This window comes from Pandoraea nosoerga (assembly GCF_902459585.1).
GTDB classification, from domain to species: Bacteria; Pseudomonadota; Gammaproteobacteria; order Burkholderiales; family Burkholderiaceae; genus Pandoraea; species Pandoraea nosoerga.
The window spans coordinates 57,672-114,664 of the sequence record NZ_CABPSC010000006.1 but is presented as its reverse complement, the minus strand read 5'-3'; the positions used below and the strand labels follow the sequence as shown (position 1 = coordinate 114,664).

48 protein-coding genes and 1 tRNA gene (2 of these 49 cut by a window edge) are annotated in these 56,993 nt (G+C 67.3%); 26 read left to right on the top strand and 23 right to left on the bottom strand.

The window, feature by feature from the left end; genetic code table 11:
* Positions 1-628, top strand: the 3' portion of a protein-coding gene (locus PNO31109_RS09905) for a sigma-54 interaction domain-containing protein (protein WP_241014035.1). The gene continues 332 nt to the left of window position 1, outside the view; only the last 628 of its 960 coding nucleotides appear in the window; its start codon lies off the left edge, out of view; its stop codon occupies positions 626-628.
* 146 nt (positions 629-774) lie between these two features.
* Here the strand turns inward: PNO31109_RS09905 and PNO31109_RS09900 are convergent, their stop codons facing one another.
* Positions 775-1,404, bottom strand: coding sequence for a hypothetical protein (locus tag PNO31109_RS09900; RefSeq protein ID WP_150555443.1), 630 nt, complete (start codon positions 1,402-1,404; stop codon positions 775-777).
* A 119-nt stretch (positions 1,405-1,523) separates the two neighbouring features.
* Here PNO31109_RS09900 and PNO31109_RS09895 point away from each other — a divergent pair, with 119 nt between their 5' ends.
* Entirely contained in the window at positions 1,524-2,831 is a 1,308-nt protein-coding gene (locus PNO31109_RS09895; protein WP_150555442.1) for an Nramp family divalent metal transporter, read from the top strand.
* Positions 2,832-2,950: 119 nt separating this feature from the next.
* On the opposite strand, the gene PNO31109_RS09890 is transcribed toward PNO31109_RS09895, so the two are convergent.
* The 4 genes from PNO31109_RS09890 to PNO31109_RS09875 all read right to left on the bottom strand — a co-directional run bounded on the left by PNO31109_RS09890 (position 2,951) and on the right by PNO31109_RS09875 (position 6,249).
* Positions 2,951-3,035 (bottom strand) — tRNA-Leu (locus tag PNO31109_RS09890).
* 106 nt (positions 3,036-3,141) lie between these two features.
* Entirely contained in the window at positions 3,142-5,022 is a 1,881-nt protein-coding gene (locus tag PNO31109_RS09885) for a methyl-accepting chemotaxis protein (RefSeq protein WP_150555441.1), read from the bottom strand.
* Between the two features lie 311 nt (positions 5,023-5,333).
* On the bottom strand, positions 5,334-5,963 hold the full coding sequence (locus PNO31109_RS09880) for an ABC transporter ATP-binding protein (RefSeq protein ID WP_150555440.1): 630 nt from the start codon (positions 5,961-5,963) through the stop codon (positions 5,334-5,336).
* A gap of 13 nt (positions 5,964-5,976) precedes the next feature.
* Positions 5,977-6,249 (bottom strand): metal/formaldehyde-sensitive transcriptional repressor, encoded by a 273-nt coding sequence (locus PNO31109_RS09875; protein WP_150555522.1) that lies wholly within the window; start codon positions 6,247-6,249, stop codon positions 5,977-5,979.
* Between the two features lie 118 nt (positions 6,250-6,367).
* Here PNO31109_RS09875 and PNO31109_RS09870 point away from each other — a divergent pair, with 118 nt between their 5' ends.
* The 5 genes from PNO31109_RS09870 to PNO31109_RS09850 all read left to right on the top strand — a co-directional run bounded on the left by PNO31109_RS09870 (position 6,368) and on the right by PNO31109_RS09850 (position 10,864).
* Positions 6,368-7,303, top strand: a complete 936-nt coding sequence (locus PNO31109_RS09870; RefSeq protein WP_150555439.1) for a nickel/cobalt efflux protein RcnA — start codon at positions 6,368-6,370, stop codon at positions 7,301-7,303.
* Between the two features lie 346 nt (positions 7,304-7,649).
* The gene (locus PNO31109_RS09865; protein WP_241014040.1) at positions 7,650-8,237 is read left to right on the top strand and encodes a cysteine hydrolase family protein; all 588 of its coding nucleotides are present in this window, start codon (positions 7,650-7,652) and stop codon (positions 8,235-8,237) included.
* Between the two features lie 47 nt (positions 8,238-8,284).
* Positions 8,285-9,199: a LysR family transcriptional regulator gene (locus PNO31109_RS09860; RefSeq protein WP_150555437.1), complete on the top strand. Its 915-nt coding sequence runs from the start codon at positions 8,285-8,287 to the stop codon at positions 9,197-9,199.
* Between the two features lie 97 nt (positions 9,200-9,296).
* Positions 9,297-10,154 carry a class I SAM-dependent methyltransferase gene (locus PNO31109_RS09855; RefSeq protein WP_150555436.1) on the top strand — a complete coding sequence of 286 codons (858 nt, stop codon included), beginning with the start codon at positions 9,297-9,299 and terminating at the stop codon, positions 10,152-10,154.
* Positions 10,155-10,291: 137 nt separating this feature from the next.
* Positions 10,292-10,864 carry a DUF1993 domain-containing protein gene (locus PNO31109_RS09850; RefSeq protein WP_150555435.1) on the top strand — a complete coding sequence of 191 codons (573 nt, stop codon included), beginning with the start codon at positions 10,292-10,294 and terminating at the stop codon, positions 10,862-10,864.
* 179 nt (positions 10,865-11,043) lie between these two features.
* Here the strand turns inward: PNO31109_RS09850 and blaPNC are convergent, their stop codons facing one another.
* The 3 genes from blaPNC to PNO31109_RS09830 form a co-directional block, all read right to left on the bottom strand.
* On the bottom strand, positions 11,044-12,276 hold the full coding sequence (blaPNC, locus tag PNO31109_RS09845; protein ID WP_150555434.1) for a PNC family class C beta-lactamase: 1,233 nt from the start codon (positions 12,274-12,276) through the stop codon (positions 11,044-11,046).
* A gap of 523 nt (positions 12,277-12,799) precedes the next feature.
* Complete coding sequence (locus PNO31109_RS09835; RefSeq protein WP_150555432.1) at positions 12,800-13,267, bottom strand: DUF3331 domain-containing protein; 468 nt, start codon at positions 13,265-13,267, stop codon at positions 12,800-12,802.
* 2 nt (positions 13,268-13,269) lie between these two features.
* Positions 13,270-14,565 (bottom strand): NAD(P)/FAD-dependent oxidoreductase, encoded by a 1,296-nt coding sequence (locus tag PNO31109_RS09830; RefSeq protein WP_150555431.1) that lies wholly within the window; start codon positions 14,563-14,565, stop codon positions 13,270-13,272.
* 156 nt (positions 14,566-14,721) lie between these two features.
* On the opposite strand from PNO31109_RS09830, the gene PNO31109_RS09825 reads away from it, so the two are divergent.
* The 3 genes from PNO31109_RS09825 to PNO31109_RS09815 all read left to right on the top strand — a co-directional run bounded on the left by PNO31109_RS09825 (position 14,722) and on the right by PNO31109_RS09815 (position 17,192).
* Positions 14,722-15,390 (top strand): TetR/AcrR family transcriptional regulator, encoded by a 669-nt coding sequence (locus PNO31109_RS09825; RefSeq protein WP_150555430.1) that lies wholly within the window; start codon positions 14,722-14,724, stop codon positions 15,388-15,390.
* A gap of 111 nt (positions 15,391-15,501) precedes the next feature.
* Entirely contained in the window at positions 15,502-15,855 is a 354-nt protein-coding gene (locus PNO31109_RS09820) for a RidA family protein (protein WP_150555429.1), read from the top strand.
* A 104-nt stretch (positions 15,856-15,959) separates the two neighbouring features.
* Positions 15,960-17,192, top strand: coding sequence for an NAD(P)/FAD-dependent oxidoreductase (locus tag PNO31109_RS09815; RefSeq protein ID WP_150555428.1), 1,233 nt, complete (start codon positions 15,960-15,962; stop codon positions 17,190-17,192).
* 29 nt (positions 17,193-17,221) lie between these two features.
* On the opposite strand, the gene PNO31109_RS09810 is transcribed toward PNO31109_RS09815, so the two are convergent.
* A complete protein-coding gene (locus tag PNO31109_RS09810; protein ID WP_150555427.1) occupies positions 17,222-18,868 on the bottom strand; it encodes an SH3 domain-containing C40 family peptidase in 1,647 nt (548 codons plus the stop codon).
* Between the two features lie 243 nt (positions 18,869-19,111).
* Between PNO31109_RS09810 and uvrA the strand changes: the two genes are divergently transcribed.
* From uvrA to PNO31109_RS09790, 4 genes are all read left to right on the top strand, one after another.
* Positions 19,112-25,018, top strand: coding sequence for an excinuclease ABC subunit UvrA (uvrA, locus tag PNO31109_RS09805; RefSeq protein ID WP_174966348.1), 5,907 nt, complete (start codon positions 19,112-19,114; stop codon positions 25,016-25,018).
* 276 nt (positions 25,019-25,294) lie between these two features.
* Entirely contained in the window at positions 25,295-25,597 is a 303-nt protein-coding gene (locus PNO31109_RS09800; protein WP_150555426.1) for a DUF4148 domain-containing protein, read from the top strand.
* Between the two features lie 689 nt (positions 25,598-26,286).
* On the top strand, positions 26,287-27,636 hold the full coding sequence (locus tag PNO31109_RS09795) for an O-acetylhomoserine aminocarboxypropyltransferase/cysteine synthase family protein (protein WP_241014036.1): 1,350 nt from the start codon (positions 26,287-26,289) through the stop codon (positions 27,634-27,636).
* A 205-nt stretch (positions 27,637-27,841) separates the two neighbouring features.
* A complete protein-coding gene (locus tag PNO31109_RS09790) occupies positions 27,842-28,705 on the top strand; it encodes an undecaprenyl-diphosphate phosphatase (protein WP_150555425.1) in 864 nt (287 codons plus the stop codon).
* A 53-nt stretch (positions 28,706-28,758) separates the two neighbouring features.
* On the opposite strand, the gene PNO31109_RS09785 is transcribed toward PNO31109_RS09790, so the two are convergent.
* Positions 28,759-29,622, bottom strand: a complete 864-nt coding sequence (locus PNO31109_RS09785) for a LysR substrate-binding domain-containing protein (protein WP_150555424.1) — start codon at positions 29,620-29,622, stop codon at positions 28,759-28,761.
* A gap of 148 nt (positions 29,623-29,770) precedes the next feature.
* On the opposite strand from PNO31109_RS09785, the gene psrA reads away from it, so the two are divergent.
* Positions 29,771-30,877 carry an iron-containing alcohol dehydrogenase PsrA gene (gene psrA, locus PNO31109_RS09780; RefSeq protein WP_150555423.1) on the top strand — a complete coding sequence of 369 codons (1,107 nt, stop codon included), beginning with the start codon at positions 29,771-29,773 and terminating at the stop codon, positions 30,875-30,877.
* Between the two features lie 222 nt (positions 30,878-31,099).
* Positions 31,100-32,407: an MFS transporter gene (locus PNO31109_RS09775; RefSeq protein WP_150555422.1), complete on the top strand. Its 1,308-nt coding sequence runs from the start codon at positions 31,100-31,102 to the stop codon at positions 32,405-32,407.
* A 183-nt stretch (positions 32,408-32,590) separates the two neighbouring features.
* Here PNO31109_RS09775 and PNO31109_RS09770 read toward each other — a convergent pair whose 3' ends face one another.
* Entirely contained in the window at positions 32,591-32,830 is a 240-nt protein-coding gene (locus PNO31109_RS09770; protein ID WP_150555421.1) for a hypothetical protein, read from the bottom strand.
* 188 nt (positions 32,831-33,018) lie between these two features.
* Complete coding sequence (locus tag PNO31109_RS09765; protein ID WP_150555420.1) at positions 33,019-33,213, bottom strand: hypothetical protein; 195 nt, start codon at positions 33,211-33,213, stop codon at positions 33,019-33,021.
* 335 nt (positions 33,214-33,548) lie between these two features.
* On the opposite strand from PNO31109_RS09765, the gene PNO31109_RS09760 reads away from it, so the two are divergent.
* Positions 33,549-33,860, top strand: coding sequence for a DUF4148 domain-containing protein (locus PNO31109_RS09760; RefSeq protein WP_150555419.1), 312 nt, complete (start codon positions 33,549-33,551; stop codon positions 33,858-33,860).
* 100 nt (positions 33,861-33,960) lie between these two features.
* On the opposite strand, the gene PNO31109_RS09755 is transcribed toward PNO31109_RS09760, so the two are convergent.
* Positions 33,961-35,232 (bottom strand): DUF445 domain-containing protein, encoded by a 1,272-nt coding sequence (locus tag PNO31109_RS09755; protein WP_150555418.1) that lies wholly within the window; start codon positions 35,230-35,232, stop codon positions 33,961-33,963.
* 146 nt (positions 35,233-35,378) lie between these two features.
* Positions 35,379-37,559 (bottom strand): malate synthase G, encoded by a 2,181-nt coding sequence (locus tag PNO31109_RS09750; protein WP_150555417.1) that lies wholly within the window; start codon positions 37,557-37,559, stop codon positions 35,379-35,381.
* 467 nt (positions 37,560-38,026) lie between these two features.
* Between PNO31109_RS09750 and pepE the strand changes: the two genes are divergently transcribed.
* A complete protein-coding gene (pepE, locus tag PNO31109_RS09745) occupies positions 38,027-38,743 on the top strand; it encodes a dipeptidase PepE (protein WP_174966354.1) in 717 nt (238 codons plus the stop codon).
* Positions 38,744-39,229: 486 nt separating this feature from the next.
* On the opposite strand, the gene PNO31109_RS09740 is transcribed toward pepE, so the two are convergent.
* Positions 39,230-39,652, bottom strand: coding sequence for a hypothetical protein (locus PNO31109_RS09740; protein WP_150555415.1), 423 nt, complete (start codon positions 39,650-39,652; stop codon positions 39,230-39,232).
* A 191-nt stretch (positions 39,653-39,843) separates the two neighbouring features.
* Here PNO31109_RS09740 and PNO31109_RS09735 point away from each other — a divergent pair, with 191 nt between their 5' ends.
* A complete protein-coding gene (locus tag PNO31109_RS09735; protein ID WP_150555414.1) occupies positions 39,844-40,251 on the top strand; it encodes a DUF2288 domain-containing protein in 408 nt (135 codons plus the stop codon).
* Positions 40,252-40,267: 16 nt separating this feature from the next.
* On the opposite strand, the gene PNO31109_RS09730 is transcribed toward PNO31109_RS09735, so the two are convergent.
* Both PNO31109_RS09730 and PNO31109_RS09725 read right to left on the bottom strand, forming a co-directional pair.
* Positions 40,268-40,642: a hypothetical protein gene (locus tag PNO31109_RS09730; RefSeq protein ID WP_150555413.1), complete on the bottom strand. Its 375-nt coding sequence runs from the start codon at positions 40,640-40,642 to the stop codon at positions 40,268-40,270.
* A gap of 49 nt (positions 40,643-40,691) precedes the next feature.
* On the bottom strand, positions 40,692-41,585 hold the full coding sequence (locus PNO31109_RS09725) for a LysR family transcriptional regulator (protein ID WP_150555412.1): 894 nt from the start codon (positions 41,583-41,585) through the stop codon (positions 40,692-40,694).
* Between the two features lie 220 nt (positions 41,586-41,805).
* On the opposite strand from PNO31109_RS09725, the gene PNO31109_RS09720 reads away from it, so the two are divergent.
* Positions 41,806-43,104 carry an MFS transporter gene (locus PNO31109_RS09720; RefSeq protein ID WP_150555411.1) on the top strand — a complete coding sequence of 433 codons (1,299 nt, stop codon included), beginning with the start codon at positions 41,806-41,808 and terminating at the stop codon, positions 43,102-43,104.
* A gap of 26 nt (positions 43,105-43,130) precedes the next feature.
* Here PNO31109_RS09720 and PNO31109_RS09715 read toward each other — a convergent pair whose 3' ends face one another.
* Positions 43,131-44,039, bottom strand: coding sequence for a LysR family transcriptional regulator (locus tag PNO31109_RS09715; protein WP_150555410.1), 909 nt, complete (start codon positions 44,037-44,039; stop codon positions 43,131-43,133).
* 181 nt (positions 44,040-44,220) lie between these two features.
* Between PNO31109_RS09715 and PNO31109_RS09710 the strand changes: the two genes are divergently transcribed.
* The gene (locus PNO31109_RS09710; RefSeq protein ID WP_150555409.1) at positions 44,221-45,411 is read left to right on the top strand and encodes an MFS transporter; all 1,191 of its coding nucleotides are present in this window, start codon (positions 44,221-44,223) and stop codon (positions 45,409-45,411) included.
* Positions 45,412-45,438: 27 nt separating this feature from the next.
* On the opposite strand, the gene PNO31109_RS09705 is transcribed toward PNO31109_RS09710, so the two are convergent.
* Entirely contained in the window at positions 45,439-46,290 is an 852-nt protein-coding gene (locus PNO31109_RS09705) for a TOBE domain-containing protein (RefSeq protein ID WP_150555408.1), read from the bottom strand.
* A gap of 296 nt (positions 46,291-46,586) precedes the next feature.
* On the opposite strand from PNO31109_RS09705, the gene PNO31109_RS09700 reads away from it, so the two are divergent.
* Entirely contained in the window at positions 46,587-46,859 is a 273-nt protein-coding gene (locus PNO31109_RS09700) for a hypothetical protein (RefSeq protein WP_150555407.1), read from the top strand.
* A gap of 138 nt (positions 46,860-46,997) precedes the next feature.
* Here PNO31109_RS09700 and PNO31109_RS09695 read toward each other — a convergent pair whose 3' ends face one another.
* Entirely contained in the window at positions 46,998-48,614 is a 1,617-nt protein-coding gene (locus PNO31109_RS09695; protein WP_150555406.1) for an EAL domain-containing protein, read from the bottom strand.
* Between the two features lie 397 nt (positions 48,615-49,011).
* On the opposite strand from PNO31109_RS09695, the gene PNO31109_RS09690 reads away from it, so the two are divergent.
* Positions 49,012-50,268, top strand: coding sequence for an MFS transporter (locus PNO31109_RS09690; protein WP_150555405.1), 1,257 nt, complete (start codon positions 49,012-49,014; stop codon positions 50,266-50,268).
* Between the two features lie 123 nt (positions 50,269-50,391).
* Here the strand turns inward: PNO31109_RS09690 and PNO31109_RS09685 are convergent, their stop codons facing one another.
* Positions 50,392-50,805: a hypothetical protein gene (locus PNO31109_RS09685; RefSeq protein ID WP_150555404.1), complete on the bottom strand. Its 414-nt coding sequence runs from the start codon at positions 50,803-50,805 to the stop codon at positions 50,392-50,394.
* 142 nt (positions 50,806-50,947) lie between these two features.
* Entirely contained in the window at positions 50,948-52,321 is a 1,374-nt protein-coding gene (locus PNO31109_RS09680; protein ID WP_150555403.1) for an aminotransferase-like domain-containing protein, read from the bottom strand.
* 179 nt (positions 52,322-52,500) lie between these two features.
* On the opposite strand from PNO31109_RS09680, the gene PNO31109_RS09675 reads away from it, so the two are divergent.
* The gene (locus PNO31109_RS09675; RefSeq protein WP_150555402.1) at positions 52,501-53,694 is read left to right on the top strand and encodes an MFS transporter; all 1,194 of its coding nucleotides are present in this window, start codon (positions 52,501-52,503) and stop codon (positions 53,692-53,694) included.
* Here PNO31109_RS09675 and PNO31109_RS09670 read toward each other — a convergent pair.
* Positions 53,678-54,625 (bottom strand): MurR/RpiR family transcriptional regulator, encoded by a 948-nt coding sequence (locus PNO31109_RS09670; protein ID WP_150555401.1) that lies wholly within the window; start codon positions 54,623-54,625, stop codon positions 53,678-53,680. The two genes, PNO31109_RS09675 and PNO31109_RS09670, sit on opposite strands and share 17 nt — an antisense overlap.
* Positions 54,626-54,900: 275 nt before the next feature.
* Here PNO31109_RS09670 and PNO31109_RS09665 point away from each other — a divergent pair, with 275 nt between their 5' ends.
* Both PNO31109_RS09665 and PNO31109_RS09660 read left to right on the top strand, forming a co-directional pair.
* On the top strand, positions 54,901-56,250 hold the full coding sequence (locus PNO31109_RS09665) for an aspartate aminotransferase family protein (RefSeq protein WP_150555400.1): 1,350 nt from the start codon (positions 54,901-54,903) through the stop codon (positions 56,248-56,250).
* Positions 56,247-56,993: the 5' portion of a beta-keto acid cleavage family enzyme gene (locus PNO31109_RS09660; protein ID WP_150555399.1), read on the top strand. 96 nt of this gene lie beyond the right edge of the window; only the first 747 of its 843 coding nucleotides appear in the window; its start codon is at positions 56,247-56,249; the stop codon falls past the right edge of the window. Before PNO31109_RS09665 ends, PNO31109_RS09660 begins: the two co-directional genes overlap by 4 nt.

Below are 56,993 nucleotides of genomic sequence, written 5' to 3'. Positions count from 1 at the left end.
GATCCAGGACATGCCCGCTGGCCTGCAGGTCAAGCTGCTGCGCGCGCTCGAGACGCGCACCGCGTTTCGCGTGGGCGGCACCGAGCCGGTGGCGTTCAACACGCGCATCATCGCCGCCACCAACGGCAACCCCGCGCAAGCCACGCGCAAAGGCAAGTTCCGGGAGGACCTGTTTTTCCGGCTTGCCGCTTTCACGGTGTCGGTGCCGCCCTTGCGGCGACGCGGCAGCGACGTTTTCGCGCTGGCGGAAATGAAGTTGTCCGAACTGAATGGAAAATGCGGCACGTCGAAATCATTTTCGAAGCGATCGCTGCAAATCCTCGGCCGGTACCATTGGCCCGGCAACGTGCGCGAGCTGCACAACGCGATCGAGCGCGCGTTCATTCTCGCCGACGACGAACTCGAGCTCACGCCCGCACCGGGGCCGAGTGCGAAGGCCGTCTTCGAGGGCGGCATGGTGTCGATCCCGGTCGGCGCTCCGCTGTTCGAGGCGCAGCAGTTCATGATCGCGTCGGCGCTGCGCCATTTCGGCGGGGACAAGCCGGCCGCGGCCAGGTCGCTCGGCATCAGCCTCAAGACGCTGTACAACCGCCTGGGCCGCCTGGCGCCCTCGGACGCCGCGCAGTAGGACCCCGCGCAGTAGGACCCCGCGCAGCAGGGCCCTTCGCAGTCGGGCGCTCCGTCGCGGGGCACATGGTGCGAATAGCACGAATGGCCCGCGTGCGGCGCGCTCGCGCCGCGCGCATCGTCGCAACGCGCCGCCTCAGTGCCGCCTCAGTGCCGCCGCGAAATCATCTTCTCTCGTGACTGCTCGGCGCGCGCTGCGCCGATCGCGGATTCCACATGCTTTCTTTCCTCCGGCGGCGGCAGCACGGCCGGATAGCCCAGCGTGTCGATCCAGAGTTCGCGGGCCCAGCCCATCGTGTGATACAGGTGGTGGTCCTCCTCGGTCTCGACCGCCGAGACGGCGTCCTGCAACACCTGCTTGAGATCGCCCTCGGTATGTTCGGCAACGGTCGACAGCAGTTCCCAGTTCTGGTGGTCCTTGGTCTCGGCTAGCACAACGCACTCTGCGGCGACGATTTCCGCCAGCGCGGGGTTGTCCGACTTGGCGGCCAGCTCGATCGCTGCCACGAGCGAGGCGCCGTGGTGAGCGACGACCTCACGGCCGGGGGTGCGTTCGTCGACACTCATGCCGAGCGACGAGAGCACATGCTCGAGCACCTGCTGGTGATGCCGGGTCTGTTCGAGGTACTCGTTCCATTCCTTCTCAAGGTCTGCATTTTTTACACACTTGAGCGCGGCGGTGTAGACCTTCTCGCCGCCCAGTTCCGTCTCGTAGGCCTGATACAAAAGCTCGCGCAAGCCTTGATCTTTCGGCTGTTGCTTCTTGTGGGACGCCATGGTTTTCTCCTTGGTCACAACGGTGGAATACACGTGTCGGATGCAATGTCATGCAAGGACCGTGCCGGCAGCCGGTGGCACGATACTTGCTGACGGTCGTTGGAAAGGGAGAGCGGACCATGAAAACGACAGAAGAAGCATCCGTGACACATGGCAAGGCGCGCGGGGGCGAGCGGCAGCCGTCCCTGTTCCGGCGGCTGGGGCCGGGGCTGCTGACCGGCGTGGCCGACGACGATCCGAGCGGTATCGCGACCTACACGCAAGCGGGGTCGCAGTTCGGCTACAACGTGCTCTGGTCGGCGATCATCACCATCCCGCTGATGGTTTGCATCCAGGTGGCGTCCGCACACATCGGACGCGGCGCCGGTCACGGCATCCTGAGCGAAGTCCGGAAAAACTACTCGCGTGCGACGGCCATCGTGATCGCGACGCTCATCGTCATTGCCAACGTCATCAACGTCGGCGCCGATCTCGCCGCCATGGGCGACGCCACCGCCGAAGCCATCGGCGGGAAGAACTACTGGTACGCGGTGTTGTTCGCGGCACTCACGCTCGTCCTCCAGGTGCGCCTGAAGTACGAGGCATACGCGCGCTATCTGAAATGGCTCACGCTCGCGTTGTTCGCCTACATCGCGAATCTGTTCGTCATCCATACCGACTGGCGTGCGGCGCTGCACGCCATCGTCCTGCCCACCATCTCACCGTCGAAGGAGTATGCGACGACGCTCGTGGCCATTCTCGGCACGACCATCAGCCCCTATCTGTTCGTGTGGCAGTCGGCGCTGGAGGTCGAGGAGATCGAGGCGCGCGACGACGAGCACCCCGTCAAGCGCGCGGCGCACGAGCGCGATACGCAGGAAAAGCGCATTCTGGCCGATACGTGGGTGGGCATGCTGACCTCGAACGTCGTGGCGGCCTGCATCATGATGACGGCCGCCGCTGCGTTTTTCACCCACGGTGTCCACGACATCGAATCGACGAGCCAGGCGGCGAGCGCGCTCGAGCCGGTTGCCGGGAAATCGGCCCGGCTGCTTTTCTCGCTGGGACTCATCGGCTGCGGGCTGCTGGCCATCCCGTCGCTTACCGGAAGCTCGGCCTATGCGCTCGCGGGCGCGCTTCGCCAGCCGTCCGGCATGAGCAAGACGCCGCGCACCGCGCGGACCTTTTACGCGGTAATCGCGCTGTGCACGGTGGTCGGTGCGCTCGTGTGCTTCAGCCCGATCAATCCGATCAAGGCGCTGTACTGGAGCGCGGTGATCAATGGCGTCGTCGCGGTGCCGTGCATGGTCATGGTGATGGTGCTGTCCTCGCGCGAAACGGTCGTGGGCAAGATGAAGAACTCGCGCGCGATCGCGATCGGCGGGTGGGTCGCGACGGCGCTGATGACCGTGTGCGTGGCGGTGATGGGCTACACCATGCTCACGTAGGGCGTGCACGGTGGCCATGCAGCCGCCGGCGCGCCCACGCATGCCCCCACATACCCAGACATACCCACACAGACGAGAAAGGCAGAAGCGCTCGCGCGCCTCTGCCTTCTTGAATGCCTTGGTGCCCAGGGCGGGACTCGAACCCGCACGCCTCTCGGCGCTACCCCCTCAAGATAGTGCGTCTACCAATTCCGCCACCTGGGCAGGGGAGCGCGATTGTAACGGGAAAACCAAGTTTTGTGAATGCTTCCCGTGCGCCTGCGCGTATGTGCGCAGGTGCATGCGTGCGTCGTCGTGGCCCGCTGCCGCATCACGCCGCCAGACGCTGCTGCGGCGTGACCGCGGACAGCGACGGCGCGTCGCCCATGCCGCGCGGGGCCTCCTGCCGGCCCTCGCGCAGGCGAAAGCGCGCGACCGTCTCGGCCAGCATGCGTGCCTGCTCGCTCAGCATTGCCGAGGCCGCCGCCGACTCCTCGACCAGCGCCGCGTTCTGCTGCGTCGCCTGATCCATCTCCGAGACCGAGCGGTCGATCTGGCTGATGCCGGCGCTCTGCTCGGTCATCGCGCCGTGGATCTCGCCCACCAGACGCTGCACGCGGGTGATGCCCTCGACGATCTCGTGCATCGTCGTGCCTGCCGCCTGCACACGCTCCGTGCCGCTCTTCACGTTCTGCACCGACGTCTCGATCAGCGCCTTGATCTCCTGCGCCGCCGCCGCGCTGCGCTGCGCCAGCGTGCGTACTTCGCCCGCCACCACCGCGAACCCGCGGCCCTGTTCGCCCGCGCGGGCCGCCTCCACGGCCGCGTTGAGTGCCAGAATGTTGGTCTGGAAGGCAATGCCGTCGATCACGCCGATGATTTCCGTGATGCGCTCCGAGGACTGCGTAATCGCCCCCATCGTGCTTACCGCGTCGGTCACCACCTGGCCGCCGCGCACTGCCGCGGCGCTCGCATCGTTGGCCAGACGCGTCGCATGCTCGGCCGTATCGGCCGTCTGCCTGACGCTGGAGGTGAGTTGCGTGAGCGCGGACGACGTCTCCTGCAGCGAACCCGCCGAGGCCTCCGTGCGCTGCGACAGGTCGCGGTTGCCCATCTCGATCTCGCTCGTCGCCGACGTCATCGAAGCGACGCCGGAACGCACGTCCAGCATCACCGAGCTGATCTTGTCGACGAATGCGTTGAACGACGTCGAGATTTGCGCGACCTCGTCGTGGCCGACGACGTCCAGGCGCTGCGTCATGTCGCCATCGCCCGAGCCGATGGTGTCCATCGCGTCGCGCACCGCCGATAGACGCTTGAACGCGCGCGACGTGAAGACCGAGGCGATTGCCAGCGCCACCAGCGTGAGTACGACCAGCGTAATGACTGTCGCCCACAGCACGTAAGTGAGTCCGGCCGTGGCCTCGGCGCGATCGAGCGCGACCACCAGATACCAGTCCGTGCCCGGAATGCGCTTGGCCTTGAGGAGCTTCGGCGCGCCCGAGAGAGTCATCAGGACCGGCGCGGCGGCGTCGCTCGCCAGGCCCGGCAGCGATTCGGCCGTGAGCGTCGCCGCCACGTCGGTGGACGGCTTGAGCGAGAACTTGTTGTCCGGGTGCGCGATCACCTGCCCGTCGCTCGCCACCACCAGCGCCAGGCTCGACGGCGTGGGGTGCACCGCCTTGATGATGTCCTGCACGCCCGTGAGCGCCACCGCGCCGCTCACGGCGCCCACCGTCTGGCCGTCACGCACGAGCGGCGTGGTAAAGGCCACGTATGGGATACCCGTCGACGAGTCGCCATACGGCTTGGTGACGGTGAGCTTGCCCGCCGCGACGGCGCTCTTGTACCACGGCCGCGCGGTCGGATCGTAATCGGGCGGGGTGGGCGCCGTGGAGAAGAATGTCTTGTCCGACCAGCCGACGCTCGTGATCGGGAAGTCGTTCGTCTTGCCCATGAGCTTGACGAGTCCGGCGGGGTCCCCCTTTTCGACGACCTGCGCGGTGGCGGTGACCGCCTGCGCCTTGTCGGCGGACCAGCGTTCGATGGCGCTGGCATTGCCGTTGGCCACGGCCGAGAGCGTCTGCGCAATGCTCGACATCATGCTGTCGCGCACGATCGCATAAGTCGTGACGCCAGAGAGCATCAGCGCCCCCACCACCGTCAGACAGGTGATGAGCAGAATCCGGGTTCGCAACGAAGTGACTTTCATGGGCTTTCATCGGTGGGCTCGCCAGCGAGCCGTTGAGGGGGAGGGCTGCTCGCGCAGGGCCGTCGTGCCGGTCCGCTGCCGCTATGCTCCCTGCGCTTACGGCCACTTTGCCGCCGAACTTTAGTGAGCCCAGATCAACGCGGGCCGGGTCGGTTTCAACGGCTGTGCGCGCAGCGGCATTCCCGGCTGCCCCGGTGCCCCCGCAAGAGGCGAAACGGTGGCCGCGATGGCCTCCGATGGCCCCGGATGGTTCGCATTCGTCCGCGATAGTCCGCGATAGTCCGCGATAGTCGGCGGGGCGCCCGCAGCGATCAGGCGGGATGCGAGCGGGCGAGGTCGGGGAAACCGAGCGTGGTGGCGCGGCAGCCCTCGACGAGCTCGTCGTCGTGCGTCGAGAAGAAGACGCACCCGGTCTGTCCGAGCGCGGCGAACAGGTCGATCAGTACGGCGCGCGAGGCGGCGTCGAGTCCGCCCGTCGGTTCGTCGGCCAGAACCACGCGTGGGCCGCCCAGCAGCACCGCCGTGAGATAGAACTTGCGACGCGTGCCGGTCGACATCTGCTCGAAGCGCTTTTCCATGTGCGGCATGAGGCTGAAACGCTCGGCGAGATCGAGCACGTGCGCGTCGACCGTGGTGCCGCGGGCCGCCGCACGCGCGTCGAGAAAACCGCGCCCCGTCTGCTGCGGCTCGCGCAGGCAGTCATAGGGCACGAACGCGAGCGCCGCGCGCGCGGCAGCGGCGTCCTCGCGCATGGAGCGGCCGCCGATCCAGATGTTGCCCTCGCCGGGCTCGCGCATGCCGGCGAGCATGCCGAGCAGCGTGGTCTTGCCGCCGCCGCCTTCGTCGCGCAACGCGAAGCAGCCGCGCTCGGCGCGAAAGCTCAGGTTTTCGAACAGCGTGAAGTCGCCGAAACGCTGGGTGAGGTTGTCGAAGCGCAGCATGGGACGGGATCGGTTACTTCAGATAGGCCTTGATGACGTGGAGCACGGGCGCGAGTTCGGCTTCGCGACTGGCCTGCTCGGGCTCGCGGACGAGGTGGTCGACGAGATGGCCCTCGATGACCGCAGCCATCAGGCCGTTGACCGCGCCGCGAATGGCCGCGATCTGCTGCAGCACGTCGACGCAGTCGCCTTCTTCGCTCAACTGGCGCTCCAGCGCCTGCGTCTGGCCCTGAATGCGACGAACGCGCGCGAGCAGCTTGCTCTTGTCCCGGATCGTATGCACGATGTGCCGCGCCCCCTGTACTGACGAAAAGTTGTCGACGAACTCGCGAAAAAGACTAACACGAATATACTCAGGGGGAGTATATTGCGCGCATCGCTCATTCGCTGCCGACCGCTTTTCCATGACCGAATTTTCGACCGTTCTCCAGCAGGGCAATGCCTGGCTGTTCGTGCCCAGTGCCATCCTGCTCGGTGCGCTGCATGGGCTCGAGCCCGGGCATTCCAAGACCATGATGGCGGCGTTCATCGTCGCCATTCGCGGCACTGTCGGCCAAGCCGTGCTGCTTGGCCTGTCGGCCACGCTCTCGCACACGGCCGTGGTCTGGCTCGTGGCCGTGGCGGGCATGTATTTCGGACGCCACTGGAACGCCGAGGCCACGGAGCCCTATTTTCAGCTGGCGTCCGGCGCGCTCATCCTGCTGATCGCCGCCTGGATGCTGTGGCGCACGTGGCGCGATAACCGCCATGGCGAGCATGGTCATTCGCACGACCACGATCATGGCCACGATCACAATCACAATCACAATCACGATCACGCACACGATCACGACCGCGACCACGCGCACGATCACCATGACGATCGCGCCGACGCCGGGCGTCACGCCGTGCATTCGGCGCATTCTGAGCATTCGGCGCATTCGGACCCTGCCCTGGCGCTGGGCGTCGACGGCTATCAGGACGCCCATGAGCGGGCGCACGCGCGCGACATCCGCAAGCGCTTTGCCGGCCGCGAGGTGACGACCGGCCAGATCGTAATGTTCGGCCTGACGGGCGGCCTGATTCCGTGCCCGGCGTCGATCACGGTGCTGCTGCTGTGCCTGCAGCTCAAACGGTTCGCGCTGGGCGCCGGCCTGGTGCTGTGCTTCAGCCTCGGCCTCGCGCTGACGATGGTGGCCTCCGGCACGCTGGCGGCGCTCAGCGTGCGGCATGTATCGCGTCGCTGGAGCGGCTTCGGCGAGTTCGCCCGCAAGGCGCCCTACCTCTCCGGCATCCTCATCGTGCTGGTCGGTCTGTACGTCGGCTATCACGGCGCCGCGCAACTGTTCTTCAACGCGTGATCTTCAACGCCCGAACTTCAACGCCCGAACTTCAGCGTCTGGTTCGCACGGGCGACGCAATGCCGCCACCCCCCGCAACCCGCCGTCAATTGGTGCAGACGGCAAACAAGTGATGTGTCCGGCGCGGTCTGGTTGCCGCGAACACCGCCGCCTAGACTGGGTGCCTCGACAACACCCCTCTGGAGGCTCCGTCATGACTCATCTGTTTCTTCGCACGCTGCGCCTGGCAACGCTCGGGCTGTCGCTGTCCGCCGCGGTGAGCGCCGCGGCGCAGGCGGCGGACGTGAAAGGCGAGAAAGACGCGCGGCGCACCGCGCACGGCGCCGCTCATCCGACCATTCGCGCCATGCTCGGCGCCGGGCGCATCGACCACCTCGACCCGAAACGCACGGCGCTGATCGTGATCGATTTCCAGAACGAATACTTCACCGGCCGCATGCCGATTCCCGACGGCACGCGCGCGCTGGCCAATGCGCAGCAGCTGATCGCGATGGCCGATCGCGCCGGCATGCCCGTGTATCAGATCCAGCACGTCGCGCCCAACGGGGCGCCCGTCTTCGCACTCGACGGCAAGACCGTCGAGTTCGCGCCCGGCATGGCGCCGCGCGAGCGCGACACGGTCCTGCGCAAGACGACGGTGAGCGCGTTCGCGAGCACCGATCTCGACAAGCGGCTCAAGGCGCAAGGCGTCGACACGCTCGTGATCGCCGGGCTCATGACGCACGCGTGCGTGGCCGGCGCGGCGCGCGACGCCGTGCCGCTCGGCTATGGCGTCGTGGTAGCATCGGACGCTACCGCGACCCGCGACATCGTGCGCGCGGACGGTTCGCGCGTCACGAGCGACGCCTTGCACGCGGCGGCACTCGCCGAAATCGAGGACACCTTCGGCGACGTGCTGACGACGGCCGAAGTGCTGCGCCTGCCGTTGCGCTGAACACGCCCTTTCTCCGAGCCCCATTGACTGCACGCCCCGCTCGCGCCATGGATCAATTGCTGGCAATGCGCATTTTTCACACGCTCGCCGAAACCCGGAGTTTCTCGGCCGCGGCCGATGCGTTGGGCATGTCGCATTCGAGCGTGTCGCGGCAACTGAAGCGGACGGAGGCGGCGCTCGGCGTGGCGCTCGTCAATCGCAGCACGCGCCGGTTTTCGCTCACCGGCGCGGGCGAGCGCTACCACCGCCATTGCGCGGACATCCTGGCGCGCGTCGACGCCATGGCGCACGCCATGTCCGCCGAGCGCGAGCAGCCGAGCGGCGCCTTGCGCGTGACGGTGCCGCTCGTGGTGGGCACGCTCGAGCTGCCGGCGTGGCTGCCCGCATTTCGTTTGCGTTATCCGGACATTACGCTGGCCCTGTCGTGCAGCGACCAGTACGTCGATCTGCTCGCCGAGGGATTCGACGCGGCGCTGCGCATCAGCAGTGCGCCGCTGGCCGACAGCAGCCTGATGGCGAAGGGGCTGACGGCGTCCGACACCGTGCTGGTCGCCTCCCCGACCTACCTCGCGCAGCATGGCCTGCCTGCTTCGCCGGACGATCTCGCCCGGCATCACGCGCTCGTTTTCGCGGGCGCGAGAACGCTGAGCGCACCGACCGCGCCGACCGAATGGACGCTGAGCGCGCCCGACGGCTCGGCACACCGCGTGGTGCTCAACGGTGCGGTGACGTCGGACGCCATCACGGCCGTGTTCGCCGCCGCGCTCGCGGGCGCGGGCATTGCCGCATTCACCGAACGCACCGTGCGCGCGGAGCTCGCGCGCGGCACGCTCGTGCGCGTGCTGCCGCAGTACTCGGCGGGACGCAGCCACTACTACGCGCTCTACCCGCACACGCGCCACGTCAATCCGAAGGTGCGCGCGTTCGTCGACTTCATGGCGGAACACTATCGGCAATCGTGAGCGGTCGCGGCGGCGACGCGCGAAACGCTGTCTTACCCGGTCGCGCCGTCTGTGCAAAAATCTGCGCATCCGGCACCGATCTCACGAGGTACGCGACATGACACATCCGAAAGACATCGCCCCCGACAGTACGGCGGAGCGCGTGGCGCTATGGCGCGCGCTGCATCTCGAAGTGGACGCCGCGCCGCACGTCCTGGAAGACGACATCGGCCTGAAGCTGCTCGACCCGCCGGACGACTGGCGCGAGCGAGGCGACATGAGCCCATTCACGCAGCCGTTTCGCGCCTCGATCGTCGCGCGTGCGCGCTTCATCGAAGACCTGGTGCAAGCGCAGACGGCGCGCGGCGTGCGCCAGTACGTGATCCTGGGCGCCGGACTGGACAGCTTCGCGCAACGGCGTGTGGAGCTTGCCGAGCGGCTCACGATCTTCGAGATCGACCGTCCCGGTCCGCAGGAGTGGAAGCGCAGACGCCTGATCGCACTCGGCTACGGCGTGCCCGACAGCCTGCGTTTCGTGCCGGTCGACTTCGAGGCGGGCCAGTCGTGGCGCGAGGCGCTGCTGCAAAGCGGCTTCGACCCGAACGCGCCGGCCGTGGTCGTCTCGACCGGTGTGAGCATGTACCTCACCCGCGAGGCCAATGCCGCGACGCTGCGCGAAGTGGCGTCGTTCGCGCCGGGATCGACCTTCGCAATGACGTTTTTGCTGCCGCTGTCGATGGCGGACCCGGCCGTGCGCCCGGGACTGGAGATGGCAGAGAAAGGCGCGCGGGCGAGCGGCACGCCGTTCATCAGCTTCTTCACGCCGGACGAGATGATGGCGTTCGCGCGCGAGAATGGCTTTCGCGACGCCCGACACGTTGGCGCGCAGGCGCTGACCGAGCGCTACTTCGCGAATCGCAGTGACGGGCTGCGCCCGCCGGCCAACGCGGAGGAGCTTCTCGTCGCCACGACGTAGCGGGCTTCGCGTCGCGCCCGGGACAGTCTGGCGTGCGAACTGGCGGCGGCCGCGATAAGCTTCGCGGGCGGCACCTTCCCGGCCGCGACCATTCGCCCCCGGACTTCCACCCGGACACGCACACACGGAGCCGCCGCATGACCCTCACCGAAATTCTGAAGCCGACGACCTCGCAAATGATGCGCGCCCTGTCGGCATGGCTCGACAAGGCGGCACGCTACGAGAAGTCGAAGGGCGGCACGGCCGATGCGCTGATGACGCTGCGTCTCGCGCCCGACATGTACCCGCTCGCCGCGCAGGTGCGCTTCGTGAGCTACCAGGCCATGGAGCCGGCGTTTCGCCTGCGTGGCGAAGCGATTCCGGAGGACGTGCTCGCCGTGCAGAGCGAAGGCTGGGCGGCAAGCGAAAAGCCCGGCACGTTCGCGCAGGCGCAGGCGTGTCTGGCCAACGCCATCGCCTTTGTCGACGCGTTGCCCGCCGACGCGCTCGACGCCGGCGCCGACAGGGCCGTCTCGCTCGCCCTGCCCAACGGCGTGATCTTCGACATGACCGGCGAGCAGTACGTGCGCGACTGGCTGCTCGCGCAGTTCTACTTCCATACCAACACCGCCTACGCCATCCTGCGCCAGCACGGCGTGGAACTGGGCAAGGCCGACTACGTGGCTCACGTGCTCGGCTACCTGCGTCCCGGCAGCGCACCCCAAGGCTGAAGCCGTCGCTGCCCGCCACTCGTTCACTCCCCGACGAGGGGCGGCGGGCCTGTCGTTTGCCTGCACATCGGGCTCAAGGGCCCGCAAGGTCTGGCCGCTGACCGGGCGGCGTCGCCGGCGAGAGTGTCCGGGCGCCGATGTCGGCAATGGCGCCCCGCACGGGGGCGCGCAGGGTCGAATCACGGCTGTGGAACGACCGGCGTGCGCGGCATGCCGTCGAGGACCGTGAGAATGCGATGCGCCGCACGCACGCGCTCGTCGATCGGATAGTTCTTGTTCGCCAGCATGACGATGCCCATCTGCCTGGAAGGCACGAACGCCACGTAAGCCCCGAAACCGTTCGTCGAACCGGTCTTGTTGACCCATGCGACCGGCGTGGGCGCCATCGGCGGCGAGAACTCGCGCACGGGGGTCGGCTCGTATGCCATTTTCGCGGAATTGCCCTCGAGCAGCGTCTCCACGCTGACCGGATACGGGTATTGCTCCCAGATCAGATCCTGCGTCATCGGCTTGTCGAAGAAGTAGCCGGTGCGTGCGGCGTAGATCGCATGGCGCAGGCGATGGTCGAACACCGGCTTGCCGAGATTGGCGTTCACGAATCGCAGCAGATCGCCGGCGGTCGTCTTCACGCCGTAGGCCTCGGCCTCGAGCAACCCCGGCGAGACGCGCACGGGGTCGCCGTCCTTGCCATAGCCCCACGCGTAGTGCTGCATCTGGTCGGCCGGAACGCGAATGTACGTATGCCCGAGCTCCAGCGGCCGGAAAACGTGCTGCGTCATGAGCGTGGCGAAGTCGCCGCGCATGGCGCGTGCAACGATCCTGCCGAGCATGCCGATGCTCACGTTCGAGTATGTGCGCACGGTACCGGCGGGCTGCGCGGGCTTCCACGCCTCGAGGTACTGGAGCAGTTGTTCGTCGGTGGTGACGTCGTCGGGCACTTGCAGCGGCATGCCGCCGGTGGTGTGCGTGGCGAGGTTCACGAGGCTGATGTTTCCGAACGGCGTGCCGGCCACTTCGGGAATGAAGCGGCTCGTCTTGTCCCTGAGCGACAGCGCGCCGGCGCCCTGCGCGTATGTCGCGAGCGTGGCCGTGAACGTCTTGCTCACGGAGCCGATTTCGAAGAGCGTGTCGGGCGTGACGGGGCGATTGTCGGCCTTGTCCGCCACGCCGTAGTCGAAGACGTAGGACTTGCCGTCGAACGCCACGCCGACGGCCATGCCGGGAATCTGCTGCCGGGCCATCAGCGGTTCGACGGTCTGGTCGACGAGCGAGCGGACTTCCGCCAGACGCGGATCGTTCTCGGGCTGCGGCTGCGCCGCATGACTGCGGGTGCTAAGGCCCATCCAGACGATGGCGGTGGCGGCCGCCAGGGCGGCCAGGGTGGTGAAGGCGGTAGGGCGGGGCTTGGACATCGGGAAGACTCTCCTTGGCGATGAGGGGCCGGGTTGCCGTCATTGTGAGGCGCGGCGAGCGATGCCCGAAGCGTAATCCCAAAGCCGTCGGCTTTCGCGTCGCACCACCGTAACGGCAGTAACGACAGTAGCGGCAGTAACGGCAGTAACGGCAGTAACGGCAGTCACTGTCGAAACCGCCGAAACCGTCACAGCCGCCACCGTCGCTTCAAACCGCTTCGATGGCCTCGAATCGTCATAACGGTGATGGCCGGACAAACCGGCGAGGCGCCGGCGGCCCGCGGTCCGCCGTCGGCATGAAAGTCAAAGCGCACGAGGCACACGAAGCACACGAAGCACACGAAGCACACGAAGCACACGAAGCACACGAAGCACACGAAGCACACGAAGCACACGAAGCGCACGAAGCGCACGAAGCACGCGAGGGAGAGCCGCGAGGATAAAAAAAACCGCCCTCTCGGGGCGGCAACGCGCTGAATTCAACGGGGGGTCGGGGGGCGACATTTCAGCGCGAGGGAGTCGGTCAGTCCTCCTGCAACGCCGGTTCGAGTTCGCGCTCGCGCATGGCGCGAATGGCGCTCGCCAGAATCATGGCGTCGGCGTTGAGCGGCGGAATGTCACCGAAGAGCGGACGGTAGACGAAGTCGCCCACGTCGATGGTCTCGCCGGTCAGCGCGCATTCGCCCGGATGGTGCGCCTTGCGAATGCGCCAGATCTGCGCGCCGTAGTTGCCGCCCATCGCGTCGTTCCACGATACGGTGATCGTCAACTCGCTGGAGATCTCCAGCACGCGCACGATCGGCGCTCGCCGCGTGTACGGAATGACCGGCTGGCACACGACCGGCTCGGCGTCGAGCATGGCTACGGTGTGCTGCCAGACACCCTGATCGCGCACGGCGGCGCGCGAGGCGCGCGCCGAACGGGTCGCGGAGGTGCCGGAGGCGCGGCGGCTGCCGCTTCGGTTGGGGCAATCGGTTCTGTCGCTTCGCATGGTCAGGCCAGCCGGATGCGCGGCCCGCGAAGGCCGCCGAGTTTTTCCGCGCCCAGCAGCACGGTCGCGCGGGCGAACCCGTGCAGCGCGTGCTGATGGCGTCGGTACAACATGGCGTGGCTCCACTGCGCAAAGCGTCCGCGCACGATGCCACCTTTGAAAAATCCGAATCGTCCCAGAGCGCCGGACGCGTTGTATCCCGACAGCGATACCAACGCACCGGGCGCCCGGTACACGAACGGCGCGATGGCGCGCCCTTCTTCGAGCCACGCCCCGAGATGGCGGCCCAGGTGCGCCGCCTGCTGCGTGGCCACCTGCGCCGTCGGCGGCAGCGGGAATTCGCCCGGCGCGGGCGTGAGCGACGCGCAGTCGCCCAGCGCGAAGACGCGCTCGTCCTGCGCCGTCTGCAGGGTGTTGCGCACCACGACCTGGTTGGCGTCGTTGGTCGTCAGACCGCCAATGCCGCGCAGAACGTCGGGCGCCTTGACACCCGCGGCCCAGACGAGCAGGTCGCCGGGAATCAGCTGACCGTCGTCGCGATAGAAACCGTCGCGATCGGCGCAAACGATGCGCGTATCGGTCAATACGCGAAAGCCGAGTCCTTCGAGCCGCGCTTGCGTGGACGCCGAGACGTCGGGCGGGAACGCGCCCAGCAGACGCGGCGCACGCTCCACGAGCGTGAGCTTGAGCCGCTCGGCAATCTGCGGGTCGCCATACCCGGCCGCGAGCGCGAACGTGCGGCTCAACTCGGCCGCCAGCGCCACGCCCGTCGTGCCGCCGCCGGCGATCACGATGCGCAGGGCATCGTCATTGACCACGCTGCGCAGCGCCTCGCAGCGCAAGGCCGCGTGAAATGCTTCGGCCTGCGGCTGGCTGTCGATGAAATGGCAAACGTCGCGCACACCGGGCAGGTGGGCGTCATCGGCCTGTGAACCGAGGGCGAGCACCAGCGCGTCGTAAGGCACGCGACGCTCGCCGAGCAGGCGCGAGCCGTCGGGGCCCGCCATCTCCCCCAGCACGACCTCGCGCCGCCTACGGTCGAGACCGCACATGCGGCCCGCCTGATACGTGAACCCGTGACTGCAGGCGTGGGCGAGATAGGTCACTTCGGTACGGGTGACGTCGCGCGTGCCGGCCGCCACGGCGTGCAGCATCGGCTTCCAGAGGTGCGTGGGATGACTGTCGATCAATGTCACGCGCGCACTGCCGCTGCGGCCCAGCGTGCGGCCCAGACGGGTCGCCAGCATCAGGCCGGCAATACCGCCACCGACGATCACGATTCGGTTTGCGCGAGACATTCGAGGGGAAATGTCAAATTCAACAAGTGATGAATAAGCGCATAATAGCGAGCGTGCACCGGGCATGTCAAATAGGACGTGTCTGGGCAGGCAGGCGCGGCCGGGTCGGGTAGACTTGGCGCATTGCCGTTGCGAATTGACTTACCCCATCGCTCAATGACTCTGAACAAAGCCGTCTCGCAAGCCGATCCCCCGCTCGTTCCGCGCAAGCGCGCGCGAGGGCGTCCGACGTGCAACTGCGCGCACGGCGCCGACGCGTTATTGCTCAACGCCCGGCGAATCTTCGCGCAGCGCGGCTTCTATGCAAGCAGCGTGCGGCAGATCGCGGAGGCGTCCGGCGTCGATGCGGCCCTGATCTCGCATCACTTCGGGTCGAAGGAGGCGTTGTGGGTCGCCGTGGTCGATCAGATCGCCACGCTCACGCGCGGGCTCATCGAGCAGACCCACGAATTGCGGCGCAGCGAGATGGAACCGGCCGAGCGTGTCGAGCAGGCCGTGCGCCTGTTCGTCGAAGCCGTGTTTGCCAATCCCGACGTCGGCATGTTTTTCTCGACCGCGGCGACCGAGGAGGGCGAACGGCTCGACATTCTCACGCAGCGGCTCGTGCGTCCGTATCGCGACGCGATGGTGCCGCTCGTGGCCGACTGGCTCGAGTCGCAGAACCGTCCCGCGCAGGATGCGGACGTGATGTACTTCATGCTCACCTCGGCCATCAGCAAGACCGTCTCGTATCGCCACATGATGGGGCCGTTCCTGCCGCCCGAAGGCATGGCCGACCTCAAGCGCACGGTGCTCGATTGCGCGATGGCGCTCATCCGGCAGTGACCGCGTGGCGGGGTGCGGACTGGTAGCAGTACGCACGCGTCGTATAAGATGGCGGCACCCGGGCCGACTCGCGGCCCGTCTCTCACTTCCCCTCTTTTTACGGTGCCCCCCATGTCGAACGAAATCAAGCGTCTGCACACCAACGCCCGCATGAGCCAGATCGTGATCGCCAATGGCGTCGTGTACCTGGCCGGTCAGGTGCCCGATACGGCCAACGTATCGGTGACGCAGCAAACCACCGAGATCCTCGCGCGTATCGATTCGCTGCTCAAGGAAGCGGGCGTCGACAAGACGCGTTTGCTCACGGCCAATATCTGGCTCTCGGACGCGAAGCACTTTGCCGAATTCAACGCCGTGTGGGACGCCTGGGTGCCGCAAGGCCACGCTCCCACGCGCGCCTGCGTGCAATCGCCGCTCATGCGCGCTGGCCTCGAGGTCGAAATCGCCGTGACCGCGCTGGCGTAACGCCACCCCCCGCGGCGGCGCACGCGCGCGACGGATGACGCCCTGGCGTGATCGCGCGCGCTGCGCTGTCCCCTCGTGCGCCCCCTCTCTCCGACGCAAGGCTCATGACGTTCGACGCACTCGTTCTCGGCGCCGGTATCGTTGGCGTGTCGGTCGCCGTGCATCTGCAGCGGCGCGGCATGTCGGTCGCATTGGTCGAGCGCAAGGCGCCGGGCCAAGAAACCTCGTTCGGCAACGCCGGACTGATTCAGCGCGAGGGCGTCTACCCTTACGCGTTCCCGCGCGATCTGGCCACGCTGCTCCGCTATGCGCGCAACGATTCGACCGACGTGCGGTATCACGTGCGCGCAATGCCCGCCATCGCGCCCTTCCTCGCGCGCTACTGGCGCCACTCCGAACCCTCGCGGCATGCGCGCATCGCGCGCGACTACAGCACGCTGATCGCCCATTGCGTGACGGAGCACCGGGCGCTGATCGAGGCGTCGGGCGCCGGAGCGCTGTTGCGCGAGGGCGGCTGGGTGAAGGTGTTTCGCACGGCCGGGGCGTTGGAGGCGGCGCGTCGCGACGCCGAGCGCTGGCAGCGGGAATACGGCGTGCCGTTCGAAGTGCTCGACGCCGAGCGGTTGCGGGCCGACGAGCCGTCGCTCTCGCATGCGCTCGTGGGCGGACTGCGCTATACGGCGTCGGCGTCGGTGAGCGATCCGGGCGCACTCGTGGCCGCGTATGCGCGCTACTTCGAATCGCTGGGCGGGCGCGTGTTGACGGCGGACGCCACGACGCTGCGGCCGCATTGGTCCGTGCAGACGGCCCAGGGTCGTGTCCAGGCGCCGCGTGCGGTCATCGCGCTCGGTCCGTGGGCCGACACCGTGACGCGCGCGTTGGGCTACCGCCTGCCGCTTGCCGTCAAGCGCGGCTATCACATGCACTATCGCGCCCGACCGGGCGCCACGCTGAACCAGCCGGTGCTCGACGCGGAACCCGGCTATCTGATCACGCCGATGACGCGCGGCATCCGGCTGACGACCGGCGTTGAGCTGGGCCTGCGCGACACCCCGCCCACGCCGGTGCAACTGGCGGCGGTCGAGCCGATGGCGCGGGAGACGTTCCCGCTCGGCGAGCGCGTCGACGACACGCCGTGGCTCGGCGGTCGCCCATGCACGCCTGACATGATGCCGGTGATCGGCCCCGCGCCGCGCCATCGCGATCTGTGGTTCGCATTCGGCCACGCGCACCACGGCCTCACGCTGGGGCCGGTGACGGGACGGCTGGTGGCCGAGATGATGACGGGCGAAGCGCCAATCGTCGATCCGCGGCCTTTCAGTCCGCAACGCTTCTGAGCGGGCGAACGACCGCCCGCGCGCCGCGGCTACTGCGGCATGTCTTCCGGCGTATCGGCCGCAGGCGCGTGTTCTGCATCGCCGCCGCCTGTGGGCGCTCCCGCGTCGCTCTCGCCGATCACGCTGATCTCGAACAGTGGCTTGGCCGCGAGCGAGCGCGCCTGCGGATCTTCCGGATACGTCTTGAGCAGCGGCAGGATCACCGCGCCGCCGATCACGTTGCGGCGGCTGTTGTCGGCCGGCGACAGTCCCCACACGTTCTGATAGGTCATCGGCACGCTCTCGCCGTTGCGCTGCGCGTTGCCGAGATACAGCATGATATGTCCGTTGATGTGGACGAGCGTCATCAGCGGACGGCCGCGCTCGGCCAGCGTGCGCAGGCGCGTGTCGATGTCGGCGTCGCGCAGATCGGTGCGGCGCCCGGCGCGCAGCTGGTCCGACGAGTGGCGCGGCAGCCACACGCCGAACGGCGCGAACAGGCTGCGCGTCTCGGCGGAGCAATCGTTGTAGAACAGCGTGTTGCCCCAGCCGTAGGGGCGCCCGATCTGCTGCTTCATGACTTGCGCGAGATGGCGCGGCGTGAGGCTCCACGGCATGGCCACGAGGCTCGATGCGTGCAGTGTGGCGGTGCGGATGTGCGCCTGGCCGCGAAGGTCGGCGATCGGAAACAGGGCTGCCGGGCGCCCGTCGCGCGAGCGTGTCATCGGCAGCACCGTGCCGATCGGAGCGAACGTGCGGTAGCGCGGCGCGCTCGCACCCGGCGGCGTGTCGGCCAGCGGCACGTTGGCGCGAATGATGGCGCCGAGCTCCCGCTGCGCGGCGGCCCGCCACGTCGCGACGAACCGTTCGTCGACCGAGGCCACGGTACGCGCGTCGACCCATCCGATCAGATCGGGCGAATAGACGAGCAGCCACGCGCCATCGGCGCTGCGCGCGAGCGTGTACACGGGCGTGCCGGGGCGCAGCGCGGAATCCTGCAAGGCGTCGAACGGATACCCCTCGCCCGCTTCGCGGAAGTCATAGAACGCCGGGTCGTGCGTGGGCAGCAGCCGGACGAGGGCATTGTCGACGGTGATGCCGCGACGTTGCGCATCGTAAGGCCAACCGGCGTGACTGGCGTCGAGCTGGGCCAGCGCCATGTTCGCTTCGATGGTCCGGATCCACGCGCTCGTGTGCGGCTGGAAGTTCTCGCCGTAGGTCTTGCGCACGCCCGACGCACCATTGTCGAAGCGCCGCACGCGTCGCGCCTGCGAGTCGGCGATCTGCCGCGCGCCGGCGGCGTTGAGCAGCGACGCGGCGAGCCAGGTGCCGTTCCATGGCGACGGATCGCGAGCGCCGGTGCCGAAGTAGCGGGCGCGCAGCGCGTCGAAGCGGCGGGCCTGCTCCTGCGCCCCGAGCAACGGCCGGTCGTAGTCCGCGGCATCGGGACGGATCCAGTGATCGACGTCCTGATCGTAATGCTCGATGGGAAACCGGGCGACGTTGTAGCGCGTGGCGGGCGCGCTGGCCGTGGCGGGCACGGCAGCCGGGGGCTTTTCCGGGACGCTCGCGCACGCGGCGAGCACGACGAGCACGACGAGCATGACCAGCACGGCGGGCACGGGGCGCACCGGGCGCACGGCAGGTGGGAAAAGCGAGGCGAGAACGGGAATGCGGACTGCGAAACGTGCGCCCATGTTCTGCGAAAGAAAGCCGGAATGCCGCCATGCTACTCCCGCTGATGAAACGTTGAAAACCGGCGCCCCGGATTAGGAATGCCGGCATTAGGGGAATCGGGGTAACTGTACAAACATACAGTACAATCGAGCGCGTGCCGAGCGAAGCCTGGGTACTCTCAGCGACTGTCGTATCGGCCTGATACAGTAGTTTTCCCGAGGCGCGTGCGCGCGCTGCCAGACGTCAACCAAGCGGCTATTCAATTGGATAATTCGTCCTCGAAACCCGATCCGTCGGCCGGCCACGCCATTCGTATCCGTGGCGCCCGCCAGCACAACCTCAAGAATCTCGACGTCGATCTGCAGACCGGCGAGATGACCGTCGTGACCGGGCCGTCCGGTTCCGGCAAGTCGAGCCTCGTCTTCGACACGCTGTTCGCCGAAGGCCAGCGGCGCTACGTCGAGACGTTCAGCGCCTACGCACGCCAGTTCCTCGATCGCATGGACCGACCGCAGGTCGACCACGTGGAAGGCGTGCCGCCGGCCATCGCCATCGACCAGACGAACCCCGTGCGCAGCTCGCGCTCGACGGTCGGCACGATGACCGAGCTCAACGACCACCTCAAGCTCCTGTTCGCCCGGGCGGCGGCGCTGTTCGATCGCGAGAGCGCACAGCCGGTGCGTCACGACACCCCCGAGACGATCTACGCCGACCTCATGGCGCGCAGCGCCCAGGGCGGCGACCCGCGCCTGGCCGTGACCTTCCCCGTGGAGCTGCCAGGCAGCGTGACGGCCGACGAAGTCGAACAGTGGCTCTCCGCCTCCGGCTACACGCGCGTGCAGGCCGAGCGCGAAGTGGCGAGCGCCGAGGGCACCCGCAAGGTGCTCGACGTCGTGGCCGACCGCTTCCGCCTCCAGAACACCGAGAAGGCGCGCGCAATGGAGGCCATCGAGTCGTCGCTCAAGCGCGGCCGCGGGCGCGTGAACGTCTACGTCCTTGCCGACGAAGGCGAGCCCGATATCTGGCGCTATTCGCAGGACCTGCACTGCCCCGAGAGCGACCTGCACTACGCCGATCCGCAACCGGCGCTGTTCTCGTTCAACTCGGCCTACGGCGCGTGCGAAGCATGCCGCGGCTTCGGGCGCGTGATCGGCGTCGATCTCGGGCTGGTGATCCCGGACGAGCGCAAGACGTTGCGCGGCGGCGCGATCAAGACGATCCAGACGCCGGCGTGGAAGGAGATCCAGGACGATCTGCTCGAGTACGCAGGCAAGGCGGGCATTCCGCGCGACACACCCTGGTCGAAGCTCTCGCCGGAGCACCGCGAATGGGTCATCGAAGGCGATCCGGACTGGAAGGGCGAGTGGAACAAGCAGTGGTACGGCATCCGGCGCTTCTTCGGCTATCTGGAGTCGAAGGCCTACAAGATGCATATCCGCGTGCTGCTCTCGAAGTACCGCAGCTACACCACCTGCGAGACGTGCGGCGGCGCGCGCCTGAAGACGGAAGGCCTGCTCTGGCGCATCGGCACGAAGGAAAACGCCGACGCCGTGCTGCCGCCGTCGCAGCGCTTCATGCCGCGCGGCGTGTCGTGGACGCGCGAGCAACTCGAAGCGCTGCCCGGGCTCACGATGCACGACCTGATGCTCATGCCGATTTCGCGCGTGCGCCAGTTCTTCGATTCGCTCACACTGCCGTCGAGCCTGCTCGACGACGCGCTCAAGCTGTTGCAGGAAGAGGTCGGCACGCGTCTGAAGTACCTGTGCGACGTCGGCATCGGATACCTCACCCTCGATCGCCAGAGCCGCACGCTCTCGGGCGGCGAGGTGCAGCGGATCAACCTGACGACGGCGCTGGGCACCTCGCTCGTGAACACGCTGTTCGTGCTCGACGAGCCCAGCATCGGCCTGCACCCGCGCGACATGGATCGCATCGTGGCCGCCATGCATCGCCTGCGCGACGCGGGCAACACGCTCGTCGTCGTCGAGCACGACCCGGCCGTGATGCTCGCGGCCGATCGCGTCATCGACATGGGTCCGGGGCCCGGCGAGCGCGGCGGCCAGATCGTTTTCGACGGCACGCCCGACGAAGTGCGCCGGGCCGACACGCTCACCGGCAGCTATCTCGGCGGGCGCAAGCACGTGGCGAACGCGTCGAACTGGCGTGCGCGCGCGGTGGCCGCCGACACGCCGCGCCTGAGGCTCTGCGGCGCGCGCGAGCACAACCTCAAGAACGTCGACGTCGAGATTCCGCTCGGCCGCCTCGTGTGCGTGACCGGCGTGTCCGGTTCGGGCAAATCGACGCTCGTGCAGGACATCCTCAGCCCCGCGCTCGCACGGCACTTCGGCGATCCGACCGAAGCACCCGGTGCGCACGACGAGCTCACCGGCGCGGAACAGCTCTGCGGCGTGGTGTTCGTCGACCAGTCGCCCATCGGCAAGACGGCCCGCTCCAATCCCGCGAGCTATGTCGGTGCATTCGACGAGATCCGCAAGCTTTTCGCAGCCGAGCCCGTTGCGCTGCAGCGCGGCTATACCGCGAGCACGTTCAGCTTCAACTCCGGCAACGGGCGTTGCCCGACGTGCGGCGGCTCGGGCTTCGAGCATGTGGAGATGCAGTTCCTGAGCGACGTGTACCTGCGCTGCCCGGATTGCGACGGCAAGCGCTACCGCGCCGAAGTGCTGGATGTGAAGATTCAGCGCGCCGTGCCGGGCGAGGCCATGCGCGAGCTGAGCGTGTCGGACGTGCTGGAGCTGACCGTCAATGAAGCGGTGAAGCTGTTCTCGTCGGATCGCGACGTGCTGCGCGTGTTGCAGCCGATCGTGGACGTCGGTCTGGAATACGTGAAGCTGGGCCAGCCGGTGCCCACGCTCTCGGGCGGCGAGGCGCAGCGTCTGAAGCTCGCCGGCTTTCTCGCGGAAGCGGCGCAGAAGAAGACGGCCAGCGGGCAGAAGGTGGCGCATCGCGGCCGCCTGTTCATCTTCGACGAGCCCACGACGGGGCTGCACTTCGACGACATCGCCAAGCTGATGCGCGCGTTCGGCAAACTGCTCGACGGCGGCAACTCGCTGCTGGTCATCGAACACAATCTCGACGTGGTGCGCGCCGCCGACTGGATCATCGATCTCGGTCCCGAGGGTGGCGAGGGGGGAGGCCAGGTGCTGTGCGCCGGCACGCTGGCCGATGTCGTGGCGTGCGAAGGTTCGCACACGGGGCGCGCGCTCGCCGAGTACGAGCGAACGGTGCTTGCGCCGGCACGCGCGGCCGACGCGGGCGTGCCGCTGCAGACGGCGTTGCGCGCCGCGCGGGCGCATCGCACGCCGGCCGGCGGCGGCGACATTCGCATCGTCAACGCGCGCGAGCACAACCTCAAGTCGCTCGACGTGGCGATTCCGCGCGGCAAGTTCAGCGTGATCACGGGCGTATCGGGGTCGGGCAAGTCGACGCTCGCCTTCGACATCCTGTTCAACGAGGGACAGCGCCGCTATCTGGAATCGCTCAACGCCTATGCGCGCTCCATCGTACAGCCGGCGGGGCGTCCCGAGGTGGACGCCGTGTACGGCATTCCGCCGACGGTCGCCATCGAGCAGCGCCTGTCGCGCGGCGGTCGCAAGAGTACGGTCGCGACGACGACCGAAGTCTGGCACTTCCTGCGCCTGCTGTACGTGAAGCTCGGCATTCAGCATTGCATTCACGATGGCGCGCCGGTTACGGCGCAAAGCCCGGATTCCATCGTCGCGCAATTGCTGCGCGACCGTCGCGGGCAGCACGTCGGATTGCTCGCGCCGCTCGTCGTCGGCCGCAAGGGCATTTACACCGATCTGGCCAAGTGGGCGAAAGCGCGGGGGCATTCACATCTGCGCGTGGACGGCGTATTCCTGCCGGTCGATCCGTGGCCGAAGCTCGACCGTTTCCGGGAGCACACCATTGAGCTGCCGGTCGGCGACGTCGTGGTCACGCCCGAGAACGAGGGGCTGCTGCGCACGCTGCTTGCGGCCGCGCTCGAACAGGGCAAGGGCGTGATGCATCTGCTCGCGCCGCTCGACGGGCTTGGCGACACGATGCACAGCGAACAGCCGGGCGAAGGCGTGGGCGAGATCGAGGTGTTTTCGGTCAAGCGCGCGTGCCCGGTGTGCGGCACCAGCTATCCGGATCTCGATCCGCGCATGTTCTCGTTCAACAGCAAGCATGGCTGGTGCGCCACCTGCGTGGGCACGGGCCTCGCGCTCACGCGCGAACAGCGCGAGGCGTTCGACGACACGGTACTCAATCAGGACAATCGCGGACGCGAGCATTCGCTGCCGTCGCAGGAACAGGAGCCCGAGGACGTGGGCGATCAACCGTGTCCGGACTGTCATGGCGCGCGCCTTAACCCCGTGGCGCGTGCGGTGACGTTCGACGAACACGCGATCTCCGATGTTGCGCAGTGGACGGTCACCGACGTGCGCGAGTGGATTCAGCGTCTCGCGCTGCACGGGCGCGAGGCCAGCATCGCGCGCGATCTGATCAGCGAGATTCAGGGGCGCCTGGCGTTCCTGGAGGAAGTCGGCCTCGGCTACCTCACGCTCGAGCGCGCGGCGCCCACGCTCTCGGGCGGCGAGTCGCAGCGCATTCGCCTCGCGGCGCAGCTCGGCAGCAATCTGCAAGGCGTGTGCTACGTGCTCGACGAACCGACCATCGGTTTGCACCCGCGCGACAACGGCATCCTGCTCGGCGCGTTGCGCAAGCTCGGCGATCAGGGCAACACGCTGGTGGTGGTCGAGCACGACGAAGACACGATCCGTCGCGCCGACCACATCATCGATATCGGCCCGGGCGCAGGCAAGCGCGGCGGCACGCTCGTCGCGCAGGGCAGCGTGAGCGAGCTCGCCGCGCACCCCGAATCGCTGACGGGCAAGTTTCTCGCGCATCCGCTGCAGCATCCGATCCAGCCGCGTCGTGAAGTGGTCGCGCCCGCCAAGGGTGTGCAAGCGGTGCCGCCGCACTGGCTCACCGTGCATGGCGCCACGCTGCATAACCTGAAGAACGTGACGGCGTCGTTGCCGCTCTCGCGCCTCACGGCAATCACGGGTGTTTCCGGATCCGGCAAATCGACGCTGGCGCGCGACGTGCTGATGACGAACCTGCTCGACGCCGTAGGCCGCTCGGTGCTGTCGTCACCGGCCGAGCGACGCGCGCGCAAAGGCGCCGTGCGCCACGTCGTGAAGGCCGACGGCAAGCCGCGCGCGACGAGCGAAGCGCCGGCCGAGCCGCGTCGTCCGGTGGTGCACGCGTGGCATGGGTGCGAATCAGTAACCGGTTGGGAGACGATCGATCGCGTGCTCGAAGTCGACCAGACGCCGATCGGCAAGACACCGCGCTCATGCCCGGCAACCTACATCGGCTTCTGGGACACCATTCGCCGGCTGTTCGCCGACACGCTCGAAGCGCGTGCGCGCGGCTATTCCGCGTCGCGCTTCTCGTTCAACACCGGCGAAGGGCGTTGTCCGGCGTGCGAGGGACAAGGCGTGCGCACCATCGGCATGAGCTTCCTCGCGGACGTGAAGGTGCTGTGCGACGTCTGCCACGGTCAACGCTTCAATGCCGAGACCCTGGCCGTGACCTGGCGCGGCAAGAGCATCGGCGACGTGCTCACGATGGAAGTGGACGAGGCCGTCGAGTTCTTCGCGTCGATGCCCAGCATTGCGCATCCATTGCAACTCATGAAGGACGTGGGGCTCGGCTATCTCACGCTGGGGCAACCGTCGCCGACGCTCTCGGGCGGGGAAGCGCAGCGCATCAAGCTCGTTACCGAGCTCACGAAGGTGCGCGACGACATCACGCGCCGCGGCCAGAAGTCGCCGCACACGCTGTACGTGCTCGACGAGCCGACGGTTGGGCTGCACATGGCTGACGTGGCGCGGCTCATCAACGTGCTGCACCGCCTGGTCAACGGCGGCCACACGGTGGTGGTGATCGAGCACAACCTCGACGTGATCGCGGAGGCCGACTGGATTGTCGACATGGGGCCGGAAGGCGGCAAGGACGGCGGTACGGTGGTCGCGGCCGCGTCGCCGGATGCGCTGACGAAGGTCCGTGCGAGCCATACCGGCGAAGCGCTCAAGCCGGTGCTGGCGCCGCCGATGCCGTCGTCTGCCGCACCCCGCCCGCGGACGGCTGCCGCGAAGTAACGGCTAGAGAGTCAAGGCTCGAGAGTCAAGGCCAGAGAGTCAACGGCCCGAGGGTCCGGCAAGCCCGGCCCTCGCCGCCCTCTGCAGGGACGCCATCCGGCGTCCCTTTTTTTCGTTTTCGATGCCCGAAAGGGCTGACGTTCGTTCTGATTATTTCCAAAACTGCAATTTAAAATTGGCAATTATCGTATTTATTGCAATAGGCGCGGGTAATAGACTGCATCTGTCGACGATGAATTGAACATCGCCTCGTTTCAAACAGACAGGAGAAATACCATGAAGCGCACACTTATCACCTCTGCCCTGATTTCCGCGATGCTGGCCGTCTCGGCTGGTTCGGCTTTCGCCAGCGACGCTTTCGACGGTCCGTCGGAATTCTCGTGGGTCCCGCAGACCAGCGTGCTCTCGCGCGCCCAGGTTCGTGAAGAACTGGCGCAGGCGCAGCAAGCCGGCCTGGTGCAACAACACGACGCCGTCTATCCGAAGTCGGTCGCGACCGTTGGCGGTGCGACGTCGGCGGTGACGCCGGGTTCGGTCGGCCAGATGGTCGCTGCCGGTTCGACGTACTTCGGCAACTGATCCCGCTTCACTGCAGGTCGGCCGCCCTTTGGCGGCCGATTTTGTTTTGTGCGGCCAATTCGCGCGTCAACACGGGGATTTACGTTACGCGCCGATCTTGTGGACAAGTCTGTCGATAAGGCTGTGAACAAGCGCCGTTTTGCCTGTGGACAACCTTGTGGATGACGGCGGGATAACCGGTGGACAGTCGAGGGAAAAGTCGTCGATTCGACGGGGATAACCGGTGAATATCGTGGGGATAGTCGGTGGATATGTCCTGAAAAAACGGGGATAAAGCAGTGGATTTCCTGTGGGAATCCCGGGCTTTTCCTGTGCATAACCTTGTGGAATGCCGGTGCAAAACGCCCTGACCGATCCGTGGAAACACCCGCCAACCGGGGCTTTTGGGGTTACCACCGCAAAAGAAGTGCAACATTTCGATCGCGATTTCCGGGCGCGGGAATCCGGACGGGAGCCGGTACGTCGCGAAGCCGGCACGGCGACTTGGGACGATGCGATGGACGCCGTGCGAATCGGCGCTCGCTCGGCGCAGCCCTGCGGTGAACGGTTGCGCTCGGTGCGCGGAGCGTGTTGCTAAGCATGTGCCAATCGAAGCTAAAGCGGCGGCAAGCCGGCCCTTAGAATGGGCATCCGAGACCGAACCAACCGTTCCCGCAATGGAGCGTCCTGTTTATCCGGAGACATTCGACATGAGCGACAAGGCCGAAGCCACGCAAGACCCGCAAACCCCGCAAACCCCGCAAACCCCGCAAACCCCGCAAACCCCGCAATGGCGTCTCGAGACGCTGGCGGTCCACGGCGGCTACCAGCCCGACCCGACCACGCGGGCCGTGGCGGTGCCGATCTATCAGACGGTGGCCTACGCCTTCGACGACACGCAGCATGGCGCCGACCTGTTCGACCTCAAGGTGCCGGGCAACATCTACACGCGCATCATGAACCCGACGCAGGACGTGCTCGAGCAGCGCGTCGCCGCGCTCGAAGGCGGCGTGGCCGCGCTGGCGCTCGCGTCCGGCCAGGCTGCCGTGACCTACGCCATCCAGACCATCGCCGAGGCCGGCGACAACATCGTGGCGGCCAGCACGTTGTACGGCGGCACTTACAACCTGCTCGCACACACGCTGCCGCTCTCGGGCATCGCCACGCGCTTTGCCGACCCGCGCGAGCCCGAGTCGTTCGAGCCGCTCATCGATGCCAACACGAAGGCGATCTTCGCCGAGTCGGTCGGCAACCCGCTGGGCAACATCACCGACATCGCGAAGCTGGCCGATATTGCGCACCGGCACGGCATTGCGCTCATCATCGACAACACCGTGCCCACGCCGTATCTGCTGCGCCCGTTCGAGCATGGCGCGGATATCGTCGTGCATTCGCTCACGAAGTACCTCGGCGGCCATGGCACGAGCCTGGGCGGTGCGATCGTCGACTCCGGAAAATTCCCCTGGGCGGACCACAAGGCGCGCTTCAGGCGCCTGAACGAGCCCGACGTGAGCTATCACGGCGTGGTGTACACGGAGGCGTTCGGCCCGGCGGCCTACATCGGACGCGCGCGCGTGGTGCCGCTGCGCAATACCGGCGCGGCGATCTCGCCGTTCAACGCCTTCCAGATCCTGCAAGGCATCGAGACGCTTGCGTTGCGCCTGGACCGCATCACGGACAACGCGTTGAAGGTCGCGCAGTTCCTGAACTCGCATCCGAAGGTCGAATGGGTGAACTACGCCGGCCTGCCGACGCACCCGGATCACGCACTCGTGCAAAAGTACCTGTCGGGGCGCGGGCCCGGCATTCTCACGTTCGGCGTGAAGGGCGGGCGCGCGGCGGGTGCGGCGTTCCAGGATGCGCTGCGGCTCTTCACGCGCCTCGTCAACATTGGCGACGCGAAGTCGCTCGCCACGCATCCGGCGTCGACCACGCATCGCCAGCTCTCGCCCGAGGAATTGCGCAAGGCCGGCGTGAGCGAGGAGACGGTGCGCCTGTCCATCGGTATCGAGCACATCGACGATCTGCTCGCCGATCTGGATCAGGCGCTGGGACGCTGAACGGTCGCTGAACGGTCGCTGAACGGTCGCTGAACGGTCGCTGAATGCGGGACACGCCGGCCGATCCCTCATTCGGCGCCAATTCTGGCGGAGTATCATGCGCGGCAACGGGTCGGGGGCAGGCGCCCGGACTGCTGTCATGTGACTGTCACCAGATCGTCACCTGCGCGGCGTAGTGTCCTTGCCCGTCTCTCGAGGATTGCGCATGGATTATCTGCAAGTACTGGTGCTCGCGATCGTGCAGGGCATTGCGGAGCTGCTTCCCGTGTCGAGTTCGGCACACGTCATCATGGCCGAGAAGCTCATGGGGCTCGACCCGTCGGCGCCGGCCATGACCCTGTTGCTGGTAATGCTCCACACGGGCACGATGCTCGCGGTCATCGTCTACTTCTGGAAGTCGTGGCGAGCGCGCTACTTCTCGTCGAAGCACGCCTTCGTCCACAACGCCAAGCAGGTCGTCATCGCCACCGCCTTCACAGGCGTGATCGGTCTCGCGTTGATGCTGTTCATCGAGAAGGGGCTCATGCGCGGCAGCGAGCACGCCGAGATCGAACATCTCTTCGGCAACCTCTACATCATCAGCGCCGGTCTCGCGATGGCGGGTCTCCTGATCCTGATTTCCGGCCGCAAGCGTGCGCCGACGGACGATCGCCCCATATGTGCTGAGATGCGCGCTGCGGACTCGGCCTGGATCGGCGCGGTGCAGGGGCTGTGCCTGCCGCTGCGCGGATTCTCGCGCTCGGGCTCCACCATTTCGACGGGCATGCTGCGCGGGCTCGACAAGGTTCGCGTGGAGGAATTCAGCTTCGCGCTCGCCGTGGTGCTCACGCCGCCGGTGATCGTCAAGGAGGCCTATCGGCTGTACAGCTCGGGCGGTGCGCACACGCTCTCGGGGCACTTCGCCACGGTGCTCGCGCCGTGCCTCGCCGGCATGGTCTTCAGCTTTCTCGCGGGCCTGATCGCGCTGCGCTGGCTCTCGCGCTGGCTCGAACATGGCCGTTGGTACCTGTTCGGCATTTATTGCCTGGCGGCGTCCGCCGCCGTGCTCGCCGCCAGCCAGGTGATGTGACGCGCACCGGGGCGCCGCCGGGATCGGCCTTCATCGCACCCGGTGGCGGGCCGTCACACCAGCGCGGCGACCACCTCCAGAAACGACGCGATCACGCGCGCCTCGCGGCGCTCCGCCAGACACACGACGACGGTCGTGGTCTCGACGCGGGCGTCGCCGATCGCCACCGTGGCCAGCCGCTTGTCGGGCGTATGCTCGCGCGCGGACACGGCCGCGACGCCCAGCCCGAGAATCACCGCCTCGCGAATCGCTTCGCGGCTGCCGATCTCCATGACCACGTTCGGCGAAACGCCCGCGTCTTGCATCGCGGCTTCGAGCGCGTGACGCGTGGTCGATCCCGGCTCGCGCATGAGCATCGGCTCGTCGGCCAATTCGGCGAGCGTCACGCTGCGGCGCTTCGCGAACCGGTGCGTGCCCGGCACCAGCAGGACGACCGGGTGCGTGCGATACGGGACCGCGTGCAGGCGCGCGTCGTCGTGGTATCGGGCGAGGACCGCGACGTCCGTGCGGTACGCCAGCAGACTTTCGATCATCTCCTCCGAGTTGCCGGGACGCATCGAGATGCGGATGCCCGGATACCGCGGCTGGAACGCGGCCACGATCTCCATGGCGTGATGCGGGCCCACCGCGCCGATGCGCAGCTCCCCCGTGCGCAGACCGCCGTGCTCCCTGAGCAGGCCGAGCGCCTCGGCTTCATCCGCGAAGATGCGCAGGCTCACCGCGTATAGCGCCTTGCCGGTCGGCGTGAGCGTGAGGCCGCGCCCATGCCGGTAGAACAACTCCACACCATAGGTCTCCTCCAGCGCGCGAATCTGCGTGGTCATCGTGGGCTGGCTCACATGCAACGCCTGCGCCGCGCGCGTCACGCTGCCGTGCCGTGCGACCGCGTGGAACGAGCGCAATTGGGTTATCCGCATCGATGACGCTCCCGTGACGAGGTATAGATTGGACGAATAGGTCGTGGAAAAAATGTGAATTGGAAGTATAGGTCGTCGCTCACCATAATCCAGCTCAATCTTCCTCGATCGGCTGCCGGCGCCCACGCGCGGCGGCACCGCCCACGCCATGACTGCACGCTCACGCTTTCACAATCCGGTCGACGTTCATTTCGGCGCAGGGGCGCTCGCGCATTTGCCCGCGCTCGTCGGCGAACGCCGCGCGGTACTCGTCACCATGCCGGAAGCGCGCTCGCTCGGTATGACCGGACAGGTCGAGGCGTTGCTCGGGCGACGTCTGGCCGGGGTGATCGATCAGGTGAGCCCGAACCCGGACGTGCGCGAACTCGCACCCATGTACGGCCAGTTCTGGCGCGAGTACGCGCATTGCGAAGTGATCGTGGCGCTGGGTGGCGGCAGCGCGCTCGACACGGCCAAGCTGCTGATGGTCGCCGGAGATGACGAGCGCTTCGGCACGCTCGTCGATGCGCTCGAGGCGCGCGAGGCCGGCGGCAGCTTCCGCCCCACGCGCACCAAGCGTCTGATTACCATCCCCACGACGGCCGGCACGGGCAGCGAGGTCACGCCGTGGGCCACGCTGTGGGACCGCCATGTGAAGCGCAGGAAGTACTCGCTGCATCTGCCGCAGACGTGGCCGGAAGCGGCGATCGTCGACCCGCGGCTCACACGCTCGCTGCCGGGCGCCATCACGTTGCAAAGCGGGCTCGACGCGCTCTCGCATGCGCTCGAAGCGATCTGGAACGTCAACGCCAATCCGATCTCCGACACGTTCGCCGTGGCGGCGGCGCGCGACATGATGCACGTGCTGCCGCAACTTATGGCGGCGCTCGACGACGAGGCGCTGCGCAGCCGTGCCGCGCTCGCCGCGTTGCAGGCGGGACTGGCGTTCTCGAACACGAAGACCGCGCTCGCGCACTCGATTTCCTACGACATGACGATCCGTCACGGCCTGCCGCACGGCATTGCCTGTTCGTTCACGCTGCCTGCCGTGATGCGGCTGGCCATCGGACGCCGCCCGGACCGCGACGCCGTGCTCGCGCAGGTGTTCGACGGCGATATCGCCAGTGCGCCGGCGCGGCTCACCGCGTTTCTGAACGGCCTGGGCGTCGCGACGGAGTTCGCGGCGTATGGCGTGAGCGAACCCGAGTCGAGCGCCATGATCGCCGCCGCGCTGGACGGCCCGCGCGGGCGCAACTTCATCGGCGCAGCGGCCTGACCGATCGACGGCCGCCCCGGCCCGGCGGTCCACGGTCGTGCATGCGTGGTTTCGAGCCTTACCAGCAGTCCCCGCAGTCCCCGCAGCTCCAGCATCACCCATCATCAAGAAGAACCGCCGCGCGCCACGGCGCGGCATCGAGACATCACAGGAGACAGACGCCCGGCGCAGACCGTGCGTCGCAGCGCGCCGCCACGGCGCGGCGCATCAACAGGAGGCGCAATGGAACAGGTTCTCTCCGGCGTGAGCGGCAGCGATGCGGCGTCCGCCGAAAAAGCGGTGCGCACGGTCGCGCTTGCCAGCCTGATCGGTACGACCGTCGAGTGGTACGACTTCTTCCTGTACGGCACTGTCACAGGACTCGTTTTCAACAAGCTTTTCTTTCCGAGCGGCGACGCATTCGTGGCCACGGCGCTCGCTTACACCGTCTACGCCGTGGGCTTCGCGACCCGGCCGCTCGGCGGCATTCTGTTCGGCCACTTCGGCGACCGGCTCGGGCGCAAGCCCTTGCTCATCGTCACGCTCACTATCATGGGCGTGTCCACGTTCCTGATCGGCCTGGTGCCGACGTACCAGAGCATTGGCATCGCGGCGCCCCTGATCCTGCTGTTCCTGCGTCTGTTGCAGGGCATCGGTCTGGGCGGCGAATGGGGCGGCGCGGTGCTCATGGCGTTCGAGTACGCACCGCGCGACAGGCGCGGGCAGTTCGCGGCGTACCCGCAGATCGGGCTGGCGGTCGGACTGTGCCTGTCGACGGGCGTCGTCGCCCTGCTCTCGTCGACCCTGACTGATGCCCAGTTCATGTCGTGGGGATGGCGCGTGGCGTTCATGCTCAGCCTGTTGCTCGTGGCCGTCGGCATGTTCATCCGGCTGCGGGTGCTGGAGACGCCGGAGTTCGCCCGTATCAGGGACAGTCAGCGAGTGGCGCACGTGCCGCTCTCGGAGATCGCGCGCGACTATCGGCGCAACGTACTGCTGGGCTGGGGTGCGCGCTACATCGACGGCGTGGTGTTCAACGTCTATGCCGTGTTCGCGATCTCGTATCTCGTGGGCACGCTGCATTTCCCAAAAACGCCGATTCTCGTGGCCGTCACGCTCGCCGCGCTGGTGCTCGTGGCGGCCATTCCCTATGCGTCGAAGCTCTCCGATCGCGCGGGCCGTCGCCGCGTGTTCGGCTGGGGGGCGCTCGCCTGCGGCGTGGCCTCGGTGCCGGCGCTCGCGGTAATGCACTACGCATCGAACATCTGGGCCGTATCGCTTGCGGTGATCGTGCCGCTCGGCGTGATCTACGCGTTCGTGTACGGGCCGGAGGCGTCGATGTTCTGCGAGCTTTTCGACACGCGCGTGCGGTACACGGGTATTTCGGTGGTGTACCAGGTCTCGGGCATCGTCTCGAGCTCGATCACGCCGCTGGTGGCCGCGACGCTGCTCGAATACGGCGGCGGCAAGCCGTGGTGGATCGCGGTGTATGTGTTGGCGGTGGGATGCCTGTCCGCGGCGTGCGCGGCGGCGATGAAGCGGACCTACTGAGGGAGGCGATCGACGAAGGGGGCCGAGCGGACGGGGGAAGAGAACGGGGAAAGAGAACGGGAAGAGGACGGAGGTGAAGGGTCCCGGGCCTCGGGAACACGGCAGGCCGGCGGATGGCTCCCCGGCTTGCCGTTCTTTTTGCGCCGCGTCAGAACCGGCGGCGCCGGATGTTGCCGCCGACGCTCATTGGCCGAAGTAGATCGAGCCGGCGCGGTTCACGCGGCCCGGGACTTCGTAGACCGGGGCGACCGTGGTGGTCTGCGGTGCCGCCACCGGGCCCGGCTGGGCCTGCGCCGGCTGCCGGGGCTGCGTTTGCTGAGCCGGCTGCGGCGCGGGGGCGGGTTGCGTGTTTTCGGCGGCGGTCACGGCGCCCGTGCTCAACAAGGCGGCGGCGAAGGCCGAGGCGATCAGCGCTTGCTTCATGTTCGTTTCTCCTGTCTGGCGAGACGTCCACCATGGGCGTCGTCATTGCTGCCAATCTACGCCGGCGAAACAAGGAGAAAAATGCGCGCTCGGAGAAGGGCGCATTGCTGAAAACGAAATAATGACTTGCCGATGACGGCGATAGCGCCGTTTCGTGGTCTGAACGAGCCGCCGCCTCGCCGTCGGGCTCAGCGGCGCGTTACGCGGGCTTCCTGACGGCGCGAGCGGGCGGCACGGCTGCGCAGATACGAGGCCGTGAGCACCGAAGCGCTCGCCAGCAAAAGGAAAGAACCGAGGGCGGCCATTGTCTTGCTCCTGTCTTTGTTGCCGTCGTCGTCCGCGGTGCGGCGCACCCTGCGAGCCACGACGACGGGGGACTTCACGATGTCACTCTACTGCTGACGCTCTGTGCAATAAACCCCGTCCGATCAAACAAGCTGTTGCGCGCAGCGGCGTTTGCGGTCGATTTCGCGCCCGAACCCCGCCATTGACCTGCCATATGCCCGTTTCAACGGCGTTAAACGCCTGATTTTCAATAGTTTTTTCGAATCGGACGATCGGTCGCGTTTTGTAGACGATCGGTTGCGAAAAAACCACGGGTTTTCCCTAGGATTCATCCATGCCAACGCGACGGACACCGCGACCCAGCAAAAACGCGGCAGGTGCCCCGAACGCTAGCTGACCACGAAAGTACACAACCATTGACAGGAGTATCACCATGAACACCCGTATCCTTGCTGCTGTTGTCGCTGCTGCCTCGTTCGTGTCGGCCTCTGCATTCGCCGACGCTCGTTACAACGACAACACCCCCGACATCCAGGTCCAGGCCAGCCAGTTGACTCGTGCCGAAGTGCGCAGCGAACTGGCGCAGGCCGCCGCGGCCGGCCAACTGAACCAGGTCGAGACCGGCACGCCGCTGATCGCTGCCTCGCAAGCGCAAAAGGCCGTGCCGGCCAACGCGCTGACGCGTGCGGACGTGCGCGCCCAACTGAGCGAGCGCGCCCTGCTCGACCGGGACAGCCGTTCGTGAGTCGAAGCCGCGGCGCCAGCCCGCGACGCGAAGCCGCCGGCCTTTCGAGGCCGGCGTTTTTTTCACAAGGGGCTCAAACTTTCGACGTCTCGCCCGTCGGTCAGCGCGCGTACAGCTCCGGCGCCTGCGCGATGAGATAGAGCACCGCGCCGATCAGTCCGCCGACGAGGGTGCCGTTGATGCGGATGTACTGCAGGTCCTGGCCGACGCTCAGCCGGATTTGCCGAGACAGATGTTCGGCGTTCCAGCCGTGCACGGTGGCGCGGATGTGTTCCGTCACGAAGTCGGCGAAGCCGGGCGCCATGCGCTCGGCGGCATCGAGCAGTTGCGCGTCGAGCGCCCGGCGCAGCGATTCGCTGCGTGCGAGTTCCTGTCCGATCCACGCTGCCGCGCCGGTGATTTTTGCGCCGATCACCGAATCCTTTTGCACGAGGTCGCGCTTCACCCAACCGCGCCACTCGTTCCACAGGCCGCCCACGTATGCGTTGAGCGCCGTGTCGCCCTTGAGCTGCGCCTTGAACGCGTCGAGCCTCGACTGCAGTTCGGCGTCATGCTTCAGACGATCGATCAGGCCCGCCACCGCGCGATCGAAGGCCTGACGCAGTTGATGCGACTCGTCCGCCTCCATTTGCGCGAGCAGGCGCATGAGCGCTGCCGAAATCATCTCCGCGCCCTTGTCGCCGATCCACTCCGATGGCAGCACCTTCTCCTTTCTCGGATGATCGGTCTTGAGCCATTCGACGATGCGCGCCGAAATGAACTCGCGCGTGTCCGGCTCGTTGAGCAGCGCGACGAGGTAATCGAGCGTTTCGTCGAGAAGCGCCTGATGGCGGCCGTCGCGCGTGAGCGTGTCGAGGATGGCCGCGGCAGAGCGCGACATGTCGAGCCGGTCGATCATCGTGTCGAGGGCGCGCCGTATGAAGGCCTGCACGTTGCGCTCGTCCATCACGTCGAGCACGCCGGCGGCGACCTTCACCATCACGGCGCTCAACTGGCGCGTGTTTTCGTAGGAGCCCAGCCAGTGCGATACCGCGTCGGCCGGGTTCTGCTGCCGGATCAGGCGCACGACCGAGGGGGTATCGAGAAATTTCTCGCGCACGAAGCGCGCGAGGCCGTCGCCCAACGCATCCTTTTTGCGGATGAGGATGTTGGTGTGCCGTGAGAGGCCCGGAATCGGAATACGGCGGAAGAGCGCCTCGACCGCGAACCAGTCGGCGAGCCCGCCCACCATCGCGGCTTCGGCGGCGGCGCGGATCCAGCCGGTGACGAAGTGCGGGGGCATGAACAGCGTGGCAATGAAAACGACCAGCGCCACGAGAAGAAAGGACAGGGCGCGCCGTTCGGCGCGTTGCAGGGCGATGGCGGGGTCCATGCGCGACCGGCTCCTGAAAAAACGAGGACGCCCGACAGGTTACCCCGTCGGGCGCCCGATGATAAGGGCCGCATCGGCCGACGTGCCGACGTGCAGACGGACCGGCGGCATCGTCGCGCGCGATGCCGCCGCCCTCGAGGCGATGCTTACCCGCGTTGCTTTGCCTTCAGTTCCAGGCGGTACTTGTGCAGCAGCGGCTCGGTGTAGCCGTTGGGCTGCGTGAGCCCTTCGAACACCAGCGCGCTTGCCGCCCGGAAGGCCAGCGAGTCGTCGAAGTTCGGCGCCATCGGACGATAGGCCTTGTCGCCGGCGTTCTGCTTGTCGACCACAACCGCCATGCGCTTTAGCGTCTGTTCGACCTGTTCGCGCGTGATCACGCCATGGCGCAGCCAGTTCGCCAGGTGCTGGCTCGAGATGCGCAGCGTGGCGCGGTCTTCCATCAGGCCAACGTCGTTGATGTCCGGCACCTTCGAGCAACCCACGCCCTGGTCGATCCAGCGCACCACGTAGCCCAGGATGCCCTGCGCATTGTTTTCGATCTCCTTGCGGATCTCCTCGGCGCTCCACTCGGCCTTGGCCACCACCGGCACGCTCAGCAGACCAGTGAGAAGGGCGTCGCGCTCTTTCGCGTAGTCGATTTGCTCGAGTGCCTGCTGCACGGCCTGCACGTCCACCATGTGATAGTGCAGCGCGTGCAGCGTGGCCGCGGTCGGCGACGGCACCCATGCGGTGTTCGCCCCCGCCTTCGGATGCGCGATCTTCTGCTCGAGCATGGCGTGCATCAGGTCCGGCATGGCCCACATGCCCTTGCCAATCTGGGCGCGGCCGCGCAGACCCGCGGCCAGGCCCACGAGCACGTTGCTCTTCTCATACGCGGCGATCCACGCCGAGGACTTCATGTCGCCCTTGCGCATCATCGGGCCCGCTTCCATCGCGGTGTGCATTTCGTCGCCCGTGCGATCGAGGAAGCCGGTGTTGATGAACGCCACGCGCGCGGCGGCGGCCGCGATACAGGCCGAGAGGTTCACCGACGTGCGGCGCTCTTCGTCCATGATGCCCATCTTGAGCGTGTTGCGCGGCAGCGCGTAGAGGTCCTCGATGCGGGCAAACAGCTCGTCGGCGAACGCGACCTCGGCCGGGCCGTGCATCTTCGGCTTGACGATGTAGATCGAGCCGGTGCGCGAATTCAGTCGCAGCTTGCGGTCGTGCAGCGCGGCGAGCACCGTCACCACGCCGTCGAGAATGCCTTCCGGAATTTCGCGGCCCTCGCGATCGAGGACCGCCGGGTTGGTCATCAGGTGACCCACGTTGCGGATGAACAGCAGCGAGCGGCCATGCAGCTTCACGGGCTTGCCGTCGGCGCCGGTGTACTCGCGATCGGCGTTCAGGCGACGCGTGAACGTCTTGCCGCCCTTGCTCACCTCTTCCGTGAGCGTGCCTTGCATCAGGCCGAGCCAGTTGCGGTAGAGCTCGACCTTGTCATCGGCGTCCACGGCGGCGACCGAGTCTTCACAGTCGATGATGGTCGTGACGGCTGCTTCGACGAGCACGTCCTTGACATGGGCGGCGTCCGTCTTGCCGATCGGATGGTTCGCGTCGAACTGGATCTCGAAGTGCAGACCGTTGTGCTTGAGCAGCACGGCCGCCGGCGACGCCGCGTCGCCCTGATGGCCGATGAACTGCGCCGGCGTGGCGAGCCCGGTCTGGCCGCCCCTGGTGGTGACGACGAGCTTGCCGCCTTCCACGCGATAGCCGGTGGCATCCTTGTGCGAGCCCTGCGCAAGCGGCGCCGCCTGGTCGAGGAAGCCGCGCGCGAAGGCGATCACGAGTTCGCCGCGCTTCGGGTTATAGCCGGTGCCCTTCTCGGCGCCGTTGGTTTCGGGAATGGCGTCCGTGCCATAGAGCGCGTCGTACAGGCTGCCCCAGCGCGCGTTGGCGGCGTTGAGCGCATAGCGCGCGTTCGAGAGCGGCACGACGAGTTGCGGGCCGGCCTGCTCGGCGATTTCGTAATCGACATTGGCCGTGGTGGCCTTCACTTCGGCCGGAGCGGGCAGCAGGTAGCCGATCTTTTCCAGGAAGGCGCGATAGGCGGGCGCGTCGGTGATCGGGCCCGGGTTGGCGCGGTGCCAGGCGTCGAGTTCGGCCTGCAGACGGTCGCGCTCGGCGAGCAAGGCGCGGTTCTTCGGGGCGAGGTCGTGGACGATGGCGTCGAAACCCCGCCAGAACGCGTCGACATCGACGCCGGTGCCCGGCAGGGCTTCCTTTTCGATGAACGCGATCAGATTGTCTGCGACCGTCAGGCCGCCACGCTGGGAAGTGGAAGTCATGATGCTGTACTCGAGTTTGAAAACCAGGTTGACGCGACTTCGTCCGCCGATTCGCCGCAGGCCCGGGTCCCGATGCGGGTCACGCCGGCAGTACGACTGACGATAAGGGGCAGTCTTATATAAGACTCTGAGTGTAATCCTTCTGGCGGCGCTCGAAAACCCGGGATTTCGAGTCGCGACACGCCCCCGGGTTATAGGTGGCATAAGGGTTTGCGTATGACGTCCACCCCGCAAGGCTCCGCGCCTGCCGGCCATTTTTCCGTGTGCAATTGCAGCATTCGGTACGGCGTTTCATCTTGTGAGAAATGGCGTCGAGAGATGGCGAAGGGCGGCCCACGAGAGGTCCGGAGAATTTTGACGATGCTCGTTGGCACGGGCGCACGGGTTACGCTATGCGGCTGCATGACGACCCATGCGTGAGCCAACATCCCGGACACCCCGGAAAAGCGCCTGCCGAGGAGGCATGAATCGTGAAACAAATACTGATGATGAGCAGTTCCCGCAAGGGCAACCTCGCCTACATGGAGCACGCCGACGACCAACTCCACGCCGTGCTCAGGGCACGCGCGGGCCGGGTGCTGTTCGTGCCCTACGCCGGCGGCATCACCTTCAGCTACGACGACTACGAGGCGCGTGTGAAGCCGGTGTTCGAGCGTCTCGGATATGAGCTCGAGTCGATCCATCGCCATCGCGATCCGCGAGCGGCCGTGGAGCGGGCGCAAGCCATCGCCGTGGGCGGCGGCAACACGTTTGCCCTACTCGAGCGCATGTACGATGCGGGCATCGTGGACCTGATTCGCGAGCGCGTGAGCGCCGGCGTGCCGTACATCGGCTGGAGCGCCGGTTCGAACGTCGTGTGCCCGACGATTCGCACCACCAACGACATGCCCATCGTGGAGCCGCCCACGTTCAAGGCGCTCGGCCTGATCCCGTTCCAGGTCAATCCGCACTTCATCGGCGGCAAGCCGGCCGGTCACAACGGCGAATCGCGCGAGGAACGCCTGGCCGAGTATCTCGCCATCCATCCGGGCGAGTCCGTGGTCGGTCTTCCGGAGGGCACCGCGCTGCACGTCCAGGGGGAGAACGCCACGGTGCTCGGCGAGTTCGACGTGCTTCACTTCAAGCAGGGCGGCGTCATCGACAGGATCGCGACGGGCAGCACTTTCGCGCTCGCGTCCCTCTAGTACGTGCCGGCGGCGCAGCTTCCGAACGGGACGATCGGCGTCTTCACGCGCATTGGCCTCGAAGCAGGCGCAACGCCCGGGTCGATAGCGTTCTGGAAGTGCTTCGTCGCATTTCCGCTGGTGCTGTCGTACTGTGTGGCGAATCACGAGCTTCGCGTGCAAACGTCGAAGCTTGCGCCTCGCTGGCCGCGACTCGTCCGGCGGTTCGGGTTCGGCAGCGTGTTCCATCGAAACCGGCGATCCGCTATTCGCGACATTGTTCGGATTCGCCGTCTTCAGCGAGTCTCTCGGCGTTGCGGGCATTGCAGGGGCGGGCTGCATCATGGCAGGACGCCTGATCGCCATTCGACCACAGTAGACGCGTCGGCGTCGCCGTAAAACGACGCCGCCGCCCGGGCGTGAACCACGGGCGGCGGTCGGACAATGTTGACGGCAGGCGGCGCGCTGCGCAGCCGCTGTCGTGAGTGGCGGCGGCGGTGGCGGCGATCAGGCGTCGTCGTCGAGCCAGGGCACTTCGACGTCGGTCAGGAAGGCGACCATCGCGAGCGGACGCGCCTCGTGGCGGCCCATCTTGCCATCGGCGCGATGCCACTCCACGCGGAACGTCTCGGGGTACCGGTCGGCGATCAGCTGCACGGTACGCAGCTCCTCTTCGTCGGCTTCCTCGATCGGGCCGTCGAAGGACAGCACCAGCGACTGCGGCCATACGCCGTCTTCTGGATCGTAGACCTTGTCGCCGTTCGGCACGTCTACCACCGCTTCGACGCCGATCGTCGCCGAGGCTGCCACGATCATCTCGCCAAGCGCGCGCAGTAGCGCCGTCGCACGTGCGGAGTTGATCTGACGCATGGCGAGGTCGCCGCGCGTCAGGGCTTGTTCCAGCTTGGGATCGGTTTTTTGTTTGGACATGCGGTTCCTCGGTAAAACGTTGACCACCGCGCGGGCGCGGCGCCATGTCACTGCGACACCGCCGTCATGCGCGGGGTTCCGATGCTACCACCGTCGCGCACGCCGGGGCGCATTACAATGCGGTTTTCGTTATCTGCCGCTGCCGGATGCCAGCCGCCCGCCGGTCTGTTCCGCCCGGAGCCCGCCTCGCCATGAATTCGCGCAAGCCCGCCCAGCCTCCCCAAGCGCCTGAAACCTCTGGAGTCCCGAAAGCCGCGGAGGTCCCGGAAGTCCCGAACGTCCCCCATGCCGCGCCGACGGGCGCGAGCGACGTCTATTTGCGGCTGCTCGGCGAGACCGCCAGGATCGACTGGAAGGATCTGGAATCGTTCTTTGCGCGCGGCGTGCTGCTGCACGTGGCGCCCGGCGTGGATCTGGTATCGGTGGCCGAGGCCGTGGCCAACGACGACACGGCTGCCGTCTCGCAATGGCTCTCGTCCGGCATGGTGCAACGCATGCAGGCCGAACAGGCGAGCGATTTCACCGCGCGTAAGCCCGAATTGTGGGCGGTCGTCGTCGCGCCCTGGGTGCTCGTGCAGGAGCGCGGCGCCGTCGCCTGAAACAGCGCGCTTCGTCTTATTCCGTGATGCCGGCTTCGACGAGACGACGCGTGCAATCCTCCAGCAAGTCCTGCGCCACGACTGACGCATACGCGTAGTCCGCGTCGAGCGACTCCATCATTTCATGTGCCGTGTAGAGGCCGGCTTCGCGCGACAGCGCGCCGGCGAGCTCACGCGCGAAGTCGTCGCTCAACGACGACAGCAGGCGGCGCTCCTCCAGCGGCAATTGCAGCCGGGAACGCGATAGCCACATCTGCGCGAGCGTCGCCCCCTGCTTGTCCGTCATCCACTGGCCGTGTTCGTAATACGCCGACAGACGCTCGGCCGTGAGCGCGAAGAGCAGCGCGCGGCGGGTGTTGAAATTCAGACGAATCGGTGAGGCTTCCGGCATGGCGGCAACCGCAAAATGCGGGCAAAAACGGGACGAGGGGGCAAAGGTATCACGCAAAGAGCCGCAGCAGCGCATTGCGCGCGTGGCGGATGAGTTCGGTCTCGTCGGCGCGTCCGGGCAGCAAATGGAATTCGGCACGCGGCAGCGGCGGCAGCCCGAGCGAGGGCGGACACACCACGAGATCCGGCGTAAGCGCCGACTCGTTCAGACACGAGATGCCGAGGCCCGCGCCGAGCGCCAGTTGCATGCCGGCCACGCCGGCGGCAGAGTGCGAAACGCGGTACGGCACCTTGTGTTTTTCCAGCACGGCGAGCACCAGGCTTTGCAGCGCGCATGACGGCGGCAGCGTGACCAGCGGCAACGGTTCGCCGATCGGTTCGGCCAGCGTCGACGACATCGCCCACACGAGGCGCTCGCGGCGCACCAGCGTGCCGGGCGTGCGGTAGCCGAGCGCTTTTGCGCCCTTGCCGACATCCCCGTTCATCAGCCGCAACGCCAATCCCACATCGAAATGCTCGCCGGTGAGCGCGGTGCGCTCGATCTGGGCGCTTTGCATGGCACTCACGTGCAGGCGCAGGCGCGGATACAGACTCGTGAAGCGCTTGAGCACGCGGCCCACGTCGTGCGGACGGTAGTAATCGGTAATGGCGATGCGCAACTCGCCGTCGAGCAGCACGCCTTGCAGGTCCTCGAATGCGGCTTCTGACAACGCCGCAATCTGACGCGCGTAAGCGAGCAGACGTGTCCCGGCCGGCGTGGCGCGCATCCCTTTGCGCGAGCGCACGAGCAGCGGCTGTCCGGCGCGTTCCTCCAGCTTCTTGAGTTGTTCGCTTACCGTCGATTGCGACAGAAAGATCTGCTCTGCCGCCGCCGAAATGCTGCCGGCGTCGTGGATGGCGATGAAGGTACGCAACTGTGTGAGGTCGAAGGCGCGAACGGTCATGGCGAGTCTCGGAGGATGCCGCCGCGCGAGCGGGCGGGTGGCCGGGCGGCCGAACGGCATTAATCCGGAAAACACGATATAAGGCATCGAATTTTCCCGCTTTTCCGATGGATTGTCCATCGGTACGATGCGCAAGCATGGCGTCGGACCTGTCCGCTGACAGTGTCGCGGCGCCCCCGATCCTCCTTATTACGCCGCGCGCCCGCGCACCGTGTCACTCATGAGCGAACGACTCTCCTGCACCGCGACCGTCCCGTCTGCCGTCGTCACGGCGACCTCCCCCGTCCTTGACCGCAGTCATCGCTGGAAAGTGCTTGGCGTTGGGGTGGCGGCCAATGCCAGTTTCGCCGCCGCGCTGGGCGGCATTCCCGCGACGGCCGTCCAGATGCGCGCGGCCTACGCGCTGGCGAACGCGGATCTCGGCATCGTGCTCGGCATGATCGGCCTGGGCATTGCCGTCTCGGAACTGCCCTGGGGCATGCTCACCGATCGCTGGGGCGACCGGCGCGTGCTGCTCGCCGGCTTGCTGGCGAGCGCGGCAGCGCTCGTCGCACTCGGTCTGTGGGGCGCGCCTGCGCCGCACTACGTGCCGTCGATGCCGATGCTTGCGGCCGGCATGCTTGCCGTCGGCGCGCTGGGCGGCAGCGTGAACGGATCGAGCGGACGCGCCGTCATGCGCTGGTTTCACGACAACGAGCGGGGGCTGGCCATGAGCGTGCGCCAGTGCGCCGTGCCGCTCGGGGGCGGCATCGGCGCATTGCTGCTGCCGGGAGTCGCGCTGCATCTGGGCTTCGGCGCGGTGTACGGCGGGCTCGCGGCCGCCTGTTTCGCGGCGGCCTTCATGGCGTGGTTGTGGTTGCGCGAGCCGCCCGAGGCGCCGCATGAGACGCGGCGCGACGCGCGTGCGTGCGCGGCCTCGGGCTATTCGCCGCTGCGCGACCGCAAGCTGCTCGGCACTGCCCTCGGCATGGCCGTGCTGGCGATGCCGCAGGTGGCGGTGCTCACCTTCGGCACGGTGTTTCTGCACGACTTTGCGCATGTCGACGTGGCCACGATCTCGCTCGCGCTCGGCGTGGTGCAGGGCGGGGCCGCCATCACGCGCGTGTGGAGCGGACGCTATACGGACAAGCGCCGCAACCGTCCTCAGTACCTTCGTGCGTGCACGATTGCCGTGGGCGCGGTCTTTGCCGCGCTGGCCGTGCTCGTCGCGTGGCTGGGGCACCATCCTGAATGGCTGGCGCACGGCACGCCGGCGATGATCGCGCTGCTCGCCGCGGGCGGTGTGATCGCGTCGGCGTGGCACGGCGTGGCGTTTACCGAATTGGCGACGATGGCGGGCGCTTCACGCGCGGGCACGGCGCTGGGCATTGGCAACACCGGCGTATTTCTCACGATGTTCCTCACGCCGCTGTCGATTCCGCTGCTGCTCGCGCTCGGCGGTTGGGGACTGGTGTGGGCCGGCGGCCTGATGTGCGCCGCGCTGGCGTGGCCGCTTTTCGTGTGGTCGCATCGACGCTGAGCCGCGAGGCGCGGTTCAGCGTGGAGTCAGGGCAGACGAATGTTGGCGACGAGAAAGTCGAGGAACGCCCGTACACGGGCGGGCAAGTGTCCGCCCTGTCCGATGTAGACGGCGTGCACCGGCTCGAGATCGCCCGGATTGTAGTCCTCGAGCACGGTGACGAGCCGTCCGGCGCGCAAGTCGGCGTCGACGTGATAGCGCGAATGGCGGGCGAGTCCCAGCCCTTCGACGGCCAGCTGGCGCATCATCTCGCCGTTGCTCACGACCATGTTGCCGATCTGCGGGTAGTGCGTGACGCCGCCGGCGCCGTCGAGAAAAGGCCAGCCCTGCACCTGGCGGTCGAAATTGAACGCCATCACGTTGTGGTGGATCAGGTCGGCCGGCGTGCGCAACGGGCCGTTGCGCGCCAGATACTCGGGCGAGGCCACCACGTGCACGCGGCTCTCGCCGAGCTTGCGGGCGACCAGCCGCGAGTCGCGCAGCGGACCGGCGCGTACCGCGACGTCGGCACGTTGTTCGAGCAGGTCGACGACGGTGTCGGTCAGTGTGAGATCGAGCCGGATCTCCGGATATTGCGCGAGAAATGCGGGGATGACCGGCAGCAGATAGTGCGTGCCGATCGGCACGCTCGAATTGACACGCAGCAGCCCGCGCGGCACGGCGCCTGCCGCCGCCTCGCGCTCGGCCGCCTCGATGTCGGCCAGCACGCGCACCGCCCGCTCGTGAAAGGCCGTCCCCTCGGGCGTGAGCTGCAGACGGCGCGTGGAACGATTGAAGAGCCGGGTGCCCAGGCGCGCCTCGAGCCGCGCAATCAGCTTGCTCACGGCGGACGGCGTCATGTGCAGTGCCCGCGCCGCCGCCGAGAAGCCGCCCAGCTCCACGACGCGCGTGAACACTTCCATATCGCCCGAGCGATTGACGTCCTGTCGACCCATCGGCTGTGCCCTCGACCCTTGCAGTGACTGATTGCGCGCGATCCTGTGACGTTGAGTCACAAATGATTTTCCTTCGCGCAGTCTATTTCATCAATGCGAGGACGTCTATATTCCGCTCATCGGTCGGCCGCCGTCACCCGGCGGGCGTGAACCGTTCCCAACATCAGACAGGAGTTTTTCCGTGCCCATCGCCCTTTACGCCCTGACCGCCGGTGCCTTCGGCATCGGCGTGACGGAATTCGTCATCATGGGTCTGCTGCTCAACGTCGGCGCCGATTTCGGCGTGTCGATCGCGGCGGCGGGCCTGCTGATCTCCGGTTACGCGCTCGGTGTCGTCGTCGGCGCCCCGCTCATGACGACCGCCACCGCCCGCTGGCCGCGCAAGACCGTGCTGCTCGTGCTCATGGCCATCTTCACCATCGGTAACGCGGCATGTGCGCTCGCGCCGAACTACGCGGCGCTCATGGCTGCGCGTGTGCTGACGTCGTTCGCGCACGGCACGTTCTTCGGCGTCGGCTCGGTCGTGGCGACCGGCCTCGTGTCGCGCGAACGCCGCGCCTCGGCCATCGCCGTGATGTTTACCGGCCTGACCGTGGCCAACATTCTGGGGGTGCCGTTCGGCACGTGGCTCGGACAGCACTTCGGCTGGCGCGCGAGCTTCTGGGCCGTCACGCTCATCGGCGCGCTTGCGTTCCTCGTGATTGCGTGGTTCGTGCCGAAGATCGCCGCGCCCAAGGACGCCGGCGACTGGCGTGCCGACCTGCGTGCGCTGGCCCGCCGTCCTGTGCTGCTCGGTCTCCTGACCACCGTGCTTGGCTGGGTGGGCGTGTTCGGCGTATTCACCTACATCGCGCCGCTGCTCACGGAAGTGACGGGTTTCTCCGAAGGCGCCGTCTCGCCGATCCTGCTGATCTTCGGCGGCGGTCTGGTCGTCGGCAACCTGCTCGGCGGCAAGCTGGCCGATCGGCGCGTGGTGCCGACGGTGCTCGGCAGCCTGCTCGCCCTGTCCGTCGTACTCGGCCTGATGACGTTCGCCCTGCACTCGCACTGGCTCGCCATCGTCTTCGTGGCGCTGCTCGGCGCGGCCGCCTTCGCGACCGTCGCGCCGCTGCAACTGTGGGTAATGGAGAAGGCGTCGGGCGCCGGCGAGAGCCTCGCGTCGAGCTTCAATATTGCCGCGTTCAATCTCGGCAACGCGATCGGTGCGTGGCTCGGCGGCTTCGTCATCGAACACGGCCCGGGCCTGACGGCCGTGCCGTGGGTGGCGGCGCTCGTGCCGCTGGCCGGCGTCGGCGTGGCAGTGCTGAGCCTGCGACTGGATCGCCGCGACGCGCAGACGCTCACGCCGGTTTGCGAGAACCCGGCGTCGTGACCTTCCGCCCGGCCTGATGCGCTCGCGTCAGGCCAGCACCCCGATGATCACACTGGCGGCCGCGAATGCGGCCGTGGCGTCGGCTCCGGGGGCCAGGCCCCGCGCGCTCACCGTCTCGTGCGGCACGACCGCGGCGAGCCGGCTGCCGCCGGGCAAGGCGAGGAGGATCTCGGCCTGACCGCCCTCGTCGGTGATCGCGTCGATCGTGCCCGCCAGACGGTTTGCCGCGGGCAACCCCGCGAGATCGGCGTCGCGCGCCACGTCGATCCACGGCGCCTTGACGAGCGCGAACGCTTCGCCGCCCACCGCCAGGCCGAGCGTCTGCGTGCTGTGATGGGTGAGCGACGCGGTAATCGTCTCGCCGCCGGGCAGTGCAAGCGTTACCTCGTCGTTCACGCCGCACGACCGGATGCCGGAGATCGTGCCGTGCAGCTGGTTGCGTGCGCTCGTCTGAAGGGCCAGTCGCGAAATGAGCGGCCATTGCTCGCCGAACGGCTCCAGGTCGCCGGCCACGCGGGCGAGGAATTGTTGCTGTGCCGCTTCGACGGCGCGGAACGCGGCGACCAGCTTCGCGCCGCGCGCGGTGAGCCGGGTGCCGCCGCCGCCGCGCCCGCCCGTGCTGCGCTCCACGAGCGGCTCGCCGGCGAGCTGATTCATGGCATCTACCGCGTCCCAGGCGGCCTTGTAGCTCATGCCGGCCGCCCGTGCCGCCGCCGTAATCGAACCCTGCGCGGCAATGTGCTCGAGCAGCGCGATACGCGCCTGCCCGCCCAGCGACGCGTTGCCCCGATGCAGCCAGAGCGAGCCGCTCACTTGCAAGTTGTCGGTCATTTCGTTGTGTAAAACATCATCCGGCGTTGAGGAAGGTTCGGAAACCATAACGTTTTTATCGTTTCAATACAGCAGGTCGTCGCATCCGAAAGGGCTGGCAAACCGTTCGGGCGATCGTGCGGTTTGCCGGTCAGTGCGTCGCCCGGAGCGTATCGCCGCACGAGGCCGGATCGGAAAGTGTTGCGGCGCACCAACGAAGCGCGCTTCGGGCGTCACGGTGGGGGACGAATGGGGGACGTTTCTCCTCTACATTCAATTTGCCGCATGCCCCCCCAGTGCCGGTAATGCCGCATCGGACGGACGTTTCAGTCTCGCGTGCAACCGGGAATGCGACGTTTACCGAAGTGCCCACTCACCTGACACAACAGAAACGGGGTGAAATGATGCGCGTCAGGAATATCAAGGAAACGGTTGACGGGGCCCGATACTATCGTCTGGTTCGCACGCTGCCCAACGGCAAGCGACATCAGATGCAGATTTCTTTTTCCGCCGGTGAAATGCGCTTCAGGCGCTTCGTCGCGCAACGCTTGTGGTTGCTGCGTGCCGAAATGCGAGACAGTACGCGGGCGGCCGCCATGCCCGCGCCACGCAACCATCTGCCGCAACTGGTCTTCTAGTCCAAACCTGGCCTCGCACGCCACCGCCCGGCGGCCTTCGCCGGGCGGTGGCGTTCGTCCGCGACCGCTGCCTGCACGGGGGCCGGAAGGCCCGAGAGGTTCGGAGGGCGCGGGGGACGGCCGGCGACCGGAGGGCGCTCAGCCCGCCAGACGCGGCGTCCTCGCGGAGATCGACGTGACGGAGGCCGAGGGCGGCGACTTGCCGGCGGCAAGGCCCGTGCCGGCGTGCGCGATGGCGAACTGCACGAGTTCGTCGAATGCAATCGGGCGTGCGAACAGATACCCCTGCGCATAGGCCACGTTGCGCTCGCGCAGGTACGCCGCCTGCATTTCGTTTTCCACGCCCTCGGCCACGATGGTCATCTCGAGGCGCTCGGCCAGATGGATGATCGAGTCGCAGATGTTGCGCGTGACGACGTCGTCCGCGGTCACGGGCAAGAATTCCTTGTCGATCTTCAGGTAATTGAAGTCGTAGCGCTTGAGGTAGCCGATGGAATTGTTCTCGGCGCCGAAGTCGTCGAGCGCGGTTTCGATGCCGCGCCGCTGGAGTTCGGCCATCACGTTGCGCGCCGCGGCCGTGTCGCGGATCACGTAACGCTCGGTGATCTCGGCGACGAGCGGATAGGTGTCGTTGAGCGAGCCGTAGTAGCGCTCGATATCGTTGACGATCGTGGTGTCGCGCAAGTGCCTTTCGGCCAGGTTGATGCCGATGTGGAAGCCGGTCGGCAAGGCGCCTTTCGAGACGTCGTTGCGGATCTGGCGCAGCAACGCGCGCGTGAGCTCGATGATGAGCCCGTTGCCTTCGGCGATCGGGATGAAGGCGTCCGGACGAACGAGGCCCGCGACCGGATGGTGCCAGCGCACGAGCGCTTCGCAGCCTGCGCAACGGCCGGTGGCGAGCTCCATCACGGGCTGGTAATACACCTTGAATTCGTTACGCCGGATGCCGTGCGCGATCTGCCGCCGCATGAACTGCGCAGGCCCGAGATGGCGGAACGTCATGATCCCCAGCAGGCACGCGACCACGCTGCCGAACGCCAGGAAGATCGGCGCCTGATTGGCGGCGAGCGATCGCATGAGCGACGGGCTGCCGGCGAGCGACGTCACGAAATGCTCCGACGCGAGCGTGACCTGCGCGCCGCGCGTGGCGACGCCCGCCGACTCGAGGCGGGGGCCTTCCGACGTGAGGGCGACGTTGCCCACGGACATTGCCGTCCATGCGAGATCGCTGCTCTTTACGCTGTGCAGCGTCTCGGTGAGGTACACCCCGTCGACGAAGCCGAGCACGCCGTCGGTGGCCGACGTCGGCACGTAGATCGCCAGCGCCGGCGAATCGCTGACATAGGGCGTCCCGCCCACGAGCAGCGCGCGCGTGCCCGTGAGCATGGGCACGAGGTCGGCCGGCAGCGGCATGTTGATGGCCTCGTGGGTGCGAATGACCGACGAGCAATAGAGCTGGCCGCGCGAGACGAGCCAGATGGAACGGAAGTAGGGACTGAGCGTGCCGGCGGCCTGGAGCGAGCTGCCGACCTCGTTGCATGCGCGGCCGACCCATGGGGTCGCGCCCTGCAGCGTGCTCTCGGCCTGCGAGACGATCCGTTCGAGCGCGTCGCGTTGGCGCTCGGCTTCGTCGCGCAGGATCGACTGCGACATGTGGTAGATGCGCAACCAGCCCAGAAAAAGGACGACGACGAGCGTGACCGCCACGACAAGCCCGGTCACCAGCCACTGCACGACTCTGGAGTGTTGAATCATGTTCTGCTGCCAACCATGGAATGAGTGGGCCCTGGCGTGTGCTTCGTGTTGCACGGCACAACTCGTCAATTGACTCTACACGAATCCCCGACAGCGTCCAACGCCCGATAAACCCGCAGGAGACAGGGACGATCCGAGGAAATGACGGGGCCAGGGGGAACTGCCAGTCGCTGATGGATTTACCGAAGACCGCGTTGCGCGGACCCCGGAACGGCGCAACCGGGGATGGCGGAATCGCGACAAAACTTGGCGCAACAGCGATTTACGCATGCTCTACACTTCACTTATTCAATTTCTGGCAAAAATTGGGATAAATCCCAAGTTTTCTGCATATCTGCACGAACTCCGCCAGGAAGTCCGCATTTTCCAAAGCCATTGACGTCAGTCTGTCCATTCCATGTCGAGTCAACCTGCATCCACCCTTTCCGGCGCCCCCACGCCGGCCGCCCAGGGCGCGGCATTTCGCGTGCTGTCGGCGATCAGCTTTTCTCACCTGCTCAACGACATGATTCAGTCGTTGATCCTTGCCATCTATCCGCTGCTCAAGGCCGGTTTTGACCTGAGCTTCGGCCAGGTGGGCCTGATCACGTTGACGTATCAGATCACCGCATCGCTGCTCCAGCCCGTGGTCGGCCTCTACACCGACAAGCACCCGAAGCCGTATTCGCTGCCGGTGGGCATGGGTTTCACGCTGGTGGGCCTGCTGCTGCTCGCCGTGGCGCCGAACTTCGGCGTCCTGCTCGTGGCCGCGGCGCTCGTCGGCATGGGCTCGTCGGTGTTCCATCCGGAATCGTCGCGCGTGGCCCGCATGGCGTCGGGCGGCCGTCACGGCATGGCCCAGTCGTTCTTCCAGGTCGGCGGCAACGTCGGCTCGTCGCTCGGGCCGTTGCTCGCTGCACTCGTCATCGTGCCGCACGGCCGGGGCAGCGTGGCGTGGTTCTCGGTGGCAGCCCTCGTTGCGATTTTCGTGCTGTTCCAGGTGAGCCGTTGGTACGCGGTGCAGCGTGCGGCGAGCCACGGCAAGCCGGCCGCGCGCCGCGGCGGCACGGCGCATCTGTCGCGTGGCAAGGTGATGTTCGCCATCGGCATTCTGCTGGTGCTGATCTTTTCGAAGTACTTCTATCTCGCGAGCATCAGCAGCTATTTCACGTTCTATCTGATCAGCAAGTTCCACGTATCGGTGCAGAGCGCGCAGATACATCTGTTCGTGTTCCTGTTCGCCGTGGCTGCCGGCACGATGATCGGCGGCCCGCTAGGCGACAAGATCGGTCGCAAGTCTGTGATCTGGGGCTCGATTCTCGGCGCGGCGCCCTTCACGCTGATGCTGCCCTACGCGAACCTGTTCTGGACGGGCGTGCTCACCGTCGTGATCGGGCTGGTGCTGGCCTCGGCGTTCTCGGCGATTCTCGTCTATGCGCAGGAGCTGATCCCCGGCAAGGTCGGCACGGTCTCGGGACTGTTCTTCGGCTTCGCGTTCGGCATGGGCGGCGTGGGCGCCGCGGTGCTGGGCGAACTTGCGGATACGACGAGCATCGATTTCGTCTACCACGTGTGCGCGTATTTGCCGCTGCTCGGCATCGTGACGATTTTCCTGCCCGATGTGGAGGGCGCCAGGGCGCACAACAAGGCGCACAGGAAGACGACGGCGGCCTGAGCCGTCCGCCGGCGGCGCCGCCTGCCGATGCCTGCGTGCTGGCCGCACCACGAAAGACGCCGGTCCGAAGTCTCGGGACCGGCGTTTTTTCATGCCTGATTCGGTGCGAGCCGGTGCTCGGAATTACGGCGCGGCGCGCTTTTGCAGTTCCCAGCGGCCGTTGTCGCCCTTTTTGCACGCGGGCAGCTTGAGCTCGACTTCCTGACCCTTCGCATTGAGCAGCACGATCAGATCGCGGCAGGTCTTGTCGTCGGTCTTGTGCGTATTGGTCGGCGTCAGCTTTGCCGTGATGGCGACCGGATTGTGGGTCGATTTGCTGTCCCACGTGAGGGACTCGTTGTCCTCCTTCTTCGACAACGCCTCATTGGCGGCCTTGGCGAGCGCTTCGTTATCGGCCTTGCGCAGATACGCGAGTGGAGAATTGCTCATGAAAGTCAGGTTGGAGGCGGCGAACGCCGGCGCGGCGACACTGGCGCCAATGACGAGCGCCGTGCCAAGCACGGTCGAGCGGGCACGTGACGAGCGGATTTGCGACATTCGGAGTCCTTGAGATTGTCGACGAGGGACGAAGCCTGCGCGGTATCGCGACGCACGGGGCACACGACGCGAACGAGGTGCCTCGGGCGCGGCCGCCGCAGGGAGCACGTCGATCATAAAAGAAACGGGCGACGGCGTCACCTCAGCGCGCTTGCGCGAGCGAACGCATCACTTCGGCGACCTGCCGCAAGGCGGCTTCCAGTGCGGCGTCGGATGCCGGCGAGCCGAACGCAATGCGAAGCGCGGCCGGCGCCGCCTGCCCAGGAGCGGCGAATGCATCGACCGGCGTGATCGCAATGCCGCGTGCGTGCAGCGCGGCCACGACATCGTCGCACCGCACGTGCGCGGGCACCGGCAACAGACGATGAAACGCGCCTGCGTAGCCGGTCGAGCCGAGACCGTCGAGGCAAACCCTTGCAATGGCCTGGCGCCGCGCGGCCATCTCGCGCTTGCGCGCGATCCAGCCGTCGAGCGTGCCGTCGCCCAGCCAGCGCGACGCCAGTTGCGCCATGAGCGGCGCGGCGCTCCACACGCTCGCGCGCATCGCGGCATGCACGCGCGGCGCGAAGTCGGGCGGCGCAATCAGATAGGCGATACGCAGCCCCGGCGCGGCGGGCTTCGACAGACTGCACACCTCGAACGTGCGCTCCGGCGCGAGCGTGCGCAATGGCGGCGGAGCGTCGGCCACCAGAAAGCCGTATGCGCTGTCTTCCACCAGAAGCAGATCGTGACGTCGCGCCACGGCCACCAGCGCCTGCCGCTGTTCGAGCGGCATGACATCGCCCAGCGGGTTGTGCAGCGTGGGCATGGTATAGACCACGCGCAGACGACCGGCGTGAGTGCGACACAGCCTGTCGAGCGCCGACGGGTCGATTCCGGACCCGCCGGGCGCCATGCCGAGCGCGACGAGCGGGATGTCGCGCAACGCGGCCAGCGCCTTCCATCCGGGATAGGTCAATGCTTCCACGCCGACCGGCTCGCCCGCGCGGCATAGCGCCAGTTGTACGACGTCGAGGGCGTGCTGGCCGCCGGCGCAGACGACCAGCGCCTCGGGCGACACCGCTGCGCCATCGCGGCGCGAGAGCCACTGCGCGGCCGCGCGCCGGTCGGCGGGATGCCCGTCGTGCGGCGCGTGCGCGAGCAGCGCGTTGAGATCGCCGCCGGCTGCCGTCTCGCGCAACGCTTGCCGGAAGACGTCCGTCTGTTCCGGCAAAACCGGATAGTTGAACGCCAGATCGACGCCACCCACGGCGCCCGGCGCCGGCGCCCATTGCGCGAATGCGGCGGCCGCGCCCACGGCGGGCGAACGCACGAAGGTGCCGCGGCCGACTTCGCCCACGGCCAGCCCGCGCCGCGCGAGCTCCGCATACACGCGGGTCACGGTCGACGTGGCGAGCCCGTGCGCGTCGGCATACTCGCGCTGCGGAGGCAAGCGAGCGCCGGACGCGAGCTCGCCGGCCGCGATGGCAGCAGTCAGACGTTCGACGTGTTCGAGATAACGGGCATGAGCGGCCATGAATGGAGAATTGATCTCAGGACAATTCAATAATTGCACTGACTTCGTGCCCCGACAATACTAGCCGCCGGACGGTATTTTTTCTCGCTCTTGTCGCGCATCGTCGCGCGCGTGCCCTCGAACTTTCCCCGGCGTTCCCTATGCCCCGCTCCTTACCGCACCCCCCGCGATCGTCCTCGATGGACGAGAGCGCCGCGTCTTTGCGCCGTCACGCGCCATGGGCGATCCCGTTGCTCGCGCTGCAGCTTTTCCTCGTGACGTTCTCCGTCAATCTGCAGGCGCCGCTGGTGCCCCACTACGCGGCGGCGAGCGGCTACGGCGCAGGCGCGCAGGCACTGGCGTTTGCGTGCTACGTGGGCGCGCTCGTGCCGGCGTTGCTGTTTCTCGCGGGGCTGTCGGACCGCGTGGGACGCCGATTGCCGCTGGCCGTCGCGCTCGTGCTGGGTGCGGCGGGCACGTGGCTCACGCTGCGTTGGCCGACTCTCGTCGCGCTCGGTGGCGCACGCGCCTGCTACGGTCTGGCGACCGGGCTGGTCGCCGGCAGCGGTACCGCCTACATGACAGAGTTGTACGGTGAACGCGAAGACGCGGCCGCGCGCGCAGCGGCGCTGGTGGCGGCGTCCACGTCGCTGGGCTTCGGCATGGGCGCGCTGGTGACCGGCGTCTGCCTGGTCATGGCGCCGAGCGCGCTCCCGCCGCTGAGCTTGCCCGCCTATCTGCCCTTCGCGCTGGCGGCGGCGGTCGCGGTCGCCGCCCTGCCGGCCCCGGCCCGCAATTCCCGCGCGCCGTGGCTGCGCTGGCCCGTGCTCGCGCCGGGCACGGCGCCGCTGGGTGTGGCGATCCTGCTGGCGTGGGCGGCGGTCGGCGTGGTCATCGGCGTCGTGCCCGCGGCGCTCGCCGCGCACGGGCATGCGGCATGGGCGGGCTTCGCGACCTTCTTCGTGATATCGACCGGTCTCGCGTTCCAGCCCGCGGCGCGGCGCATGAGCGCGGTGCGCGCCGTGCGCACGGGACTGCTGCTGGTGCCGCTCGGGTTCGCGGTGCTGGCCCTGGGCGTGATCCACGCAAGCCTGCCGGCCTTGCTCGCGGGCGCTGCCGTGGCCAGTTCGGCCTGCTACGGCTTCACCTATCTGGGCGGCCTCGCGGCAGTCAACGCGGCCGTTGCTCCGGCGTTGCGCGCGCGGGCGGCGGCGGGCTACTTCCTGTTCGCGTACTTCGGATTCTCGGTGCCCGTGATCACGAGCGGCTGGCTGGCCGACCATTTCGGCATGCCGGTCGCGCTCGCACTGTTTACCGCCGCACTGACTGCGGGCAGCGCCGCATTGGCGGTCACGCTGCGCCGCGCGCAGGCATCGGTCACGCGCCCGGTTTGAGACGCTTGCCGCCCGCGGCATTGCCAGCATTGCCGGTGTTGCCGCCGCTGCCGGGGCTTACGTAGGCTCCGGTGCCGTGCAACTGGTCTTCGGCCAGTTCCAGTGCGCGCACGGCGCCGCGCCCCTTGCGGGCGAGCAGCATCTCGACGAGCGTTTCCACCACTGCAATGCCGGCCGTGATGGACGGGAAGAACGATGGGCTGTCGTGCGAGAAAAGCACCGTCACGTCGGCGTCGAGCGCGAGCGGCGAAACGGTGGAGTCGGTGAGTGCGAGCACGCGCGCTCCCGCCGCGCGCGCGGCGCGCGCGACGATCAGCGCCTCGTTGGAATACGGCGCGAAGCTGATCACCACCACCACATCGCGCGCCGACAGCGCTCGCAACTCCATCTCGAGCGTGCCTGCCTCGCCGCGAATCAGGTGCACCGTCGGCCGGAACAGCCGGTAGACGTACTGGAACGTGAACGCGATCGGGAAGCACGCCCGGAAGCCGGCCACGTGGACGGTGCCCGCTCCCGCCAGCAGATCGACGGCGGCGCTCAGCGATGCGCCCGCGCCCGCCTCGGTCAGATCGAGGTTATTGTGCTGCACGCGAAACATCTCCGGCACCATGCGCGCCGCGTCGCCCTCGCGGATGACTTGCCGCGCGCGGCTCGCGTAAGGCTGGGGCCCCAACCGGATCGATTCGAGGAACAGCTCGCGCAGACCGTGCCAGCCCTCGAAACCGAGATGCTGGGCGAGCCGCACGAACGTGGCAGGCTGCACGCCGGCTTGCGACGCGATGGCCCGCATCGAACTGATGGGCACCTGCTGCGGATGGTCGAGCAGAAAACGCGCGCCCGCCTGGAACTGCGGACTTAACTGAGGGTAACGCTCGCGCAGCAGCGCGTTGAGCTGCTCGAGCGTCTGCGGCAGCGCGGGGGGGTGTGTCATTGGGGATGGCAACACGGCGTCGGAACAATGTAACGATTGTTGCATGAAATTCGCCGCGCGCGCACGCGATTTGTCCGGCGGCAACGCATGGCGGCGACGCCGCGAGTGTGGCAGAGGCGTTACAAAAACTGTTGCGTTCGAGTTGTTAATGAAACATATGTTGCAATGAACCGACGATCGGCATACACTAGGCGGCATCGTTCGCACGCCGGTGCGCCGGGTGGCCATCGGGCGACGGTCATCTTTTCGTCAGAGGTCCAGGCATGACTGCAGGCATGACTCACGTGTTTCACCGCAATCCGCGCCAGACGTTGCCCGTCGCCGTCGGCGGCCAGGGAATCGAGCTGATCGACAGCACCGGCAAGCGCTATCTCGACGCCTGCGGCGGGGCGGCCGTCTCGTGCCTGGGGCACGGTCATCCGCGCGTCATCGAGGCCATGCAGCAACAGGCGGCGCAACTCGCCTACGCCCACACCTCGTTCTTCACGACGGAGGTGGCCGAACAACTGGCCGACACGCTCGCGGCGAGCGCCCCCGGCGATCTGAATCATGTCTACTTCGTGAGCGGCGGCTCCGAAGGCGTGGAGGCGGCGCTCAAGCTCGCGCGCCAGTACTTCGTCGAGATCGGCCAACCGCAGCGTCAATACTTCATCGCGCGCCGCCAGAGCTATCACGGCAACACGCTCGGCGCGCTCGCCATTGGCGGCAATGCGTGGCGTCGCGAGCCGTTCCTGCCGCTGCTCGTGCCGGCGCATCACGTCTCGCCGTGCTTCGCCTATCGCGAGCGCCGCGACGGCGAGAGCGACGCCGCCTACGTGCAGCGGCTGGCCGATGAACTCGAAGCGAAGATCCTCGCGCTCGGCGGCGACAAGGTCATTGCGTTCGTGGCGGAAACCGTCGTTGGGGCGACCGCTGGCGCCGTGCCGCCGGTGGCCGACTACTTCCGGCGTATTCGCGCCGTATGCGACAAGTACGGCGTGCTGTTGCTGCTCGACGAGGTAATGTCGGGCATGGGCCGCACCGGCCACCTGTTCGCGTGCGAGGAAGACGGCGTCGTGCCCGACATCCTCGTCATTGCGAAGGGCCTCGGCGCCGGCTACCAGCCGATCGGCGCGATGCTGTGTTCCGACCGGATCTATCACGCCGTGGTTGGCGGCTCGGGCTTCTTCCAGCACGGCCACACGTATCTCGGGCACGCCATGGCGTGCGCCGCGGCGCTTGCCGTGCAGCGCACGATCGCCGAGGAGAATCTGCTGGAGAACGTGAAGGCGCGCGGCGAGCAATTGCGTGCGGGACTGCGCGAGGTCTTCGCCGACCATCCGAACGTGGGCGACGTGCGTGGACGCGGCCTCTTCGTGGGCGTCGAATTCGTGGCCGAGCGCACGAGCAGGCAGACGCTGCCGGCAGCCGACAAGATGCACGCGCGCCTGAAGGCCGCGGCCAAGGCGCGCGGACTGCTCATCTATCCGATGGGCGGCACGGTCGACGGCGTGCATGGTGACCACGCGCTGATCGCGCCGCCGTTCATCTGTCAGCCAGGTGATATCGACCGTATCGTCGAATTGCTGGCGCTGTCCGTCGCCGATGTGACCGGCGTTCCCGCAAAGGTTGGAGGCGCGGCATGACGCGAGCCTTTGCACTGGCCGTCGCGCCCAACGGCGCGCGCCGCACGCACGCCGACCATCCGGCGCTGCCGATGACGCCGGACGAGCTCGGTGCGTGCGCCAAGGCGTGTCTCGACGTCGGCGCGGCAATGATTCACCTGCACGTGCGCAAGGCCGACGGCACGCACAGCCTGGAAGTTCCCGATTACACGGCGGCCATTGCGGCCGTGCGGCGCGCGGTCGGCAACGAGCTCGTACTGCAGGTGACGACCGAAGCGGTCGGCATCTACGCTCCGGCGCAACAGATCGCGACGGTGCGTGCATTGCATCCGGAAGCAATCTCCGTCGCGCTGCGCGAGATATTGCCGGATGCCGCGCATGCCCCGGCCGCCGAAGCGTTTTTCGAATGGTTGTGGCAGGAACGCATTACGGCGCAGTACATCCTGTACGACACGGAGGACGTGGCGCATTACTGGCGTCTGCGCGCAAGCGGTGCGATCCGGCCGGGACGTCACTGGGTTCTCTTCGTGTTGGGGCGGTACAGCAAGGGACAGTTGTCGTCGCCGGCCGATCTGCTGCCGTTGCTCGCCGCCTGGCACGGGGGCCGGGCGCGGGCGGACGCCGAAAACGACGCCACGCCGTGGGCCATGTGCGCGTTCGGCCCGCGCGAGGCCGAGTGCGCGTTGGCGGCCGTGTTGCAAGGCGGCCACGCCCGGATCGGCTTCGAGAACAACCTCTTCCTGCCGGACGGCAGCGTCTCGCCG

What these genes read in the sequence shown, in the direction of transcription:
- psrA (WP_150555423.1), top strand. Translation starts at nt 29,771, where the DNA reads ATGACTGCACGCTCACGCTTTCACAATCCGGTCGACGTTCATTTCGGC.
- PNO31109_RS09815 (WP_150555428.1), top strand. Translation starts at nt 15,960, where the DNA reads ATGACGTTCGACGCACTCGTTCTCGGCGCCGGTATCGTTGGCGTGTCG.
- PNO31109_RS09885 (WP_150555441.1), bottom strand. Translation starts at nt 5,022, where the DNA reads ATGAAAGTCACTTCGTTGCGAACCCGGATTCTGCTCATCACCTGTCTG.
- PNO31109_RS09695 (WP_150555406.1), bottom strand. Translation starts at nt 48,614, where the DNA reads ATGATTCAACACTCCAGAGTCGTGCAGTGGCTGGTGACCGGGCTTGTC.
- PNO31109_RS09720 (WP_150555411.1), top strand. Translation starts at nt 41,806, where the DNA reads ATGAGCGAACGACTCTCCTGCACCGCGACCGTCCCGTCTGCCGTCGTC.
- PNO31109_RS09680 (WP_150555403.1), bottom strand. Translation starts at nt 52,321, where the DNA reads ATGGCCGCTCATGCCCGTTATCTCGAACACGTCGAACGTCTGACTGCT.
- PNO31109_RS09775 (WP_150555422.1), top strand. Translation starts at nt 31,100, where the DNA reads ATGGAACAGGTTCTCTCCGGCGTGAGCGGCAGCGATGCGGCGTCCGCC.
- PNO31109_RS09790 (WP_150555425.1), top strand. Translation starts at nt 27,842, where the DNA reads ATGGATTATCTGCAAGTACTGGTGCTCGCGATCGTGCAGGGCATTGCG.
- PNO31109_RS09740 (WP_150555415.1), bottom strand. Translation starts at nt 39,652, where the DNA reads ATGTCCAAACAAAAAACCGATCCCAAGCTGGAACAAGCCCTGACGCGC.
- PNO31109_RS09760 (WP_150555419.1), top strand. Translation starts at nt 33,549, where the DNA reads ATGAACACCCGTATCCTTGCTGCTGTTGTCGCTGCTGCCTCGTTCGTG.
- PNO31109_RS09770 (WP_150555421.1), bottom strand. Translation starts at nt 32,830, where the DNA reads ATGAAGCAAGCGCTGATCGCCTCGGCCTTCGCCGCCGCCTTGTTGAGC.
- PNO31109_RS09725 (WP_150555412.1), bottom strand. Translation starts at nt 41,585, where the DNA reads ATGACCGTTCGCGCCTTCGACCTCACACAGTTGCGTACCTTCATCGCC.
- PNO31109_RS09810 (WP_150555427.1), bottom strand. Translation starts at nt 18,868, where the DNA reads ATGGGCGCACGTTTCGCAGTCCGCATTCCCGTTCTCGCCTCGCTTTTC.
- PNO31109_RS09735 (WP_150555414.1), top strand. Translation starts at nt 39,844, where the DNA reads ATGAATTCGCGCAAGCCCGCCCAGCCTCCCCAAGCGCCTGAAACCTCT.
- PNO31109_RS09800 (WP_150555426.1), top strand. Translation starts at nt 25,295, where the DNA reads ATGAAGCGCACACTTATCACCTCTGCCCTGATTTCCGCGATGCTGGCC.
- PNO31109_RS09675 (WP_150555402.1), top strand. Translation starts at nt 52,501, where the DNA reads ATGGACGAGAGCGCCGCGTCTTTGCGCCGTCACGCGCCATGGGCGATC.
- PNO31109_RS09795 (WP_241014036.1), top strand. Translation starts at nt 26,287, where the DNA reads ATGAGCGACAAGGCCGAAGCCACGCAAGACCCGCAAACCCCGCAAACC.
- PNO31109_RS09685 (WP_150555404.1), bottom strand. Translation starts at nt 50,805, where the DNA reads ATGTCGCAAATCCGCTCGTCACGTGCCCGCTCGACCGTGCTTGGCACG.
- PNO31109_RS09825 (WP_150555430.1), top strand. Translation starts at nt 14,722, where the DNA reads ATGACTCTGAACAAAGCCGTCTCGCAAGCCGATCCCCCGCTCGTTCCG.
- PNO31109_RS09820 (WP_150555429.1), top strand. Translation starts at nt 15,502, where the DNA reads ATGTCGAACGAAATCAAGCGTCTGCACACCAACGCCCGCATGAGCCAG.
- PNO31109_RS09830 (WP_150555431.1), bottom strand. Translation starts at nt 14,565, where the DNA reads ATGTCTCGCGCAAACCGAATCGTGATCGTCGGTGGCGGTATTGCCGGC.
- PNO31109_RS09880 (WP_150555440.1), bottom strand. Translation starts at nt 5,963, where the DNA reads ATGCTGCGCTTCGACAACCTCACCCAGCGTTTCGGCGACTTCACGCTG.
- PNO31109_RS09755 (WP_150555418.1), bottom strand. Translation starts at nt 35,232, where the DNA reads ATGGACCCCGCCATCGCCCTGCAACGCGCCGAACGGCGCGCCCTGTCC.
- PNO31109_RS09870 (WP_150555439.1), top strand. Translation starts at nt 6,368, where the DNA reads ATGACCGAATTTTCGACCGTTCTCCAGCAGGGCAATGCCTGGCTGTTC.
- PNO31109_RS09850 (WP_150555435.1), top strand. Translation starts at nt 10,292, where the DNA reads ATGACCCTCACCGAAATTCTGAAGCCGACGACCTCGCAAATGATGCGC.
- PNO31109_RS09785 (WP_150555424.1), bottom strand. Translation starts at nt 29,622, where the DNA reads ATGCGGATAACCCAATTGCGCTCGTTCCACGCGGTCGCACGGCACGGC.
- PNO31109_RS09670 (WP_150555401.1), bottom strand. Translation starts at nt 54,625, where the DNA reads ATGACACACCCCCCCGCGCTGCCGCAGACGCTCGAGCAGCTCAACGCG.
- PNO31109_RS09865 (WP_241014040.1), top strand. Translation starts at nt 7,650, where the DNA reads ATGCTCGGCGCCGGGCGCATCGACCACCTCGACCCGAAACGCACGGCG.
- PNO31109_RS09855 (WP_150555436.1), top strand. Translation starts at nt 9,297, where the DNA reads ATGACACATCCGAAAGACATCGCCCCCGACAGTACGGCGGAGCGCGTG.
- PNO31109_RS09750 (WP_150555417.1), bottom strand. Translation starts at nt 37,559, where the DNA reads ATGACTTCCACTTCCCAGCGTGGCGGCCTGACGGTCGCAGACAATCTG.
- PNO31109_RS09705 (WP_150555408.1), bottom strand. Translation starts at nt 46,290, where the DNA reads ATGGTTTCCGAACCTTCCTCAACGCCGGATGATGTTTTACACAACGAA.
- PNO31109_RS09900 (WP_150555443.1), bottom strand. Translation starts at nt 1,404, where the DNA reads ATGGCGTCCCACAAGAAGCAACAGCCGAAAGATCAAGGCTTGCGCGAG.
- PNO31109_RS09665 (WP_150555400.1), top strand. Translation starts at nt 54,901, where the DNA reads ATGACTCACGTGTTTCACCGCAATCCGCGCCAGACGTTGCCCGTCGCC.
- PNO31109_RS09860 (WP_150555437.1), top strand. Translation starts at nt 8,285, where the DNA reads ATGGATCAATTGCTGGCAATGCGCATTTTTCACACGCTCGCCGAAACC.
- PNO31109_RS09715 (WP_150555410.1), bottom strand. Translation starts at nt 44,039, where the DNA reads ATGGGTCGACAGGACGTCAATCGCTCGGGCGATATGGAAGTGTTCACG.
- PNO31109_RS09690 (WP_150555405.1), top strand. Translation starts at nt 49,012, where the DNA reads ATGTCGAGTCAACCTGCATCCACCCTTTCCGGCGCCCCCACGCCGGCC.
- PNO31109_RS09730 (WP_150555413.1), bottom strand. Translation starts at nt 40,642, where the DNA reads ATGCCGGAAGCCTCACCGATTCGTCTGAATTTCAACACCCGCCGCGCG.
- PNO31109_RS09835 (WP_150555432.1), bottom strand. Translation starts at nt 13,267, where the DNA reads ATGCGAAGCGACAGAACCGATTGCCCCAACCGAAGCGGCAGCCGCCGC.
- PNO31109_RS09895 (WP_150555442.1), top strand. Translation starts at nt 1,524, where the DNA reads ATGAAAACGACAGAAGAAGCATCCGTGACACATGGCAAGGCGCGCGGG.
- blaPNC (WP_150555434.1), bottom strand. Translation starts at nt 12,276, where the DNA reads ATGTCCAAGCCCCGCCCTACCGCCTTCACCACCCTGGCCGCCCTGGCG.